Below are 57,671 nucleotides of genomic sequence, written 5' to 3' on the forward strand. Positions count from 1 at the left end.
GACTGGGCGGACCGGGTGGCGATCACCGGGGCCAACGGCGCCGGCAAGTCCACCCTGCTCGCGGTCCTGCTGGGCCGGCTGACCCCGGACTCCGGCTCGGCCGTCCTCGGCTCGGGCGTCCTGGTCGGGGAGGTCGACCAGGCGCGCGGCCTGTTCCTCGGCGAGGAGCCGCTGCTGGAGGCCTTCTGCGCGGCCGTCCCGGACACCGAGCCGGCGGAGGTGCGTACGCTGCTGGCCAAGTTCGGCCTGAAGGCGGCGCACGTGCTGCGCCCGGCGGCGACCCTGTCCCCCGGCGAACGCACCCGGGCGGCCCTGGCCCTGCTCCAGGGGCGCGGGGTGAACCTGCTGGTGCTGGACGAGCCGACGAACCACCTCGACCTGCCGGCGATCGAGCAGCTGGAATCGGCCCTGGAGGCCTACGAGGGCACGCTGCTGCTGGTCACGCACGACCGGCGGATGCTGGACGCGGTGCACGTGACCCGCAGGCTGGAAGTCGCGGCCGGCAAGGTCACCGAGCTCTGACCACCAGCCGGGGGAACCCCGTCCAGGACTCGTCGTCTAGAACTCGTCGGGGCCCTTGCCGTGGCTGCGGTGCTTGCGGGGCTCGCCGGGGTCCTGGTCCTGGCCGTGGGGGCGGTCGAGGCGGCTCGCCTCGTCCGTGTCCTCACGCCGGACGGGGGCGAGCTCCGGCTCGGGGCGCGGTTCCCGGGACGGCGGGTCCCGCCTGACGTGCGGTTTGCGGTGCTGTGCCGCGTCCTCGCCGTGGAGCGGGACGCCTCCGGCTCCGCCTTGCTCGTCCATGGCAGGTCCTCCTCTGCCCTCGGGCCGCTGTCCCCCTCACCCGGCGGCTGCCCGGACGGCGGCCCCGCAAACCGGCCCGCTCAGTCCGCCGTGCCGGCCGGGGGGCGCCGGTCGCGGGCCATCCTGCGGGCCACGAAGGCCCGCGGCAGGTGGCGGGCCGCGAAGGCGTACGCCTGGTAGTGGCGGCCCGTGACGCTGATCGGGCGGCGGCGGGCGAGATCGCGCAGGGCCTTGGCCACCACGGCCTCCGGCTCCAGCCACACCGCGTCGCGCAGGGCGCTGACGTCCATGCCGGCGCGTTCCTGGAACTCGGTGCGGGTGAAGCCCGGGACCACCGCGAGCACGCGGACCCCGTAGGGCTCCATGTCGACCCGGAGGGATTCGCTGAAGGCGGTGATCCAGGCCTTCGCCGCCCCGTACGTGCCGGTCGGGAGCAGGCCCGCGACGGAGGAGACGTTGAGCACGGCGCCGCGGCGGCGTTCGCGCAGGCCCGGCAGGAGCGCGTGGGTGAGCCGGAGCGGGACCTTCACGAGGAGGTCGAGCATCCGCTCCTCGTCCTCCACCGGGTTGTACGGGTAGGGCGCGGGCAGGCCGAATCCGGCGTTGTTGACCAGGACGTCGACGGGCCGCGCGGTGTCGGCGAGCCGTTCGGCGACGGTGGAGAGGGCGGCGGGGTCGAGCAGGTCGGCGGGCAGCACCTCGCAGGTGCTGCCGTCCTCCCGGGCGAGTTCGGCGGCCAGGGCCTCCAGGCGGTCCTTGTCCCGGGCGACGAGGACCAGGTCGCAGCCCTTGGCGGCGAAGGCCCGCGCGAAGGCGGCGCCGAGGCCGGCGCTGGCCCCGGTGATCAGTACGGTGGTGGGCACGTGGGTTCGCTTCCTGGGCGTTCAGGCGGTTCGGGTGACGGGGGCGAAGGCGGCGGCCGCGGGCGAGGCGTAGGCCTGGGCGACGTCCACCAGGAACCTGGCCTCGTCCGCCAGGTCCCCGCCCTCGGCCGAGGTCTGCATCGCGGCGGGGAGGTCCAGCGCGGGGGCCCGCGGCGGCTGCCCGGGCAGTCCGGCGAGCTTCACCCGCCGGGCCTCCTTCAGTACGCAGGCCAGCGCGGCGGCGGTGCGCCGCTGCTCGGGGATGCCCGTACCGGCGACATGGCCGCGTGCGAGCTCCGGCACGCCCGGGGTGACGTACTCCCCCAGGATCAGGATCGCGTCGCGGGTCTCGATGACCTTGCGGTAGACGAGCAGGTTGCGCGGCACGGGCGGCCAGAGCAGTTCCAGCAGCCGCCCGGTCCGGGGCTCGGTGAGGACCACGTACGGGACGGCCTGGACCAGGTCCCGCCACAGCGGCCACAGCCGCCAGGCGGTGGTGGCGTCGGCGAGGGTGCGGTGCAGCGTGAACACGGTGGGCACGAGGATCGCGGCGGCGCGCAGCAGGCCGTGCAGGTTCATCATCAGCGGCAGGGCGGGCAGCGCCCAGGTGCTGCCGAAGAGGGCCTTGAGCAGGTAAGCGAACCAGAACGCCCAGGCCAGCGCGGTGCCCAGGCCGAACAGCCGCAGTCCCAGGGCGAGTGCGCCGCTTTCCGAGCGGCGGCCGTAGCGCCAGCAGACGAAGACGCAGATGGTGTTGGCGATCAGGTGGGCGGAGATCAGCACGAGCCAGTACGCGAGGGAGGGCACCGGCTGTCCGGCGGACGGGATGGTGTGCGTGCCGTGTTCGGGGGCGGTGGCGTCCAGGGTGAGGAGGACGGCGAACCAGAGCACCGTGCCCGCCCAGGAGGCGAGTTGGAGCCTGCGTCCGCGGGTGGCGGCGGCGACGAAGTAGAGGACGGCGCCCGCCGACAGGACGCCGATGAGGTTGCGGACGAGGCCGACCGTGTGGGCGTACGAGGGCTCGCGGCTCATGGCGTACGTGACGACGGCGGGCAGGTTCAGGGTCATCGCGGCCGCCGCGGTGGCGACGGCCAGCCACAGTCCGCGCTGTTCCGGGGAGCGCAGGGCGCCGGGGGCGCGGAGCAGGACGGCGATCCACAGGCAGACCACGCTGGGGACGGCGAGCCAGTCGCCGGCGGCGGCGAGTTCAGCTGCCATCGCGGTGGCCCCGTACGTAGCCCATGGCGGACTCCAGCCGGGCGAGGGCTCCCCGGTGGGCGGCTGCGCGGCGGGGGTGGCCGGCGGTGGAGGTGCGGATGCGGATCATGCTCGCGAGCATCTCCGCCTCCTGCTCCTGGAGGGTGGTGTAGTTCGTGCGGCCACGGACGACGGGGGCCCTGCCGTCGGTCTCCTCGCTCTCCAGGGAGTGGTGGCCGAAGAGGATGTGCCCGAGCTCGTGGAGCACGATGTGCTCCCGGTGCAGGGGGGTGGTGTGGGCCTCGTAGAAGACGTAGTCCACGGTCTCAGTGCCGACCCACAGCCCGCAGACGCCGGATTCTGCGGCCTCCCTGGGCAGCGGGTGGAGACGGATGGGGCGGCCTCGCCGGTCGGCCATGTGCGTGCACAGGCCTTCCAGGGAGAACGGGGTCGTCAGGTCCAAGTGACCGAGAATCGTCTCGCACCGTTTGCGCAGGCTGAGATCCCGATAGGGCATGCGTTCCCTCTTCGGACCCCTTCTCGGGCAGCGTCGGTAGGCGTGGGGGGTGGGCATCGGCATGGCGTCCTGTGCCTTGAGGCGGCCTCGGGAGTGCGGTCCCGGAGGGGAAAACGGGAACGCCCGTCCGCACGGGCGAACGGGCGTTCCACCATCCCTACAGATCGTTCCGGGGAGTTGGCAAGGAGGTTCCCCCGGCGGGGTGGGTATTCGGCCACTCCTGCCGGAGGTCGTCCGGGCCGCGGCCCGGCGTGCCGCTACCGGCGGCCCCGGCCCTCCTCGGGTCCGGTCAGCCCGGCCCGGCGCAGGGCGTCGGCCATGGCGCTGTTGGCGGGCGCCGGGGCGCCGGAGCGCTGCCCTCCACCGCCCTTGCCGCCCTGACCTCCCTGACCGCCCTGACCGCCCTGGCGCCGGCCGTCGCCGCCGCGCTGGCCCTGCCCCTGGCCCTGGCCGCCGCGCTGCTGCGGCGGGCGCCCGCCGCCGCCCCGGCGGTCGCCCTGCCGCTCGTCCCGCTGCCGGGGGGCGCCGGCGCCGCGCTCGGCGCCGGCCTCGTCCTCCAGCCTCAGGGTGAGCGAGATCCGCTTGCGCGGGATGTCCACTTCCATGACCTTGACCCGGACGATGTCGCCCGGCTTCACCACGTCTCGGGGGTCCTTGACGAAGGTCTTCGACAGGGCCGACACGTGCGCGAGCCCGTCCTGGTGGACGCCGATGTCGATGAAGGCGCCGAAGGCGGCCACGTTGGTGACCACCCCTTCCAGGATCATGCCCGGAGCCAGGTCGCCGATCTTCTCGACGCCGTCCTTGAAGGTGGCCGTCTTGAAGGCGGGGCGCGGGTCTCGGCCCGGCTTCTCCAGCTCGCGCAGGATGTCGGTGACGGTGGGCAGGCCGAAGGCCTCGGTGACGAACTGCTCGGGCCGCAGGGAGCCCAGCACCGAGGTGTTGCCGATCAGCACCGCCACCTCGGCGCCCGCCGCCTTGCCCATGGCCCGGACCACGGGGTAGGCCTCGGGGTGCACGCTGGAGAAGTCCAGCGGGTCGTCGCCGCCGCGGATCCGCAGGAAGCCCGCGCACTGCTCGTACGCCTTCGGACCCAGGCGGGCCACGTCCTTGAGGCCCTTGCGGCTGCGGAAGGGGCCGTTGGCGTCGCGGTGGGCGACGATGTTCTCGGCGAGGGTGCCGCTGATGCCCGACACCCGGGAGAGCAGCGGGGCGGAGGCGGTGTTGACGTCCACGCCGACGCCGTTCACGCAGTCCTCGACGACCGCGTCGAGCGAGCGGGACAGCTTCACCTCGGACAGGTCGTGCTGGTACTGGCCGACGCCGATGGACTTCGGGTCGATCTTGACCAGCTCGGCGAGGGGGTCCTGGAGGCGGCGGGCGATGGAGACGGCGCCGCGCAGGGACACGTCCATGTCCGGGAGTTCCTGCGAGGCGAAGGCCGAGGCGGAGTACACGGAGGCGCCGGCCTCCGAGACCATCACCTTGGTGAGCTTCAGCTCGGGGTGGCGGGTGATGAGGTCCCCGGCGAGCTTGTCGGTCTCGCGGGAGGCGGTGCCGTTGCCGATGGCGACCAGCTCGACGGCGTGCTGCCGGGCGAGGCGGGCGAGCTTGGCGATGGACTCGTCCCACTTGTTGGCGGGGACGTGCGGGTGGATCACGTCCGTGGCCACGACCTTGCCGGTCGCGTCGACGACGGCCACCTTGACGCCGGTGCGGAAGCCCGGGTCCAGGCCGAGCGTGGCGCGGGTGCCGGCGGGGGCGGCGAGCAGCAGGTCGCGCAGGTTGGCGGCGAAGACCCGTACGGCCTCGTCCTCGGCGGCGGCGCGCAGCCGGGTCCGCAGGTCGATGCCGAGGTGCACCTGGATCTTGGTGCGCCAGGCCCAGCGGACGGTGTCGGCGAGCCACTTGTCGCCGGGGCGGCCGCGGTCGGCGACGCCGAAGCGGCGGGCGATGAGGCCCTCGTACGTGGAGGGGCCGGGGGTTTCGGAGGGTTCCTCCGGCTCCAGGTCCAGGGAGAGGACGTCCTCCTTCTCGCCGCGCAGCATGGCGAGGACGCGGTGCGAGGGGAGGGCGGTGAAGGGCTCGGCGAAGTCGAAGTAGTCGGAGAACTTGGCGCCCGCCTCCTCCTTGCCCTCGCGGACCTTCGCGGCGAGCCTGCCGCGGCCCCACATGCGCTCGCGGAGGTCGCCGATCAGGTCGGCGTCCTCGGCGAACTTCTCGGTGAGGATGGCGCGGGCGCCCTCCAGGGCGGCGGCCGGATCGGCGACGCCCTTGCCGGCGTCCACGAACGCGGCCGCGGCGGCGGCCGGTTCGGCGGAGGGGTCGGCGAGCAGGCCTTCGGCGAGGGGTTCCAGGCCGGCCTCGCGGGCGATCTGGGCCTTGGTGCGGCGCTTGGGCTTGAAGGGGAGGTAGATGTCCTCCAGCCGGGCCTTGGTGTCGGCCGCGGCGATCCGGGCCTCCAGCTCCGCGTCGAGCTTGCCCTGCTCGCGGACGGAGTCGAGGATCGCGGCGCGGCGGTCCTCCAGCTCGCGCAGGTACCGCAGCCGCTCCTCCAGGGTGCGCAGCTGGGCGTCGTCGAGCATCTCGGTCGCTTCCTTGCGGTAGCGCGCGATGAACGGCACGGTGGAGCCGCCGTCGAGCAGCTCGACGGCGGCCTTGACCTGCCGTTCCCGTACGCCGAGCTCCTCGGCGATCCTGCCTTCGATGGACATGGTCACTGTGCGGTCCCGCCTGCCTTCGTGCGTTTGCGTGGAAGGCTGTCAATTGTGGCAGGTGCCGCCGGTGGTCCGCGGGAGCCCCTCAGCCCTTTCCGAAGAGGTCGCGCGGGAAGGCGCCGGCGGCGACGGCCCGCTTGACGAAGGCGCCGCCGAGCTCGGGCCGGTAGTCGCAGAAGGCGGCGGTGACCGCGCCGACGGGAGCGGTCGTCGTCAGTTGATGGATTCGCCGTCGTAGTGGCCTCCCACGCAGATCCACAGGCCGGATACGGAGTCGTACTCCACCGATCCGTGGTAGGCCACGCACGTCGGACCGTCGACGGCGGGAACGGCGGCCTGCGCGGAGGGGCCCGTGGTGCCGAGAGCCGCCAGGACCAGGGCGGCGATGAAGCCGAGAAGTCGGGTACGCATGGGAACTCCCGTGAGGGTGAGCGACACAGACCCGTCACATCCAGGTTCAACCTGAACCGCCTCGACTGCACTCCGATGGGCGCGCGTCGCTCCGGGGGCGCCTTCGGAGAACAGGCGGCAGGCTGGTGACATGGCGAACACGCCCGAAGTAACCGTAGGGCCGCCTGATGACCTTGGTTGGAGAAAAGTCACGATCAACGGCAAGTGCGCGGCCAAGGTGCGGTCCCGCGGGGAGCTCCACGACTTCCTGCACCATGCCGGGCTGAGATGCAGGCACCCCGTCCAGTGGCTCGGCGGAGGCAGCACCGTCTGGCCGGACCGAACGGTGCAGCGCCGAACGGTCGGCGCCCTCATGTTCCTCGGCCTCCTCTCGACCGCGTGCCTGCTCGGCTGGATCGGCTGGGAGGACTGCCGCAACGCCCTGACCTTCGGTGGGCGACTCGCGGGGTATTCCGTGCTGGCAGCGGCCCTGGTGGCACTGCTTGCCGCAGTGGCCGCCCTCGATTACTGGCACAAGCGAGAAAGACGCTATTCAGGGGCTGTCGTCCTGGCCGGAGTGGCGATCGTCTTCCTCTGCAGTCTCTCGCTCCTCATCCTGATCGGCGGGCATTTCACCGGCTGGTCCGTGGTTGCGATAGCCCTCCTCGCCGGTTCCGTGACAGCCGGGACCGTACTCATCAGATGCCGGGCATGGAAGGGCCTTCGCAATCCCGGGCGAATCGCGATCGGGGCAATCATCCCCACCCTGCTCGCCTGCACCAACCTGGCATACGCACAGATCTACGTTCCCTATTCGACAACCCCGCTGATCACGAGCGGGGCCGAGTTCAGGGAGGCCAGCCTGGTCGGCACAGGAGCACCGATGCACGTGACCGTCCACGTGTACGTACGGAACGACGGCCGTGTCCCGGTTTACGTCCTGGGCAGCATCTACTGGATCCACGGCGGGTCCGCGAACAGCATGTCCGGAGGCAGACCCCCTGCCGACAAATTGATCTACGACGGCGAATTCGTCACGCCCGCAGGGCGCGAGCTGAACCCAGGGGAAGAAGTCGCACAGGATGTGGTCGTCGAGATCAATGATTGCAAGATTCCCAAGGATCCTAAGAAGCCCAAGAGCCCCGAGAATGAGGTCGATTGCGAGGCACTCAGAGCCCAGACCGAGGCATACATCATCAGGCGGGACAGAATGACACTGGCTCCCGAGTACGAACAGTCACGCGCGACCGTCGAAACCCTCAAGAAGGAAGGCAAGTGGCGCTGCAAGGAACCGGCGGAGACGAAATACAGAAACGAATCCGGAATCTCCAACAGCAGTGAGATCCTCAATATCGCCCGGGGTCCGCAGCGCATCTCCGTGTGGCGGGTGGCACCCATCGGCGACCGGTCGCGCATAGACGTGGCCATATCGCCGCCGGGCGACACGATCGTCTTCGAGCCCAATGATCCCCTCTACAACAAGTCGAACATCGAGCGGTACGGCCTCTCGAAGGTGCGCGGCGCCGGGGACCAGACGCCCTACAAGGAGCTCCTGGAGAAGGCCCGCTTGACCGTGACCGGGAAGGGCCCGTAGCCACGCGGCGGGAGCGCCGGGCCGCGCAAGGCGGTCCAGGAGCGGGACAGGCGGGGGGCCGGGAGGCCGAACGGCAAGCGGACGTACGCGTCGCGAGCGCCCGAGGGGTCGGTGGGGGAGCCCGGGACAAGCTCCACGCCGTGTCGCAGCGCCACTCGGACGGAGACCGACGCGTCGGGCCCGTCGGGTAGTTCGACCCACAACGCCCCTCGGTCCGGCCGGCCGCCGGGCACACGACGCGTCCACGTTTGCCGGTAGCCGCACGGCCAGGGCCTGGCCGCGCGCCCGAATCCCCAGGTCCGACAAGGCCTGCGGGGCGCCGATGGCGACCAGGACCTGCTCGGACGCGGTGCGCAGCCCCTGCCCGGTGTATCGGTCCACGACCGCCGCCCGCGGCCCGGGGAGTCCGCCGGGGTGGTAGCCGGGCCCGCCGGCAGCGGGTCCAGCCCGTGCGCCGATCCCGCCCGGTCAGGGCGGGCGAGCTCCGCATTCCGCAAGAATGCCGATCCGGCCACTCTGCACCGCACACGCCCCCGGCGGTCCGGCACCGCTCCAGCGGCCGGAATTCGCCCCTGCCCCGGGCGGACACCGCCTCAACGGCGGGGTCCGCCCCGCACGCGCGTCCGAATACCGCCCCTGGCGCTGACGCCTCGTCAACACGGCACGCCCACCCGGCCGAACGGGAATACCTACACCTTCGATGCCGTATCCGAACAGGAATCCGCAGGTCAGCAGGCCCCTCGGCACCTTCGGCCCGGCGCGGGATCATGACGGCCGAATGGCGATCGTGTGACAGCAGGAGCCATGGACATGACCTGAGGCGTCACGGGTGAATACGGTCGAACGACGAGACCTTGAACCGATCTGTCTCCCCTACCCCTTGGAGCTCTTCGTGCACCGCAAAGTCATCGCCCCGAGCGTCCTGGCCGCCTCGCTCCTGCTGGTGATCCCGGCGTCGGCGGCCAGCGCGGGTCCGGGCGCCCCGGGTATCGGCGACACCTACTACCCGGCCAGCGGGAACGGCGGCTATGACGTCTCCCACTACGACCTGCGCCTGCAGTACCAGCCCAAGACGGACCTGCTGGAGGGCACGGCCACCCTGCTGGCCACCGCCAAGCAGGACCTGTCCCGCTTCAACCTCGACTTCGGCCTCAAGGTCAGCGAGGTCCGGGTGAACGGGGCCAAGGCGAAGTTCGCGACCTCGGGCGCGCACGAGCTCGAAGTGACCCCGGCTCAGCCGCTCCAGAAGGACCGTCAGGCCACGGTCGTCGTCAAGTACGCGGGCAAGCCCTCCGAGTTCAAGGTCGACGGCTGGTCGGCGTGGCAGCGGACCCCGGACGGCGGTGTGGCGGCGCAGGAGCCGGACGCGGCGGCGTGGTGGTTCCCGAGCAACGACCACCCCCTCGACAAGGCCACCTTCGACGTGTCCGTCAACGTCCCGGACGGCACCCAGGCCATCAGCAACGGCGTGCTCCAGTCGCAGAGTTCGAGGCTCGGCTGGACCCGCTACAACTGGCGGTCCAACAAGCCGCAGGCCACCTACCTGGCGACGCTCGCGATCGGCAAGTTCGACATCACCACCGACAAGACGGCGAACGGCCTGCCGATCCTGAACGCGTACAGCAAGGACCTCGGCGACAACTCCGGCGCGGCGCGCGCGAGCGTGGAGCGGACCGGTGAGGTCGCGGAGTGGCTGGAGGGGGTCTTCGGCCCGTACCCCTTCAACGCACTGGGCGGCTACGTCCCGAACGTGCCCAGCGGCTTCGCGCTGGAGACGCAGACCCGGCCGTTCTACAGCCCGCGCCAGTTCTCGAACGGTGCCAACGTCTCGGTCGTCGTCCACGAGCTGGCCCACCAGTGGTACGGGGACAGCGTGTCCGTCGACAACTGGAAGGACATCTGGGTCAACGAGGGCTTCGCCCGCTACGCCCAGTGGCTCTGGTCGGAGAAGGAGGGCGAGGGCACCGCGCAGGAGCTCGCCGGCTGGGCGTACGCCTCACGCCCCGCCGAGGACCCGTTCTGGCAGGTCAAGCCCGGTGACCCGGGCCCGGACAACCAGTTCCACGGGGCCGTGTACGACCGGGGCGCCATCGCGATCCAGGCGCTGCGCAACGAGATCGGCGACGAGAAGTTCTTCAAGATCCTCAAGGGCTGGCCGACCGAGCGGGCCTACGGCAACGCCAAGGTCGGGGACTTCGTCCGGTACGCGGAGAAGATCTCGGACAAGCCGCTGGCGCAGCTCTTCGAGACCTGGCTGTACACCCCGGGGAAGCCCGCCTTCGCCCCGCCGGCCGCCAAGCCCGGCGCCCGCACCCTCCAGTCCCCGGCCAAGCCGGCCGCGGAGCCCAAGTCCTGGAAGAAGATCGCCGCGACGAACACGGTCCACGACCACTGATCCACGCGCCGGCACCCGTCAGCGGGTGCCGGCGCGCCACCGCGCCCGCGCGGCGCGGGCCCGCGGCAGGTAGCGCAGCCGCTCCGGCAGCACCGGTACGAGGAGCCGTACGGCCGTACTGAACCGCCGGAGCCGGCGCTCCTGGGCGGGGGTCCACTCCAGGCCGATGGCGGCCCGGGCGTCGGGCGGCATGTAGCCGACGGTGACGAACGCCCGGAAGCGCAGGTAGCCCGCGCGCAGGGCCGGCCAGGTGATCCGCAGCAGCAGCCGCAGGGCCGGGGAGGCCGCCTCGGGGCGGGGCAGGTCCACATCGGTGGAGAGCAGCTCCCGGGCGACCTTGGTCGGCTCGATCTCCTCGGCCAGCATCCGGCGGTAGTACGGCCAGAACTCCTCGACGGTCTGCGGCATGTCCCGGTCGCGCAGCCCCAGGATCCGGCCCACCCGGAGCCACTCCGCGTACAGCTGCCGCTCATGGGCGGGGGTGATGGGGCGGAACAGGTAGCGCCCGGCGTACAGGGCGACGGGGAAGCCGGTGGCGTGCACCCAGGCGTAGCAGGCGGGGTCGAGCGAGTGGTACCGCCGGCCCCGGGTGTCCGTCCCCTGGATCTCCTTGTGCAGGCGGCGCACCCTGCGCCCCTCGGCGACGGCCTCCGACCCGCCGTAGACCCACAGCATCACGGAGCGCAGGGAGCGCTCGCCGCGGCCCCAGGGATCGGTGCGGAAGACCGAGTACTGGTCGACGCCGGCGCCGACGGCCGGGTGGGCGACCTGCATGGTGAAGGCGGCGGGCAGGGTCAGCAGGGAGCGGACGTCCCCGGCGGTCGACCACAGCACCCCGCCGGGCGGCGGCGGCTCGGGATCGAGGCGCCTGGCGGGTCTTTCGGGGGATATGCGGGCCGTGTGGTTCATGGGGTCAATTATGCGAGCGCGAGAAGTCCTCGGTCCGGACAGAAAGTCTTGTCACGGGTGTTACCCAGAGGTAACCGCGGCTGCTTGGATTACGGCGTCGATCTTCCCCCGCTGGATTCCACCGGACTGACGGAGACCTCCATGCCGCAGATCTCGCACCGCCGCCACCGCGCCGCCGCCACGGCCGTGGCCACGACCGCCGCCGCAGCCCTGGCCCTCACCGCCGCGCCCGCCGCCACCGCCGCCGAGGGCGCCGCGACCCCGCGGCTGAGCGTCCTGACCTACAACGTGTTCCTGATGAGCAAGAGCCTGTACCCGAACTGGGGCCAGGACCACCGGGCCGCGGAGATCCCCCGGGCCTCCTTCTTCCAGGGCCACGACGTGGTGGTGCTCCAGGAGGCCTTCGACAACGGGGCCTCCGACGCGCTGCAGGCCAACTCCTCGGCGCAGTACCCGTACCAGACCCCGGTGGTGGGCCGCAGCAAGAGCGGCTGGGACGCCACGGGCGGCTCCTACTCCACCACCACCCCCGAGGACGGCGGCGTCACGATCCTCAGCAAGTGGCCGATCCTGCGCAAGGAGCAGGTGGTCTACAAGGACGCCTGCGGCGCCGACTGGTGGTCCAACAAGGGCTTCGCCTACGCCGTCCTGAACGTCAACGGCACCAAGGTGCACGTGGTCGGCACCCATGCCCAGTCCACCGACCCGGGCTGCGGCGCGGGCGAGGCGGCGCAGATGCGCAGCCGCCAGTTCAAGAACATAGACGCGTTCCTCGACGCCAAGAACATCCCGTCGAACGAGCAGGTCATCATCGCGGGCGACATGAACGTGGACTCCCGCACCCCGGAGTACGCCTCGATGCTCGCGGACGCGGACCTGGCCGGCGCCGACACGCGCACGGGGCACCCGTACTCCTTCGACACGGCGCAGAACTCGATCGCCAACTACCGCTACCCGACGGACCCCCGCGAGGACCTGGACTACGTCCTGTACCGCAAGGGCAACGCCCGCCCGGCGGGCTGGGAGAACAACGTGGTCAAGGAGGAGTCGGCGCCCTGGACGGTCTCCAGCTGGGGCAAGTCCTACACGTACGCCAACCTCAGCGACCACTACCCGGTCATCGGCCGCTGACCGGCGTACGGGGCCGGGGCGGGCGGAACGGGCAGGCAGCCGGGCCCCCGGCCCGGCCCCACCCCCCGGCCCGCACCCGGAGGCTGGGCGGGCGAAGGCGGAGACGCCCGCCCCGCCTCAGTCCTCCTCGTACAGCGCCTCGATCAGCGGCCCGTACTTCTCACGGACCACCCGGCGGCGCAGTTTCAGCGAGGGCGTGAGCTCTCCCGTGGCGGGGCCCCATTCCTCGGCCAGCAGCCGGTACCGCTTGATCTGCTCCGTGCGGTTGAGCCGGGCGTTCGCGGCGGCGACCGCCCGGGCGGTCTCCTCCAGCACGGCCGGGTGCTCGGCCAGCTCGGTGAGGGAGGCGGCCGTGATGCCCCGGGCGGCCGCCCAGGCCGGCGCCAGCTCGGGGTCCAGGACCAGCAGGGCGACCAGGTAGGAGCGGCCGTCGCCGTGCACCAGGGCCTGGCCGATGAGCGGGTGCTCCTTGACGGTGTTCTCCACCAGGGCCGGGGAGACGTTCTTCCCGTTCGAGGTGATGATCAGCTCCTTCTTGCGGTCCGTCAGCCACAGGAAGCCGTCCTCGTCGAGCCGCCCGATGTCCCCGGTGGGGAACCAGCCCTCGGCGTCGGCGGCGCTCTCCACCGTCCCGTCGGGGCGCAGGTAGCCGTCGAAGACGGTCGCGCCGCGCGTGAGGATCTCCCCGTCCCCGGCGACCTTCAGCTCCAGCCCCTCGATCGGCCGGCCCACCGAGCCCAGCCGGAACCCGTCGGGGGTGTTGCTGTTGACGGTGCACACGCCGGAGGTCTCCGTCAGCCCCCAGGCGTCCATGATGGTGATCCCCCAGCCGGCCCAGAAGCGGACCACGTCGATCGGCATCGGCGCGGTGGCGCTGGCCGTCCAGACGAGCCGGTCCAGCCCCGCCAGCCGCAGCAGCGGGTCCAGGACCCGCTCCTTCGCCCCGGCGTACGAGGCTTCGAGCGCGGCCGGCACCTCCTCGCCGCGCTCCTGGTGGGCGGCCCGGGCCCGGGCCAGGTCCCCGGCGTCCTCGATGGCGCGCCGCTGCTCCTCCGGCAGGCCCGCCAGGACCGCGCGGACGCCCGCGGCGAGCTTCTCCCAGACCCGGGGCACCCCGAAGAACTGCACGGGCCGCAGCTCGCGGACGGCGGCCGCCACGGCGGTGGGGTCGGCGACCAGGCGGACGTGGGCGGCGCGCAGCAGGGGCAGGTAGATGCCGAGGATCCGCTCGGCGATGTGCGCGAAGGGCAGGTAGCAGACGTGCTCGGCGTGTTCGGGCAGCCGGACGCCCCGGTCGAGGCGGACGGACTGGAGCAGGATGTTGCGGTGGGTCAGGCGGACGCCCTTGGGGTCGCCGGTGGTGCCGGAGGTGTAGACGACGGTGAGGGGGTCCTCGGGGCGGGCTTCCTGCCAGGCCTTCTCGAAGTCTCCGGAGCGGTGCAGCCGGGCGCCGGTCGCGTACACGGAGCCGTAGGCGGTGTGCGGGCCGGCTTCGGCTGCCTCGGCGATGACGAGGCGTTCCAGGGGGGTCCCCGGGTCGTCCAGCAGCGGCGCCCACCGGTCGCGTTCGGCGGCGCCTTCGACGACGGCCAACCGGGCCCGGCTGTGGCGGGCGATGTGGGCGATCTGCTCGGGCGCGGAGGTCCCGTAGACGGTGACGGGGACGGCGCCGAGGTGGACCAGGGCCTGGTCACTGAGCCAGTGCTCGGGGCGGTTGCCCATCATCAGCAGGACGTGTTCGCCGCGCTCGACGCCGAGGGCGGCGTAACCGGCGGCGAGTACGGCGACCTCGCGGCGGACCTCGCCCCAGGTGAGGGTCCTCCAGCCGTCCCCCTCGCGCCAGGAGAGGGCGGGCAGGTCCGGGTGTTCGGCGGCGTTGCGGGCCAGCAGGGCGGGGAGGGTGAGTTCTTCGGGTCGTCCGGGCAGTCGCAGGTTCGTGGTCATGGGCAGCTCCTGGCCGTTTCACATCGTTGGTGCGACAGCAATACTGTTGAACCCAAGCCGTGGATCAGAGAGCGAGGAGCGGACGATGGCCGACCGGGCGACCGAGCCGATGCTCACCGTGGACGAACTGGCGTCCAAGGCCGGTGTCACCGTCCGCACCGTACGGTTCTACAGCACGCGCGGGCTTTTGCCCCCTCCCGTGATCGGACCTCGTCGCGTGGGGCACTACGGACCCGAGCACCTGTCGCGGCTCGCGCTGATCGAGGAGCTCCAGCACCAGGGCATGACCCTGTCGGCGATCCAGCGCTATCTGGACGCCCTGCCGGACGACCTGAGCGCGCACGACCTGGCGATCCACCGGGCCCTGGTGGCGACTTGGGCTCCGGACGCGGCGCAGGAGGTGTCGCGGGCGGAGCTGGAGGGGCGGGCGGGGCGGACCCTCTCGGACGGGGACCTGCGCCGGCTGGCCGCGATGAACGTGGTGTCGGCCTCCGGGGAGGGCTTCCGGGTGGACCTGGGCCTGCTGCGGCTGGGGGTCGCGCTGCTCGACGTACCGATCGCCCACGAGACGCTGCTGGTGGCGCGGGGGATCCTGCTGGAGCACGCGCGGACGGCGGCGCACCAGCTGACGGCGCTGTTCCGGGACGAGGTGTGGGGGCCGTTCACCCAGGACGAGGACGACCCGGAGCGGGTGGAGTCGATGAAGGCGCTGTCGGCGCACATGCAGCCGATGGTGGTGCAGGCGCTGGTGACGGCCTTCCAGCGGTCGCTGAAGGAGGAGTTGCGGGCGGCGTTCGCCTCGGAGGGCGGGTAGGTTCGGCCGCATGGCGATCATCCACCACACCACTCTGTCCCCGACCAAACTCGAACTCCTCTCCGGCTGGCTGCCCTTGAGGCCCTGGTACCAGGGCGCGGAGAAGAGCGCTCCGCTCGCCAAGGCGGGCGGCTTCCGGCTCGACGACCCCGAGGGCGAGGTGGGCATCGAGTTCATGGTGGTCACCGACGGCTCCGGGGCCGGGCCCGTCTCCTACCTCGTACCGCTCACCTACCGGGGCGCGCCGCTGGAGGGCGCGGAGGCGGGCCTGGTCGGCACGCTGGAGCACGGGGTGCTGGGCACGCGCTGGGTCTACGACGGCGCCCACGACCCGGTCCTGGTCGAGCAGTTGCTCGCGCTGCTGGCGGGCCGGGCGACGGCCCAGGCCCAGAGCGAGACCGACACCCCGGACCCGACGGTCGAGGTCCGCTCCGAAGGGCGCGGCGTACCGGCGGGCCTGACCGGCCCGGGGACGGTGACGGACACCGCCGGGGCCACCGAGATCGTGGTGGGCCCGGCGGGCCTGGACGCGCCGACGCTGACGCTGGCCCTGACGCGGGTGCTCCGTCCGGGTACCGCCTCCGGGGAGGGCCTGCTCGGGCAGGTCCTGGCCGGCTGGTCCGCCCCGGACGGCGCCGCGGAGCGCGGGGGGTTCGCGTCCCTGCGCGGCTAAGGGCTTGCAGGGAAGCAACACCTTGATTCCCCGCAAGCCCTTAGCCGGCCCAGGCGGCAGGTCCCGGGCCCGCGTTCACGCACGGGCCCGGGACCGCCGGCGGTACTAGTCGGCGTACGTCTCGCCGCGCTCGGCCTTCGCCAACAGGGAGGCCGGCGGGGTGAAGCGCTCGCCGTAGGTGGCGGCCAGCTCGCGGGCGCGGGCCACGAAGCCGGGCAGGCCGCCCTCGTAGCCGTTGATGTACTGGATGACGCCGCCGGTCCAGGCCGGGAAGCCGATGCCCATGATGGAGCCGATGTTGGCGTCGGCGATGGAGGTGAGGACGCCCTCGTCGAGGCAGCGGACGGTGTCCAGGGCCTCGGAGAAGAGCATCCGCTCCTTCATGTCCTCGAACGGGATCCGTGCGTCCGGCTTGGCGAAGTGCTCGCGCAGGCCGGGCCAGATGCGGCTGCGCTTGCCGCTCTCGTCGTACTCGTAGAAGCCGCCGCCCCCGCTGCGGCCCGGGCGGCCGAACTCGTCGACCATCCGGTCGATGACCCGGTCGGCCGGGTGCTCGGTCCACTCGCGGCCCTCGGCCTCGAAGGCCTTGCGCGTCTCGTTGCGGATCTTGCGCGGCAGGGTGAGGGTCAGCTCGTCCATCAGCGAGAGCACCTTGGCCGGGTAGCCGGCCTGGGCGGCGGCCTGCTCGACGGAGGCGGGCTCGATGCCCTCGCCGACCATCGCCACGCCCTCGTTGATGAACTGGCCGATGACGCGCGAGGTGAAGAAGCCGCGCGAGTCGTTGACCACGATCGGGGTCTTGTTGATCTGACGGACCAGGTCGAAGGCGCGGGCGACGGCCTCGTCGCCGGTGCGCCCGCCCTTGATGATCTCCACCAGCGGCATCTTGTCGACGGGCGAGAAGAAGTGCAGGCCGATGAAGTCGGCGGGGCGCGAAACCCCCTCGGCCAGCCCGGTGATGGGGAGGGTGGAGGTGTTGGAGCAGAGCAGCGCGTCGGGGGCCACGACGTCCTGGATCTCCTGGAACACCTTGTGCTTGAGGGCGGTGTCCTCGAAGACCGCCTCGATGACGGCGTCGCAGCCGGCCAGGTCGGCGGCGTCGGCGGTCGGGGTGATCCGGGCGAGCAGCTCGGCCCGCTTGGCCTCGGTGGTGCGGCCCTTGGCGAGCGCCTTGTCGAGCAGCTTCTCGGAGTACGCCTTGCCCTTGGCTGCGGCCTCGGCGGTGACGTCCTTGAGGACGACCTCGATGCCCGCGCGGGCGCAGGAGTAGGCGATGCCGGCGCCCATCATCCCGGCGCCGAGGACGGCGACCTTGCGGACCTTGCGGGGCTCGGTGCCCTGGGGGCGGCTGCGGCCGGCGTTGACGGCCTGGAGGTCGAAGAAGAACGCCTGGATCATGTTCTTCGCGGTCTGGCCGGTGACGAGCTCGGTGAAGTACCGGGCCTCGATGGTCAGGGCGGTCTCGAAGTCCACCTGGGAGCCCTCGACGGCGCAGGCCAGGATGTTGCGCGGGGCCGGGTACGGGGCCCCGTTGAGCTGCTTCTTGAGGTTGGCGGGGAAGGCCGGCAGGTTCGCGGCGAAGCGCGGGTTGGACGGCGTACCGCCGGGGATCTTGTAGCCGGGGACGTCCCAGGGCTGCTTCGACTCGGGGTTGGCGTCGATGAAGGCGCGGGCCTTGGCCAGCATCTCCTCGGGGGTGGCGGCGAGTTCGTGGACCAGGCCGTTGGCGAGGGCGCGCCGGGGGTCGTACTGGGTGCCCTGGAGCAGGACCTTGAGCAGCGCGTCGGCGATGCCCATCAGGCGGACGGTGCGGGTGACGCCGCCGCCGGCGGGGAGCAGGCCGAGGGTGACCTCGGGCAGGCCGATCTTGGAGCCGGGGGCGTCGAGGGCGACGCGGTGGTGGGAGGCGAGGCAGATCTCGTAGCCGCCGCCGAGGGCGGCGCCGTTGATGGCGGCGACGACGGGCTTGCCGAGGGTCTCGATGCGGCGCAGGGACCGCTTGATCTCGGTGCCGGTGTCGAAGGCCAGCCGGGCGTCCTCGGGGCGCAGCCGGATCATGTCCTTGAGGTCGCCGCCGGCGAAGAAGGTCTTCTTGGCGGAGGTGTAGATGATGCCCCGGATGGAGTCCTTCTCGGCCTCGGCGCGGTCGGCGACGGCCGCGATGGAGTCCTTGAAGGCCTGGTTCATGGTGTTGGCGGACTGGCCCGGGTCGTCGAGGACCAGGGTGACGACGCCGGTCTCGTCCTGTTCCCAGCGGATCGTGGTGGACTCGCTCATGTTCGCTACTTCCGTGTCAGAGATGGGATCAGGGATCAGGGATCAGGACGGATCAGACGCGTTCGACGATGGTGGCGACGCCCATGCCGCCGCCGACGCAGAGGGTGACGAGGCCGTAGCGCTTGTCCTGGCGCTCCAGCTCGTCGACGACGGTGCCGAGGAGCATGGCGCCGGTGGCGCCGAGGGGGTGGCCGAGCGCGATGGCGCCGCCGTTGACGTTGACCTTGTCCAGGGAGACGCCCATGTCCTTGACGAAGCGCAGCACGACGCCGGCGAAGGCCTCGTTCATCTCGATCAGGTCGATGTCGTCGATGGTCAGTCCGGCCTTGGCGAGGGCCTTGCGGGTGGCCGGGGCGGGGCCGGTGAGCATGATGGTGGGCTCGGAGCCGGAGACCGCGGCGGAGACGATCCGGGCGCGCGGGCGCAGGCCGCCCCGTTCGCCCGCCTCGCGGGTGCCGATGGCGACGAGCGAGGCTCCGTCGACGATGCCGGAGGAGTTTCCGGCGTGGTGGACGTGGTCGATCTTCTCGACCCAGTGGTACTTCTGCAGTGCGACGGCGTCGAAGCCGCCGAGGTCGCCGATGTCGGCGAAGGAGGGCTTCAGCTTGGCGAGGGTGTCGGCGGTGGTGCCGGGGCGGACGAACTCCTCGTGGTCCAGGACGACCAGGCCGTTGCGGTCGGTGACGGGGACCACGGACTTGGCGAAGCGGCCCTCCTTGATGGCGGTGGCGGCCCGCTCCTGGGACAGGGCCGCGTACTCGTCCACGTCGCGCCGGGAGAATCCCTCGATGGTGGCGATCAGGTCGGCGCCGATGCCCTGCGGGACGAAGCCGGTGTCCCAGTTGGTCATGGGGTCGGCGAACCAGGCGCCGCCGTCGGAGGCCATCGGGACGCGGGACATGGACTCCACGCCGCCCGCGAGGACCAGGTCCTCCCAGCCGGAGCGGACCTTGGCGGCGGCCAGGTTGACGGCCTCCAGGCCCGAGGCACAGAAGCGGTTCTCCTGTACGCCGGCCACCGTGTCCGGCAGGCCGGCGGCGATGGCCGCGATGCGGGCGATGTCGGAGCCCTGGTCTCCGACCGGGCCGACGACGCCGAGCACGATGTCGTCGATGGCCGCGGGGTCCAGGCCCGGGTTGCGCTCGCGCAGGGCGTCGATGAGGCCGACGACCAGGTCGATCGGCTTGGTGCCGTGCAGGGCGCCGTTGGCCTTGCCGCGGCCGCGCGGGGTGCGGATCGCGTCGTATACGTACGCTTCGGTGCTCACTGGTCAAGCCTTTCGAAGATGTCCGAGGGGGGAGGTCAGCCGAGGAGGGAGCGGCCGATGATCTCTTTCATGATCTCGGTCGTGCCGCCGTAGATGGTCTGGATGCGGCCGTCGGTGAAGGCCCGCGCCACCCGGTATTCGGTCATGTAGCCGTAGCCGCCGTGCAGCTGGAGGCAGCGGTCGGCCACCCGCTTCTGGAGTTCGGTGGCCCACCACTTGGCCATCGAGGCGTGGACGTGGTCCAGTTCCCCGTTGGCGTGGTCGGTGATGCAGCGGTCGAGGAAGGTGCGGGTGACCGCGCACTCGGTGGCCATCTCGGCGATCTCGAAGCGGATGTGCTGGAGCTTGGAGAGCGGCCGGCCGAAGGCCTCGCGCTCCTTGACGTACGTGGTGGTGATCTCCAGCAGGTGTTCGGCGGCGGCGATGGCCGCCATCGCGATGCCCATCCGCTCCTGAGCCAGGTTGGTCATCAGGTGGACGAAGGCGCCGTTCAGCTCGCCGAGCAGGTTCTCCTTGGGGACGCGTACGTCGTTGAAGAAGAGCTCGGCGGTGTCCTGGGACTTCTGGCCGATCTTGTCGAGGTTGCGGCCGCGTTCGAAGCCCTCGGCGCCGCGCTCGACGACCAGCAGGGACAGTCCGTGCGCCCCGCCCTCGGGGGTGGTCTTCGCGACGACGATCACCAGGTCGGCGAGGATGCCGTTGGAGATGAAGGTCTTGGAGCCGTTGAGCAGCCAGTGGTCGCCCCGGTCCTCGGCGCTGGTGCGGATCCCCTGGAGGTCGGAGCCGGCGCCCGGCTCGGTCATCGCGATCGCGGTGATGGTCTCGCCTGAGCAGAAGCCGGGCAGCCAGCGGCGCTTCTGCTCCTCGGTGCCCAGCGAGGTCAGGTAGGGGCCGATGATGTCGTTGTGCAGGCCGATCGCGAGCCCGGGCGCTCCGGCGCGGGTGAACTCCTCGGCGAGCACCGCCGCGTAGCGGAAGTCCGGGTTGCCGCCGCCGCCGTACTCCTCGGGGACGGCCAGGCCCAGCAGGCCCTGCCGGCCGGCGGCCCGCCAGGCGTCCCGGCTGACGATGCCGTCCTTCTCCCACTGCTCGTAGTGCGGCAGCACCTCCTTGTGCAGGAAGGTGCGTACGGTCTCGCGGAACGCCTCGTGGTCGGCGTCGTAGATGCGGCGTTGCATCGGGGCCCCCTACAGCCAGCTCTTGACGGTTTCGATCAGCCGGGCCGGCTCCGGGCCGACCGGCGTGACGTTGAGCATGGTGACGCCGGCCTCCCGGAAGGCCTCGACGCGCTCGCGGACGTACCCCTCGGGGCCGCACAGGGTCATCAGCTCGCAGAACTCGTCCGGGACGGCCGCCGCCGCGTCGCGCTTGCGGCCGGCGAGGTAGAGCTCCTGGATGCGGCGGGCCTGCTCCTCGTAGCCGTAGGCGACGGCGAGGTCGTTGTAGAAGTTCTTGCCGACGGCGCCCATCCCGCCGACGTACAGGGCGATCTGGGGCCGGGCGAGGTCGCGGGCGGCGGCCGCGTCCTCGCCGATGGCCAGCAGGCCGCCCGCGACGGTCTGGAGCGGGCCCAGCTCCGGTGCGCGCTTGGCGGCGCCCTCGGCGAGGGCGCTCCCCCACACCGCGTGGGCCTTCTCCGGGATGAAGAGGGTGGGCAGCCAGCCGTCGGCGATCTCGGCGGTCAGCGCCACGTTCGCCGGGCCGAGGGAGGCCACGTACACGGGGATCCGGTCCCGGACCGGGCGGGTGAGGATCTTCAGGGGCTTGCCGTGCCGTCCGCCCTTGGCGGCGGGCAGCGGCATGTCGGTGATGCCGTGGTGGTCGATCGTCTCGCGGCGCCAGATGCGCCGGCACAGGTCGACGGTCTCGCGGGTGCGGCCGAGCGGCTTGTCGTACGGCTTCCCGTGCCAGCCCTCGATCACCTGCGGGCCGGAGGCGCCGAGGCCGAGCAGGGCGCGGCCGCCCGAGACGGCGTCCAGACCGGCGGCGGTCTGGGCGATGAGGGCGGGGGTGCGGGAGTAGACGTTGACGATGGCCGAACCGATCTTCATCCGCTCGGTGCGCGCCGCCAGATAGCCCATGATCGTCGGGGAGTCGAAGCCCCAGGCCTCGGCGACCCACACGGCGTCGAGGCCGGCCGACTCCAGCGCGGCCGCCTCGTCGGCGGCGCGGCGCGGATCGCCCGCGTAGTCGAGCAGCATGGACAGTTCCATCAGGCCTCTTTCGGGAGCAGTGCCGGTACGCCCCAGTCGGCGGCCACGGGGCCGGTGTCCGCGCCGGGCATGGCGGGGCCGGAGGCGACGCGGGTCGGGGTCGCGGAGAAGCGCGGGGCGGGGGCGGGCTGGACGGTCCCGCCGAACTCGGTGAAGGTGGCGCGGGAGGCGAGGTGGGGGTGGTGCGGTGCCTCGCGCAGCGAGAGCACGGGCGCGACACAGGCGTCGGTGCCCTCGAAGACGGCCGTCCACTCCTCGCGCGTCCGGGACTTGAAGCGGGCGGCGACGGCCTCGCGCAGCTCGCCCCAGCGGGCCAGGTCCTTGCGGGCGGGGGCCCGGTCCCCGATGCCGAGGAGTTCCACGAAGGTGTCGTAGAACTGCTGCTCCAGCGCGCCGACGGCCATGTACTGGCCGTCGGCGGTCTCGTAGGTGCCGTAGAAGGGGCAGCCGCCGTCCAGGAGGTTGGCGCCGCGCCGGTCCTGCCAGCCGCCGGCCGCGACCATGCCGTGGATCATGGCGGTGAGGTGGGCGGTGCCGTCGACGATCGCGGCGTCCACGACCTGGCCGGCGCCCTCGGGGCCGCGGGCGTGGTGGAGGGCGGCGAGGATGCCGATGACGAGGTAGAGCGAGCCGCCCGCGTAGTCGCCGACCAGGTTGGCGGGGACGGCCGGGGGCTCGCCGGGGTTGCCGATCATGCCGAGGGCGCCGGTGACGGCGATGTACGCGATGTCGTGCCCGGCGGTGTGGGCGAGCGGGCCCTCCTGGCCCCAGCCGGTCATCCGGCCGTAGACCAGCCTGGGGTTGCGGGCGAGGCAGTCGTCCGGGCCGACACCGAGCCGCTCGGCGACCCCGGGGCGGAAGCCCTCGATCAGCACGTCGGCCCGCTCGACCAGGTCCAGCACCAGGGCGGGGCCCTCCGCGGACTTCAGGTCGACCAGGACGGAGCGCTTGTTGCGGTTGGTGACGTCGTGGGCCGGGTCGATCGCGAGCCCGCCGCCGCCCGGCCGGTCCACGCGCACGACGTCCGCGCCGAGGTCGGCGAGGAGCATGGCGGCGAACGGGCCGGGGCCGATGCCCGCCAGTTCGACGACGCGTACTCCCGCGAGCGGGCCTGCTGTCACTGCCATCGTGCCCCCGGCATCCTGGTGTACGGGTGGGTGGGTGTGCAGGTGTGTGACACAACCGATGTAACACCAGTGATGCTAGGAACGTGCCCCACTCAGCACAAGAGCAAGCGCTTAGCAGGTTTCCGCTTCGGCTCGTTCCGGTCAGGCGCCGTCCGCGCTCCGGGCGTCGAGGAGCGCCACGTGCCGTTTGAGCGCGACGGTCCGGTAGCTCTCCTCCACCCACTCGCACAGCACCTCCACCGGCGGCGCCCCCTTCTCCCCCAGCGGCACGGAGACCCAGCCCGCCTTTCCGAGGCCGTAGCCGGTGGGCGCGGCGCCGGGGGCGGTCATCGCGTGCCCGTGCAGGTCCTCGTCCTTGAGCTTGACGGACAGGCCGGGCGGCTCGGGGCCGTCCGCGTTGCCCAGGAAGACGAAGATCTTCTTGTTGACCTTCACCACCCCGTCCTCCGGCCCCCAGGGATGCTCCTCCACGGCCTCCGGCAGCCCCAGCGCGAACTCCCGCACCGCCTCCCACTTGCGCACCGCAGCCTTCATCGACGCCTCCACTCACCGCAGGGTCACACCTGCTCGCACGGACAGTCGGTGTCAACGCTAACCTCAGCCACCGACACCAGCTGGGAGGAACGGTCCATGACCGAGCAGGTCCACAACGAGCCCGTCCGCGGCGGCCGTCCGGGGCGGGAGCTCGACCTCGTGCTCTTCGGAGCCACCGGGTTCGTCGGGGCGCTGACCGCCGAGTACCTCGCCGGGCACGCGCCCGCCGGCTGCCGGTGGGCGCTGGCCGGGCGCGACCTCGGCAAGCTGGAACGGCTGCGCGAGCGGCTCGCCGCCCTGAACCCGGACTGTGCCCGGCTGCCGTTGCTGCGTGCCGACGCGGAGGATCCGCGGGCGCTGCGCGAACTGGCCGCCCGCACCCGGGTGGTGGCCACCACGGTCGGGCCGTACATCCGGTACGGGGCGGACCTGGTCGCGGCCTGCGCCGAGGAGGGCACCGACTACGCGGACCTCACCGGGGAGCCGGAGTTCGTGGACCGGATGTACGTCGAGCACGACGCGCGGGCCCGGGAGACGGGGGCGCGGCTGGTGCACGCGTGCGGCTTCGACTCGATCCCGGCCGACCTCGGGGCGTACTTCACGGTGGGCCTGCTGCCCTCCGGGGTGCCGCTGCGGGTGGACGGGTTCCTGCGGGCCGGAGCGCTCGCCTCCGGCGGAACCGTCGCCTCCGCCCTGACCGCGCTGGGCCGGGGGCCGCAGACCCTGGCGGCCGCGCGCACCCGCCGGCTGCACGAGCCCCGGCTGCCGGGGCGCCGGGTACGCGGGCCCGTGGGCGTTCCGCGCTTCAGCCGGGAGACCGGGACCTGGGCGCTGCCGCTGCCCGTGCTGGACCCGCGGATCGTGACCCGGTCGGCTGCCGCGCTGGAGCGGTACGGGCCGGACTTCCGCTACCGCCACTACGCCTCGGTGCGACACCTGCCGGTCGCGGTGGGCCTGACGGCGGCGGTGGGCGCGACGGCGGTGCTCGCGCAGGTCCCGTCGGCGCGACGGTGGCTGATGGGCCTGTGGGAGCCGGGCAACGGCCCGGACGCGGAGCGGCGCGCCCGCAGCTGGTTCACGGTCCGCTTCGTCGGCGAGGGCGGCGGCCGCCGCGTGTTCACCGAGGTCTCCGGCGGCGACCCGGGCTACGGGGAGACCGCGAAGATGCTGGCGGAGTCCGCGCTGTGCCTGGCCCACGACACCCTCCCGGACCGCTCCGGCCAGCTGACCACGGCGGTGGCGATGGGTGACGCCCTGGCGGCCCGCCTCCAGAAGGCCGGCATCCGCTTCCGGGTGGCGGCCGAGGAGTAGGGCGTACGGCGGGGGGGGGGGGGGGGGGGGGGGGGGGGGGGGGGGGGGGGGGGGGGGGGGGGGGGGGGGGGGGGGGGGGGGGGGGGGGGGGGGGGTGGGGAGGGACGGGGGGGGGGGGGGGGGGGGGGGGGGTCTGGCGGGGCGGTCCGGCCGCCCCCGCCTGTGGTGTCAGCCGCTGTAGACGCCGACCTCGTGGAGGGAGTACCCCCACTGGGTGGCCCGCTGGACCCCCTGGACGCGCAGGTACCGGGCCGTCACCCCGGCGAACCGGGCCGTGTCGAGGCCGCCGTCGCTGTCGGAGGTGGACCAGACCGTCTGCCAGTTCGTCCCGTCCGTGGAGGCCTCCAGCCGGTACGCCTTCCCGTACGCCCGCTCCCAGTCGAGGGTGACGCGCCCGACCCGGTGCGCGGAGCCGAGGTCGATGCGCAGCCACTGGCCGTCGTTCCACTCGCTGGCCCAGCGGGAGCCGGAGTCGCCGTCCACGGCCCGGCCGGCGGAGTAGTCGACGAAGGGGTTCCACCACTCGGACGACGAGGCCGAGGCGGAGGAGCCGGCGGCGAGGTTCACCCCGGACCGGTGCCGCTCGGAGGCCCCCCAGGTGCCGAGGTAGGACTCGGCGCCCTTGAACAGGTCGTCGACCACGTCCTGGCCGCCGACGAGCCGGACGTCCTCGATCCAGTCGGGGACCAGGCCGTAGTGCGAGGCGCCGTCGGTGTTGAGGTCCCAGGTGCGCTGCCCGGTGGTCTGCCTGTCGATGACGGAGCCGCCGTCGGTGCTGGTGAAGGGGTACTTCACCGGGTTCGGCGTGTTCGCGCCCCGGGGGCCGGGCCAGCCGCCGACGCCGTTCATGTCGGTGCCGTAGCCGTAGCCGACCTTGTACTTGTCACGCAGGGCGTCCGTGCGCCTGGCCTCCGCGCTGAAGGCCTCGGAGCCGCTCATGTACTGGGCCGCGAAACCGCCCAGCTTGTAGAGCCGCTCGGTCCAGCCCAGGTCCATCCAGCTGTGCGAGGAGATGACGCCCGGGTACGACTCTGACTCCAGGATGTCGAAGGCACGGCCCGCGGCCTTGACGCTCATGTGGTCGACTTCGAGCATCATCCCGCGCTTCATCATGCCGCGGACGGCGTACTCGCCGAGTTCGCTGAGGCCGCGCTTGTTGCAGCGGGCGTCGGCGGAGTACGAGGGGACCGCGACCCCGGCCGGGAGTTCCTTCTGCGCCGCCGGAGCCGCCGCGAGGCCGATCGGGTTGTCCTTCTGCGGGCCGGCGCACTGCTCGGTCTGCCAGAAGGTGCCCGTCGAAAGGAACTGGCCGACGTTGATCGCGGTGCCGAGGGCGCCCTCGTCGAAGCGGACCCCGCACAGGGCGTTGTCGAACTTGTGGCAGAGGAACATGCTGCGCACGCCCAGCTTGTGCAGCTCGTCAAGGCCCCGGTCGATGTCGCCCTTGCCGCACTGGGCGACGTCCAGGATCTGCTTGCAGCCGAAGGGCTCGGAGGTCTCGACCCCCATGACGACGGCCAGCTTCCCCTGCTTGATCACCTCGCGGGCCTGGTCGGAGTCGGTGACGATGCGGAACCAGCCCTTGCCCGGGCCGCCGTACATCTTGTCGACGAAGGCCTGCATGTCGTACGTCTTCTGCGCCTCCAGGCGGATGGCGGTCATCTCGTCGCAGCCGCGGTCCTTGAAGAAGTAGACCGAGCAGATCACCCCGTTGGTGACGAGGTCGTTGACGAGGACGCGCTGCCCGCCGCGCCAGGCGCGCTCGACCCAGGCGTAGTAGTTCTGCTGGTGGGTCAGCGAGTCGTGGGCGGGCCAGTCCTTGAAGGTGGGCCAGCCGTTGGGGTCGTGCTTGCCGTCCCCGCCCTTGGTGATGAAATCGAATACGGCGAGGGTCCCGTCGGGGTAGTGCTCGGGACAGTCCTTGAGGGCGTCCGCCACGCCCATCTCGGAGAAGGGCTTGCCGCAGATCAGACGGCCGCCGAAGCCCTCGTTGGACATCAGGTGGTCGTGCGCGTCGACGAACCCGCGCACCTTGCCCTGGGCGTCCGTGCCCTTGAAGGGCTCGCCGGTGACGTTGATCGCGGAGTCGGGCTGGGGCCGCGCGGTCGGGTTCCACCAGCCGGCGTCGGCCGTGGATCCGGGGTCGGCGGAGGACAGGGGCGCGGGGCCGAGCAGCATGGCCAGCGCGGCGACGAGGGGTGTCAGGACCGCGAGGCGGCGGCGCCGTCGGCGCGCGGCGCCGCGGTACGGCCGTGGGGGCGGGTGAGGGGTCAAGGTCATCACTCATGTCTTCGGTCGTCGGATGCGGCGCGGTCGGATCCGGGCATGAATTGTCATGCCCCGCACAAGGATGGGACGAGAATCCCGACTGGCTCGAAAGGAGTCAAGGGTCCGGGACGGATGACCTGATGGAGCGTCGGGTCCGGCGGGAGCCCGCCGAGCGGGCAGCGGTCGGATCGGATGACGATCCGACGATGGCCGGAAAGACCGGGGCCGTCGCGGGGGCCTCCTAGCCTGCCCCGCATGCGCCCGCTGCCCGCGGCGGCCCCCACCCGCCCGACCGCCACGGACCGGCAGCCGTCCCGCCCACGCGACGAAAGGCCCCGCCCCGTGCAACGCCTCCCCCTGCCCGGCCATCCCCTGGAGACCAGCCGGCTCCTGCTGAACCTGGCCACCCTCGTCACCCTCGCCGCCGTCCTGGCGGCCGTGCTCCTCAGCGGCTGGCCGGCCGGCGGCGTCACCCTGCTGCTGGTCCTCGCCGCCCTCCTGGTGTGGGGCGCGCGCCACCGCAAGGAGTCGCTGCGGAGGCTGGAGGTGCAGCGCGCCGAGGACCTCCTGGCCCACGCCGGACTCCTGGAACAGCGCGAGCAGTACGCGCGCGACCGCGGGTTCGCGTACCAGGAGGTCTGCGCCCGGTCCGCCGTCGGCTTCGGCCGGATCGAGCAGCACGTACCGCAGGACCCGGCCGAATGGGAGGGCGGCGCCACCATGGGGGAGCGGGTCAAGGAGGCGCCGCACCTGGAGCGCCTGGTGGGCCTGGCCCGGCACGCCCGCGAACTGGTCGCGGAGGGCGTCGTGCGGATGGACCGGGAGGGCTTCCGCGTCACCGTCTTCGACCTGGAACTCGTCGACCACGAAGACCTCGGCGGCCTCGTCCGGATGCTGAAGCCGGCCGCCGCGCTGGAGGTCTCCAAGGACTACGTCACCGTGTGGTCGGTGGAGCTGCCCTTCCCGCTGCCGTACGTGTCCTCCGCGTACGCCTGGGACGGCCGCCGCGACCCGGTCGAGGCGCTCGTCGAGGGTGAGGAGCGGGTCGAACGGCGCGCGGAGGACCGGGAGTTCGCCGACCTGCTGCTGTCCGTCCCGGCCGTGCGCGAGGACGCCCTCTCCGACACCGCCCACCCGTGGTTCGTCGACGGCGCCCGGCTCGTCGCCTGCGCCCGCTCCAACCGGGGCGTGGACCCGCTGACCGTGGAGGCCACCGCGGCCCGCCTGGCCCGGCTCGCCGCCCGGGTGCCGTGGACGGAGCTGGAGCGCTTCGAGGTGACCGACCCGCACGACGGGCGGGTGCGCGCCGGCCGGATCCGCTGGACGCACCGCTGGCACGGACAGCCCGGCCGGCCCCCGACCGCCCGCGCCCTCTGGGAGGAGCGGCAGATCACCCACGCCGGTCTGCGCGCCTTCATGCCGGCCGACGAGGGCTTCGACAGCGGGAGTTGACCGCGCAGCGGACACTGGCCGGAATCGAGCGGTACCGGTCGGAGTCGATCATAGGGTCGCCCGTATGAGCGAACAGAGTGACATCGTCGAAGGCGGCGGCTGGTCGCGGCGCGGGGTCCTGCGGGTCACCGCGGCCGGCGCGGGCACGGTCGCCGCCGTGGCCGCCGGAGCCTCCGCCGCGCACGCCGACGGACGCCGGCGCGGCGCGCCGACCTTCGTCCTGGTCCACGGCTCCGGGAGCAACTCCTACGGCTGGTCCCCGGTCCTCGCCGAGCTGGGCCTGCGCGGGCACCGCACGATCGCCGTCGACCTCCCGGGCCACGGGCCCGGCGCCTACTTCCCCGTCTCCTACCAGTCCCCGCAGGACCTGGAGCGGCTGGCCACCGAGCCCTCGCCGATCGGCAGGGTCACGCTGGCCGACTTCGCGGAGCACGTCGTGGGAGTCGTACGCGCCGCCCACCGCAACGGCCCGGTGATCCTGGTCGGCCAGAGCCTGGGCGGGGCGACCCTGAACGCGGTCGCCAACCGGGTGCCAGAACTGGTCTCCCACCTGGTGTACGCCTCCGCCTTCTGCCCGACGCGGCACACCTCGGTGGTCGAACTCATGATGTCGCCCGAGGGCGCCACCAGCTCCCTGTTCAAGATCCCGCCCTTCAGGACCCCGCCCGAGCTGGGGGTGAACCGGGTCAACTGGCGCTCGGCCGACCCGGCCTTCTTCGCCGTGATGAAGGAGGCCCTGGCCGCCGACCGGACCGACGCCGAGATCCGGGCGCTCCTGAACACCCTGGAGCCCGACGAATCCGCGGCGATCGGCACCGCCGACTCCCGCGGCCTGGCGGACCGCTGGGGCCGGGTGCCGCGCACCTTCCTGCGGTTCACCGAGGACCGCTCGATCCCGCTCGCGCTCCAGGACCTGATGATCCGGGAGGCGGACGAGACCACACCGCGCAACCGCTTCCGCGTACGGTCGGTCGCCGCCCCGCACGTCGGGCCGCGCGACGTCGCCGTATGGGGGGACGAGCTGGAGCGGGTCGCGGAGCTGTGCCGCTAGCGGGGTGACGCCAGGGCGGGGCGGGCGTCCGCGCCGGCCGGGCCGCGCAGCAGCGCGGCCAGGTCGTGGGCGTGCGCCCGCTCGCCGGTGGGCGCCGCCTCCGCGATCCGTCGACGTGCTCGGGCGTTAGTGTCCGGACCGCCACCCCGCCCGCGAGGACGCGGTCCCGGCCGGCCGCGCCGGTCCGGCGGGTTCGGGCCGAGCCGCCTATCGTCGGGGTATGAGCGCGACGGTCGTGGTGTACGAGTACGGCGACACGGCGGGGGCGGTGTCCGGCCGGGCGCCGGTCCTGCGGGTGCACGCGGCGCCGGCCGCCCCGGGGCAGAGCGGAGTGCGGGGTCCGAGGACGCTGTGCGGCAAGGACACCTTCGCCATGGGGACGGCCGCGTGGCAGCCCTCCGGGGACCCCGGCTCCGGCTGGTACCCCCCGGAGCACGCGGACCGGATCTGCCCCGCCTGCGACGACGCGGCCGGCGGGGGCTGATCAGCGGCCGGGTGCCATGTCGTAGGTGACCCACATGGTCCGGGTGGCCACCTGGTCGTACTTGGACCGCGCCCGGTGGTTGTCGTCGGCGGTGATCCACCGCACCACGCTCCAGCCGCGTTCGGCGGCGAGTTCGCGCAGGGTCCCGAGCAGCAGGTCGGCGGCGCCGGAACCGCGGTGCTCGGGGGCCACGAACAGGTCGTCCAGGAAGCAGCCGACGGTCGCGGACAGCGGCCGGGCGAAGGGCCGGTAGTGCGCCAGCCCCAGCAGCCGGCCTTCGGCGTCCTCGGCAACCAGGGCGCTGACCTCGTGTCCGGGGTCGTTCACCCACGCCCACACGGTGGCGGCCGCCTCCTCGGTCTGCTCCACCCGGTAGAAGTCGGCGTAGCCCCGGTACAGGGCACGCCACTGGGCGAAGTCCCCGGGCTCGACGGAACGGACCTTGACGTCGGACATGTGCGGCAACTCCTGTGATCGGCGGACGGACGCAACGTAGCAAGCGGCCGGCACCCCCACACCTGTCCACGGAGGTGCCGCGGCGGCCGCCGATTTCGACACGGCGGCGGGTTCCGCCCGGTACGCGGCGGAGCCCGGCCGGGGTGCCGGCCGGGCTCCTGGGATGGCCCTCGGGGTGGTGCCGTCGGGTCAGCTCGTCTGGAGGGTCACGTCGTCCACCACGAAGGAGGTCTGGAGGGACTGGTCCTCCACTCCCTTGAACTGCAGGACGACGGTCTGCCCGGCGAACTGGGAGACGTCGTAGCTCTTCAGGGTGTAGCCGGAGCCCGCGTCCAGGTTGGAGAGGGTTGCCAGGGTCTGGCCGCCCACCGAGACCGTGAAGGTGTCATAGGCGACGTTCTCGTTCTCGTCGGTGTCGATGTGCAGGTAGAAGGAGAGCCGGCCGGAGGCGCAGCCGGCGGGGAGGGTCAGGGACTGCGAGGCGCTGTCCGTGCGGGAGCTGCCCCAGCCGTTCAGCCAGGCCATGTACGAGCCGCCGTGCGGGAGCTGGCCGGCCTGGTTGGTGATCACCCCGGAGGTCGCGGACCACGGGGAGGAGCCGCTCTCGAAGCCGCCGTTGGCGACGACCTGGGCCGGGGTGCAGGTGCCGCCGCCCCCGCCGATGGTCAGCGTGTACGTGGTGCTGTGGGTGGCGGACCCGGTGCCGGTGACGGTCAGGGTGTGCGTGCCGGCCGGGGTGCCCGCGGCGACCTGGACGGAGAGGGTCGCGGACTGGCCGGACTGGACCGAGGCCGGGCTGACGGTCGCGGTCACGCCGGAGGGGGCGCCCGAGACGGACAGGGCGACGGTCTGCGGGCTGCCGCTGACGGTGGTGGTGTTCACCGTGGAGGTGACGCCGCCGCCCGGGTTGGCGGAGCCGGCGGCCGGGCTGGTGCCGATCGAGAAGTCGGAGGCGGGGGTGCCGCCGCCGACGGCCGTCTTCCAGATGGCGTACGCGACGCCGTCGGCGCTGCGGTCGAGGACGGTGGCGCTGATGTTGGAGGGGGTGTCGCAGGAGCTGTGGTAGCAGGAGTCGTACGCCGCGTTGGCGGTGCCGCCCCACTTCGCGGCCTGCGCCGAGGTCTTGCGGGCGCTGGCGCCGGCGGCGTAGCCGGAGGTGGGGATGCCCGCCTGCTGGAAGGAGTAGTCGTCACTGCGGCCCTGGCCCTCGGTGTTCTCCTCCGGGGCGAGGTTCAGCGAGGTCCAGTACGCCTTCAGGGGGGCGGCCGTGGCGGAGTTGAGGTTGTTGATGAAGTAGCCGCCGTTGGTCGAGCCGACCATGTCGAAGTTGTAGTAGCCCTTGATGGCCGCCCGCTGGGCGCTGGTGAGCTGGTTGACGTAGAACTTCGAGCCGTTGAGGCCCTGCTCCTCGTCGGTCCACCAGGCGAACCGCACGTGCTGGGTCATCGTCGGGTTCTTCTGCGCCAGGACGAGGGCGTTCTCCAGCAGGGTGGCGGAGCCCGAGCCGTTGTCGTTGATGCCCGGTCCGGCCGAGACGCCGTCGAGGTGGGCGCCGAACATCACGGTCTTGTCGGCGGGGCCGCCCGGCCAGTCGGCGATCAGGTTGTTCGACGGGTAGGTGCAGGAGGTGCAGGCCTGTTCGGTGACGGTGTAGCCGGCGGCCTGGAGCTTGCCCTTCACGTACGCGAGGGACTGGGTGTAGCCCGCGCTGCCGGCCCGGCGGTTGCCGCCGTTCTGCGAGGCGATCGTGCCGAGCTGGGCCAGGTGCGCCTGGACGTTGGCGACGCTGATGTCGGGCGCGGTCGGATCGGGCTGGGTGCCGCCCACGTTGAGGGTGTAGTCGACGGTGTGCGCGAGGGACGCGCCCTGGCCCTTGACGGTGACGGTGGAGGCCCCGGGCGCCGCGTTGGACGTGGCGGAGAGGGTCAGCGTCGAGGACTGCCCGGACTGCACGGTGGCCGGGTTGAAGGAGGCGGTGACCCCGGCCGGCAGGCCCGTCGCGGTGAGCGCCACCTGCTGGGCGGAGCCGCTGGTGGTGCTGGTGGCCACGGTGGTGGTGACGGAGCCGCCCTGCTGGACGGTGCCGGAGGCCGGGTTCAGGGAGAGCGAGAAGTCGTTCTGGCCGCTCGGGGTGCAGGTCGGGTCACCGCTCTGGGCGGGCACGCTGATGGCGTCCCAGGCGGCCTTGGTCCTGGTGAACAGGTTGCAGGTGGCGTCGAGGGACTTGGCCGAGCTGAGGGTGGCCGTCCGGTACTTCTTGTAGGACATGCTGCTGGTCTTGAGCAGCATGCCGCCGTAGAAGATCTTGCCGGCGTTCTGTACGCCGACACCGGTCAGCGTGGTCTGGTTGCAGGTGCTGCTGTTGGGCTTGCCGCCGCCCGGGCTGGTGCCCTCGGCCAGCAGGTAGAACCAGTGGTTGAGCGGCCCGGCGGCCTTGTGCACCTCGGTGCCGGGGATCGCGGAGCTGTAGCAGGCCGGGTCGTTGTTGACGGCCGGCGGGTCGTACATGTTGCGGATCGGGCCGCGGCCCTGGAGGTTGATGACCTCGCCGACCGTGTAGTCGGGGGTGTCGTACGGGGCCGGCTCGTTGATGTACGCCTCGGTCAGCGCGCCGAAGATGTCGCCGGTGGCCTCGCCCAGCCCGGCCTCCTGGCCGCTGGTGCCGCCGGGGGTGTTGGAGTCGATGGCGTGCCCGTACTCGTGGGCCACCACGTCCACGCCGGCGATCCACTCGTTGGCGCTGTTGCGGCCGATGGTGACCGAGCTGCCGTCCCAGTAGGCGTTGAGGTCGCTCAGCCCGACCTTGCCCGGGAAGCTGCGCCCGTTCCCGCTGACGCCGTTGCGGCCGAGCCACTGGCCCAGCATGTCCCACTGCTTCTGCGCGGCGAACATCAGGTCCGTGCACCCGGTCTCCTTGGAGGTCGGGTTGCCGGTGCCCCAGGAGTCCGAGGACTTGCTGAAGACGGTTCCGGTGCTGTAGTCCGCGCAGCTCAGACCCGGGCGGTTCGGGTCGCGCAGGGAGTACGAGCCGCCGGAGGCGGTGGTGTCGATCGTCAGCGGGTTCGGCCCGTTCCACTTGCTGTTGCCGGTGCCGGCCACGACGTCGTCGTAGCGGTCGACGACCTTCCCGGTGCGGGCGTCCACGAAGACGTGCAGCCGGCTGGGCGCCGTACGGGTGCGGCCGGTGAGCACGGTCTCCCAGGCCAGTACGGGCTTGTCGTCCTTGAGCCGGACGACGAGCCGGCTGCTGTCGACCTTGTCCACCTTCTCCAGCTCGCGCCGCGAGGAGGCCTCGGCCGCCTTCGCGTCGACGTCCGGGGTGGTCGCCACGTCGATCACGGTCGCGGAGGCCGACTGGAGCGCGCGGACCCGGCCCTCGCCGTCCGCGAGGACGACCGCGTCGCCGCCGACGACCGGCAGGCCCCGGTAGCTGCGCTCGTACGCCACCGAGTACAGGTCCTTCACCCACGGGGTGACCAGGCGCCGTTCGTACTGCTGGCGGGGGGAGTTGACCAGGGTGTCGAGGCCGCTGCGGACGGCCGCGTCCGCGGCGGCCACCGCCCGCTCGGCCTTGGACTGGCGGGGTGGTACGGGATCCGGCTGCTGCGCGGCCGACGCGGTGCCGGCCAGGGCGCCGGCGAGGCTCGCGGTCAGCGCGAGGGCTGCCACGGACGCCGTCCATCTGGTGGGCTGCACGAGTCCACTCCGATCGTGTGTGGGGGGTGGCTGGCTGTACGCCGTCGCCGAGTATGGGCGTGGACATGGCGAGATTGGGACATCCCTGCGGGCATAAGGCGCGGGTTATGGTGCGCTGCCGTGGAGCTTCGTAAGCTGCCCGGATGCAGCTGGAGTTGAGACATCTGCAAGCCGTCTGCCGGATCGCGGAAGCGGGCAGCCTGGGGGAGGCGGCCAGGCGGCTGGGGATCTCGCAGCCGGCGCTCTCCGCCCAGCTGCGCCGGATCGAGGCGGTCACCGGCGGCGAGCTCTTCGCCCGGGGCCGGCACGGGGTGGAGCCCACCGCCCTGGGGCACTTCGTGCTGGCCAAGGCGCGCCGCGTGCTGGGCGAGATGGACGCCCTCGGCGCCGAGGCCCGCGCCCTGGCGGCCGACGCCCCGCTCAGGCTCGGCTGCATCCTGCTCGTGCTCCTGGACGGCCTGCTCGCCCGGACCGACCAGGCGCTGTCCGGGCGGGAGGTCACCGTGGACCTGGAGGACTCCGTCACGGCACTGGTGCGGATGCTCGGCGCCGGCCAGTACGACGTGATCGTGTACGGCGAGGTGAACGACTACGAGGTCCCGCTGCCGAGGGGGGTCACGGCCCGGACGGTGGTGCCCCAGGAGCCGTTCTGCATCCGGATGTCCTCGGGGCACCGCCTCGCGGGACGCGCGACGCTGGACCTGGCCGAGCTGGCGGGCGAGCAGTGGATGAGCCTCGTGGAGGACGACGACGGCGGTCCCGAGGCCCTGGTCGAGGCCTGCGCGAAGGCGGGCTTCACCCCCTCGCTGCGCCACCGGATCACCGACCGCCAGATGCGCCACGACCTGATCGCCGCGGGCCGCGCGATCGCCCTCTGCCAGCCCACGGCCCCGCCCGTGGCGGGGACCGTGATGCGCCCCCTGGCCGGCACGCCGATCACCGGCCGCATCCGCCTCGCCTGGAACCGCTCGGCGGTCCCGGCGCAGCAGGCCGAGCGGCTCTACCGCGCGGCGGTCTCCGCGTACCTGGCGAACGTGGACAACAACGACTTCCACCGAGCGTGGTGGGACGCTCACCCGGAGGCCCGGCCTGATCCGAAGGACACGGCCTGAGTCCCGAAGACCGCAGCTCACGCCCAGGGTGACCGGCGTCGACGGCGCTCAGGCGGTCCCCCTTGAAGGAACGATCCGGCGGCGGGTTAGCATATGAGCGCCGCCTAGCTCGAAAGATAACGTCTGTGACTGTCAACGAGGACTCGTTCGCCAACTGGAAGACCCGCGAGGAGATCGCGGAGTCGATGATCCCCCTCATCGGGAAGCTGCACCGGGAACGGGACGTCACGATCCTGCTCCACAGCCGCTCCCTGGTGAACAAGTCGGTCGTGAGCATTCTCAAGGCCCACCGCTTCGCCCGGCAGATCGACGGCGAGGAGCTGTCGGTCACCGAGACGATGCCGTTCCTCCAGGCCCTCACCGCCCTCGACCTGGGCCCGTCCCAGATCGACATCGGCATGCTCGCCGCCACGTACAAGACCGACGACCGCGGTCTGTCGGTCGAGGACTTCACCGCCGAGGCCGTCGTCGGCGCCACCGGCGAGAACAAGATCGAGCGCCGCGAGGGACGCGACGTCGTCCTCTACGGCTTCGGCCGCATCGGCCGCCTCGTCGCCCGCCTGCTCATCGAGAAGGCCGGCTCCGGCAACGGTCTGCGGCTGCGCGCCATCGTCGTGCGCGGCGGCGGTGACCAGGACCTCGTCAAGCGCGCCTCGCTGCTGCGCCGCGACTCCATCCACGGCCAGTTCCAGGGCACCATCACGGTGGACGAGGCCGCGGGCACGATCGTCGCGAACGGCAACACCATCAAGGTGATCTACGCGAACGACCCGTCCGAGATCGACTACACCGAGTACGGCATCAACGACGCCATCCTCATCGACAACACGGGCAAGTGGCGCGACCGCGAGGGCCTCTCCCAGCACCTGCGCCCCGGCATCGACAAGGTCGTCCTGACGGCCCCCGGCAAGGGCGACGTCCCGAACATCGTCCACGGCGTCAACCACGACACCATCAAGCCGGACGAGCGCGTCCTGTCCTGCGCCTCCTGCACCACCAACGCGATCGTCCCGCCGCTGAAGGCGATGGACGACGAGTACGGTGTGCTCCGCGGCCACGTGGAGACCGTCCACTCGTTCACGAACGACCAGAACCTGCTGGACAACTACCACAAGGCCGACCGCCGGGGCCGCTCCGCGCCGCTCAACATGGTCATCACCGAGACCGGCGCCGCCTCCGCCGTCGCCAAGGCGCTGCCCGACCTCAAGGCCCCGATCACCGGCAGCTCGATCCGCGTCCCCGTCCCGGACGTCTCGATCGCCATCCTGAGCCTGCGCCTGGGCCGCGAGACCACCCGCGAAGAGGTCCTGGAGTACCTGCGCGGCGTCTCGCTGCACTCGCCGCTCAAGCGCCAGATCGACTTCACCACCGCTCCCGACGCCGTCTCCATGGACTTCGTCGGCTCGCGCCACTCCTCGATCGTCGACGCGGGCGCCACCAAGGTGGACGGCGACAACGCGATCCTCTACCTCTGGTACGACAACGAGTTCGGCTACTCGTGCCAGGTGATCCGCGTCGTCCAGCACGTCTCCGGGGTGGAGTACCCGACCTACCCGGTCCCGCAGGTCTGATCCCGCGCATCGCCTGATCCGGTGCCCCGCCGACTGCCGTCGGCGGGGCACCGCGCGTTCCATAGACTTGTCCGGTGACCGAGAACGCGCTTCCCCCCTGTCCCGAATGCTCCGGCCCGTACGCCTACGAGATGGGCGCCCTCCTCGTCTGCCCGGAATGCGGGCACGAATGGCCCCTCGCGGCCGGCGAGGACGGTGACGCACCCCAGGGGCGGGTGGTCAAGGACTCGGTCGGCAACGTGCTCGCCGACGGGGACACCGTGACCGTGGTGAAGGGCCTGAAGGTCAAGGGCCACCCGACCGGCATCAAGGCGGGCACCAAGGTCCGCAACATCCGCCTCGTCGACGGGGTCGACGGCCACGACATCGACTGCAAGATCGACGGCTTCGGCGCCATGCAGCTGAAGTCCGCCGTGGTGAGGAAAGGCTGATTTCCCACTGACGCCCCTCCCCTTTTCCGCCCCCGTCCACCCCTGGTGGCCGGGGGCGTCGTCATGTCCGGACCGGCCATTGCCGCCCCATTTCGGCCACGATGGCTTGAGCGGGTGGATCGAGTACCCGGCCGGGAGGCTTTTTCCGTGACATCGCGCCACCTGCCGTACGGGTTCGGAAATGCGGCCGGATCTCCGCTCTAGCGGCCCGTCGGGCGCCCGGGCGATCCTGAAGTCCGGGCCGGCCGCACCAGTGGCCGGATGTCATCGATATCCGGCCGGACCGAAACCCGGGATATTCGGCATTCCCTTCGGCATTCCCGTCGGCGGCCCGCGAGCCGTTTCACCGGCCTGCGGAATTCCGTCCAGTGCACCTTTCGGCTTTCGCTTCCACACGCAGGGAGACACTCATGTCCGACACCGCACGCACCCCCGAATTCGCCGTCGAGGACCTCGACCTGGACCTCGGGGACCTCACCGTCACCGCCATGCGGGACACCGTCGCGCTTCCCGAGGGCGGCGCGTCCTGGGGCTCCTGCTCCTGCCAGGCCTCCTCCTCCTGCAACAAGCCGCACATGGACACGCCCCTCGGCTGACCGCGCCGCGTACGACCCCCGCACCCCCACGACACGGACCCGCTTCCCGCCGCCACGCGTGCGGCGGGAAGCCCGCGCGCCACACCCACAGGAGGGGACCGGCATGCCGCAGCCGCAGCCGCACCGCACGCCGGCCGAGGCCGGAGCCGACGGCTACCGGGTGTGGTCCGCGCCGTACGCGCTGGTCCGCGCCACCGTACTGACCCACCCCGCCCAGACACCGGACGCCGCCGCGTTCCGCACCCTGCTCGCCCGCCTCCGGGAGACGGAGCGCCGGCTGCTGGAGACCGCCGCACCGCTCTGCGACGACCTCCACGACAGCCGGGCCGGGCACCCCGCCGGCCTCCACCGCGACGTGGTCCTCCCGCTGCGCCGCGCCCTGCACAACGGACGCGAACCCCGGCCCGCCCTCCTGGAGCGCCTCGGCGACCTCCCGGAACGGCTGCCCCGGCTCGCCGGCTGGCTCGCCCTGCGCGAACGCCGCACCGCGCTCCTCGCCGGACTCGCGGCCGCCGCCGCACCGGCCCTGGCCGCCGAACGCGATGCCCTGGCCGCCCTCTGCCGCGAGCCGGCCCTCGCCAAGGCCGTCGCCCTCACCAGCACCGACCTGCTGCGGGCCGTGGAGCGGGCCGGCACCGGGACACAGGACCGCAGGGCCCGCAAGGAGGAAGCGGCCGTCCTGCGCTACGCCCTGCGGGCCAGCACCAAGACCAGCCCGCTGTCCTGGTTCACCGCCGTCGGCTGGGGAGCCCTGCCGACGGAACCGGCCCGCGCCGTCCCCTCCTGGGGGCGGGCGCCCCTGTTCGACGGCCCGCTCCGGTCCGTCGTACAGCCCAGCCGGGCCCTGGCCACCGCCCTCACCCTCGCCCTCCTGGACGCCCCGCACCGCCGGGCCGCCCTGCCCCACCGCATCACCAGCACCGCCCGCACCACCGGGGGGCGGGCCGCGTACTCCCGGGACCGGACCGCCTTCGCCGGGGGCCGCTACCTCGTGGCCGGCGAGGACGAGGCCGAGCTGCCCGCCACCGGCCCGCTGGGCCTGGTCACCGAGCGGGCCGGCAACCCCGTACCGCTGGACGAGCTGACCGGACTGCTGGCCGCCGCACTGACGGGGGCGGGGGCGGGGGCGGGGGCCGGCGGCGACGGCCGGGCCGCCGCGGCCGGCTTCCTCGCCCGGCTCGCGGACGCGGGGCTGCTGGTGCCGGGCGAACCGGTCCCGCCGCAGGACCCCGACCCGCTGGGCCGCCTCGCGCACTGGGTGAGGTCCCTGGACGGCGCCACCGCCGAGGACACCGCCGCCGACGCCGCCCAGGCCGGGCTCCTCGGCGAGCTCGCACGGCTGACCTCCGAGTTCGCCGACACCCCCGCCGCCGGCCGCCCCGCCCTGCTGGCCGCCCTGTCGGACGGCTGGACACGGGCGCTGGCCGCCGCCGGCCGCCCCGTCCCGGCCGTGTCCGCCCCGCTCAGCACGGTCTCCGAGGACGTCGTCGCCCCGCACCCGCTCGACCTCGACGGGTTCCTCGGCGCGGCCGACCACGAGGGGCTCGGCGAGGTCACCCCGCTGGCGGAACTCTTCGACCTCGGCCACCTCCTGCGCCGCGTCGTCCGCGACCGCTTCGTCGCCCGCTACGGACCCGGCGGGACCTGCCCCCGCCCGTGGGAGTTCGGAGCCGAGGTCGCCGAAGCCTGGGAAACCGCCGGGCGGCTCTCCGCCCTCGACCCCGCCGACGCCCTCCCCACCGGCAGCGGCCCGCTGGCGGCCCTGCGCGCCGAGGCCGTCGCCGCCGCCCGGGAAGCCCCGCACGGCGACCCGGCCGCGGCCGCCGAGCTCGTCCTGCCCCCGGACCTCCTCAAGGGCCTCGGCGACCGGCTCCCCGACTGGGCCCTGGCCCGCCCGCTCGGCTACGCGTACTTCCTCCAGCGCGACCCCCGCCACGGCCTGCTCTGCGTCAACCAGGTCTACGGCGGCTGGGGCCGCTTCACCAGCCGGTTCCTCGACGCCCTCGACCCCCGCGCCACCACCGAGGTCTCCCGGCAGGTCCGGCGCGCCCTCGGCCCCGACGCCCGGGCCGCCCAGGTCCGGCCCGTCGGCGGGTTCAACGCCAACCTCCACCCCCTCCTCGTCCCCGACGAGATAGGCCCCGACCACCGCTGGACCCCCCTCGGCGAAGCAGACCTGGACCTCGTCCACGACGAGGCCGACGACCAGGTGCGCATCCGGCTCCGCGGCACCGGCGAACTCCTCGACGTGCTCTACCCCGGCTTCCTCTCCCCGGTGCTCCTGCCGCGCCGCCTCGGCGCCCACCTCGGCGACCAGCCCCACGGCATCGTCGACTTCCGCCCGCTCGTCCCCCGCACCGCCCTCCCCGCGCCCGGCGGCGGCAGGGCCACCCACACACCCAGGCTGCGCCACCGCGACGTGGTGCTGCGCCGCCGCCGCTGGCTGCTCCCGGCAGACGCCGTCCAGCGGCTGCGCGCCGACCTCGCGGCCGGCGGAGAGGTCCCGGCGGAAGCCGCCGCCCGCTGGCGCGCCGCCCTCGGCCTCCCCGAACAGCTCTTCCTGCACCCCGCCTCCACCGCCCCCACCGGGCGCCCCGCCGAGGACTTCCTGAGCGGGCTCACCCGCCCCAAACCCCAGCTCGTCGACCTCGGCAACGCCCTGCACCTGCGCTGCCTGGCCAAGTGGCTCTCCCGCCACCGCGGCGGCGCCGTCCTCGAAGAGGCACTGCCCGCCCCCGGCGCCCAGGACGCGCCCGCCCGCGCCGTCGAACTCGTACTGGAGGTCTACCGGGCCGGGCGGACCCGATGACCCGCCCCCGGACAGCAGAGGAACCCACCATGCCGGCAGCCACCAGCCGCGCCCTCGACGTGATCGCCTACCACCACCACCCGGTCAAGGCCCCGCTGCTGCGCGAGGTGCTGCTCCCCCTCGCCGCCTCCTGCGCGCGTCAGGGGCTCGCCGCCCACGTCGAGCGGCACTGGCTGCACGGCCCCCACCTGCGGCTGCGCCTCCAGGGACCGGCCGCCCGCGTGGAGGCCGCCGCCGTGTCCGCCGCCTCCGGGATCCGCGACTGGCTGCGCCTGCACCCCTCGCGCAGCGACCGCACCGAGGCCGAGCTGCTGGAGGCGGCCGCCGAGGCCGGGCGCGCCGAACTAGTCCCCCCGCCCTACGGGCCCGTCAATCCCGACAACACGGTCCGCGTCGAGCCCGCCGACCGGTCCTCCGTCCGCGCGCTGCTCGGCGACGACGGCGCCGCCCTGCGCGACGACCTGCTCCGCGACGGGCTCGGCGCGCTGCGGGCCGGCGCCGGCTTCCTCGGCGACCGCGACGACACCGCGCGGGCCCGGCTCCGGCTCGCGGTGACCGCGCTCGCCGCGCACGCGGCCGCCCACCCCGGCGGCCTGGCCGGCGGCCACTACTCGTACGTCTCCCACCTGGAGGACTTCCTCCTCCACGACGACCCCGACGGACGGCTGAGGGCCTCCTTCGACCGGCAGTGGGAGCGCGCCGGGGACACCGCCACCGCGCTCGTCGGACGGATCGCCGACGGCGGCGCCCACGGCTGGGAACGGTCCTGGGCCGACTTCTGCGCCGGCGCCCGGAACCTGACCCGCTCCCGGTACGAGGCAGGCGCGGACCTGCACGGCAGCCCGCCCGCCTACCGGGACCGGGCGGCCGCCACCGGGGACCGGGCGGCGGCCGAACGCTGGAACCCGGGCACCCGCACCCGCTACAGCGAGTTCCACAGGCTGCTGAGCCGCGCCGACCCGGGCGGGGCGATGTTCACCGACCCCGACTACCTGGTGCACCGGGCCTGCACCAACGCCCTCTACCGGCTCCTCGCCATCTGCGACGTCCGCCCGCTGGAGCGGTACCTGGCGGCGCACCTGGTGGTCCGTACGGTCCCCGCGCTGACCGGCTCCGACTGGCGCGCGGAACTCGGCGCGGTCGTCGCCGCCGTGGAGCGCGGCGCATGACGGCCACCGAGCAGGTGACGGCGGTCACCGCCCGGGACGCGCGCAGGCTCCGGCCGGGCGTCGCCGTGACCCCGCTGCGGGCCGGGCTCCACCTGCGGGGCCGGGCCGGCAGCGTCACCCTGGAGGGCAGCTCCGCACTGCCCGCCCTGTGGCGGTGGCTGGAGGGGCCGCTGCGCGCCGGCGCACTCGACGACCACCTCGACGCGGCCGGAGCCGGCCCGGCGCTGCGCACCGCCGTGGAGACCCTGCTCGGGCAGCTGGAGGCACACGGCCTGCTGGTGTCCGACCCCGACGGGTACGCGGAGACCGGGTACGGGGACCAGCGCCACGACCCCGTCGCGCTGTGGCTCGGGGCGGCCGCCGAGCGGCCCGCCGCCGCCCGCGCCGCACTCGCCGGCGCCCGGGCCGAGGTGCTGGCCGCCGCCCCCGACGGGCCCCTGGCGCGTGCCGCCGGGCGGGCGCTGGCCCGGGGCGGACTGCCGGTCACCCGCACCGCAGACCCGGCCCTGCCCGAAGGCCGGGTGCTGCTCCGGCTCCACGGCACCGGACCGGTCCGCGCCCTCGCGGCCGGGCTGCGCTCCGACGGCGGCTACGCCACCGCCCCCGGCAGCCCGGCCCAGGCCGGCTCCGACGCGACCGCCCTGGAGGCCCGGCCGGGTCCCGCCGCCCCCGGCGCCGACGCGGCCCCGGCACTCGCCCCGCTGCTCGGCGGCGCGGCCGCGCACCGGCTGCTGTGCGCGGCCGCCGGGCTTCCCGACCCGGCGGACGAAGGCGGCGACGACCGGCTGCTGCCCGGCCTGCCGGCGGTGCTCCTCGCCGGCACCCGGCCGCTGCGGGCCGAGTACCGCACCTGGCTCGGGCCCCGCCGGCTGGACCCCGACCGGCGGACGGACCTCGCCCCCGCGGCCACCCTCGGCGAAGCGCTCCGGCGGCTGTCGGCCCTGACCGACGAGCGGTGCGGTGCCCTGCCCGCCCCGCTCCCGGCGGACCTCCGCCAGCTCCCGGTGCCCCTCGCCACCTGCGAACTCCCCGGCGACGGCCCGGCCCGCCGACGCCTGACCGCCGGGGCGCCGAGGCTGGACCTGGCCCGCCTGGAGCTGCTGTGCCGGGCGGCGGAACTGCTGCTGGCCGGGCCGGGGTCCACCGTCGGCGCGAACCCCGGTCACGCCCGCGGCCGGGCCCTGCGAGCCGCCTTCGCCCGCCGCGCGGCCCGGACGCCCGGCGGCGCACCCCCCGGGGCCGTCGCCGTCGCCGAGCCCCAGTGGTCCGGGCACCCCCAGTTCCGGCACTGGTGGCACACCCTGACGGCCCGTCTGGAGGTGCCCGCCCGGCTCCGGGTGCTGCGGGCCGGTACCGACGGGGTGTACCACGCCGTCGTCCGCCGGGCCGGGGACCCCGAGGTGCTGGGGGAGGCCGTGGAGGCCACCCCGGGTGACGCCGCCGCCTTCGCCGCGCTCGCCGCCGTGGCCGCCGTCCGCGCCGGCGGGCCCTGCGGCGGCCCGCCCTCCGGCGGCGCCGTCGCCCCGCTGGCCGTGGCGGGTGCCCGTACCGCCGGCTGGGAGGACGCCGGCTGGACCGGCCGCTGGCTGGCCGACACCGCCGGACGCGAGGAGGCCTTCCAGGACGCGCTGCGCCGGCGGGGCGGACCGTTCCGGGACACCGCCGCGAGCCCTCCGGCCGGCGGCCACGAACTCCGGGCGCGGCTCCGGGCCTTCGGATTCACCGTCCTGCACACCCCCGAGGAGCCGTGATGACCACAGCCGCCCGCAGCGCCCCGGCCGGGGCCGCGGTCATCTGCGCCCCGCCCGTCCCAGTCCTCGACGCCGCAGCCGCGCTGGCGGCCACCGCCGGCCCGGCCGCCGTCCTGCTCACCGACTGGACGCAGGGGCTCGCCGAGGAGCTGAGCCGGCACGCGCTGGCCCACCCCGTGGCCCTGGTCCCCGTACGCTTCGACGGGCCGCTCGCGGTGGTCGGGCCGCTGCTCGTGCCCGGCGCGCCGGCCTGCCTGTGCTGCGCCGAGTACCAGCGGCTGGCCACGGCCGGCGGACGCGTGCCCCGGCAGAGCCCGAAGCTGGCACTGGCCGGCGTACCGTCCCCGGCGCTGGCCGAGGCCCTCGGCGCCCTCGTACGGGACCTCCTGGACGGCCACGCCCGGCCGGGGCCCGCCCAGGACCCGCCGACGGCCACCGTCCACCTGCTCCACCAGGGACGCGGCACCTGGTCCGGCCACCAGGTCCGCCCGGTCGGCGGCTGTGCCGTCTGCCACCCGCTGCCCGCCGACTCCGCCGCCCCGGCGGCCCCGTTGCCCTCGGCGCCCCGCCCGCTGCCCGACCCCGGTCTGCTGCGCGCCGCCAACCCCCGCACCACGGCGGACGGGTTGCGCGCGGCCCTGTTCGACGACCGGTTCGGGCCGGTCCGCGGCCTGTTCCGCACGGAGGACTCGGCCTTCTGCCTGACCAGCGCCCTCGTCACCGACGGCCGGGGCGTCGACGACGGCGGCTACGGCCGGGCCGGGGACTTCGCCGCCAGCGAGCGGATCGCCCTCTTCGAGGCCGTCGAACGGTACGCCGGGATGCGCCCCACCGGCCGCCGCTCCGACCTGCGGGCCTCCTTCGCCGAACTCGGCCCCGAACGCGCCCTGGACCCGGAACGCCTCGGCCTGCCCGACCCCGCCCACCACGGGCACCCGGCCTCGCCGACCGTCCCCTACACGCCCGGCCTGGAACTGGACTGGGTGCGGGGCTGGTCGCTCACCCGGCGCCGGGAGATCGCCGTCCCCGAGCACGTGGCGTACTGGGACCCGCCCGGCGAGGGCCGCCCGCGCGTGGTGTACGAGTCCTCCAACGGCTGCGGCCTCGGCAACAGCCCCGAGGAGGCGGCGCTCTACGGGCTGTTCGAGGTCGCCGAGCGCGACGCCTTCCTGATGGCCTGGTACACCGCCACCCCGCTGCGCCGCGTCCAGCCGCCGCCCGAGGACACCGACACGGCCCTGCTCGCCGACCGGGCCGCCCTGGCCGGCTACCGGCTCCTGCTGCTCGACGCGACGAACGACTTCGGGATCCCGGCGGTCGTCGCGGTCTGCCGCTACGAGGGCTCCCACCCCGACGCCCCGCGGATGTTCCTCGCCGCAGGCGCCCACCACGACCCGCGCGCGGCGATCCGCTCCGCGGTGGCCGAGGCCGTCACCAACGTGCTGGAGTCCGCGCAGCGCGCGCTCGCCGAGGACCGTCCGCGCGATCCCGAGCGGCTGCGGCCGATGCTGGACCGCCCCGAGCTGGTGGTCACCCTCGACGACCACGTCGGGCTCAACGCCCTGCCGGAGGCGGCCCCGAGGGCGGAGTTCCTCTTCGCCGACACCCCGTGCCTGACCGTCGCCGAGGCCTGGCCGGGAGCGCCCGGGCCGGTCGCCGACCTCTCCGTCCTGCTCACCGCGACGGTGGACCGGCTGGCGGCGGCCGGACTGGAGGTGGTCACCGTCGACCAGACCGAGCCGGGACTGCGCCGACGCCTCGGTCTGCACTGCGTGAAGGCCGTCGTGCCCGGGTCGCTGCCGATGACCTTCGGGCACGTCAACCACCGCACCCGGGGCCTGCCCCGGCTGCTGGAGGTGCCCCACCGGCTGGGCCGCACGGACCGGCCGCTGCGCTACGAGGACCTCGCCCTCCACCCGCACCCCTTCCCCTGAACCCCCTGCCGAACCGAACGAGGACCGGACGTGACGACGTGACGACCCCCGACACCTGGCACAGCCACCACCTCTTCCTGCACTCCGCCACCGAGGACACGGACGCGTTCCTGGTCCGCGAGGCGGCCCCGCTCCTCGACGGCCTCGTCGCGGCGGGGGAGGCCGCCGGATGGTTCTTCATCCGTTACGGGGAGGGCGGACCCCACGTACGCGTCCGGGTCCGCGGCCTGAGCGCCGCTGCCGCCGCCGGACTCCCCGCAGAACTGGCCCGCGCGGCCAAGGCGGTGCCCGAGGTGCCCGGCCCCTGGCCTTCCCGCCACGGCGAGGTGCGCGCCGTGCCCTACGAACCGGAGACCGAGCGCTACGGCGGCCCGCGGGCGCTGCCCGTCGCCGAGGAGGTCTTCGAAGCCTCGACCCGGGCGGTCCTCGACACCCTGCGCACCCTGCCCGAGGGCGGCGGAGCGGGAGCCCGGCTGACCGCCGCAGCCGACCTGGCCCATACGACGGTGCACGCGCTCGGCCTGGACCCGCTCACCGCGGCGCGCCGGCTGCGCGGTCACGCCGCCGGCTGGCGGTGGGTCACCGAAGTGCCGCTGCTGCCCGGCGCGTCCGTGCACACCCGGGTCAACACGGTGTACGCGGCGCAGCGTACGGCCCTGCGGCGGCGTGCCGGGGAACTGCGCGAGCGGCTCGGCGCGGGTACCGCGCCGCCCCGGCTCCTGCGGTGGGCGGCCGAGGTCCGCGGGGCCGACGAACGGCTGCGGGAGCTGGGGGAGGAGCTGCGGGCCCGGGTGTGGGGCTCACAGCTGCACATGCTGTTCAACCGGCTCGGGATCACCCCCGACGAGGAGCGGGCGGTGTGCCGGCTGGCCGCCCGCACCCTGCTGGAGACCGAGGAGCCGCCCGGCTACTTCCCGGAAGGGCACACCGCCGCCGACTTCCGGTACCTGGAGCGGAGCAAGTTCCAGATCGGCCGCGGCGAGGACAGCGAGCTGCGACCCCTCCCGGAGGGGGCGGACAGGGCGTGGGCGGCGGGGCCCGAACTGGCCCTGCCCGCCGGCCCGCTGCCCGAGGTGCCGCTGTCCGCCGTGCTGGCCGCCCGCACCTCGATGCGCGGCCGGCTCCGGGGACCGCTGGACGCCGCCACCCTGGGCTCGCTGCTGTGGAACTCCCTGTCCGAGAGCGCCCGCACCGGGCAGCCGGTGCCGGACGGCCCGCCCCTGTCCCACCGCCCCTACCCGAGCGCGGGCGCCCTGTACACGGTCCGGGTACGGCTGCTGGTGTTCGACGTGGCGGGCGTCCCTGCGGGCACGTACGACTGCCTGCCGGAGCGGCGCACCCTGCGCCCGGCCGGCCCGGCGCCGGCCGTGGCGGAGCTCAAGGCGCTCTCCACGTACCTGTCCCGGCCCGACACGGCCCCCCACTGGATCGGCGTCGACGGGGCACCCGCGGTCCTGGCCGTGTACGCGGACCTCGGCCTGCTGCGCCGCCGCTACGGACTGCGCGCCCTGCGCCTGGCCCTGCTGGAGGCCGGCCACCTCACCCAGACCCTGCTCCTCACCGGTGCGGCGCTGGGCCTGGCCGGTACTCCGCTGGGGGGATTCCACGACGACCTCGCGCACGAACTCCTCGGCCTGGACGACCTGGAGCAGCCGCTCCAGTACCTGCTGCCGCTGGGGCGCCGCACGCCCTGACGGCCCCGACGCCTTTGTGCGAAGCCACGGGCCGGGCCCCGCGCGCGGGCGGGATCCCATGGTTTTCCCCAGTAGGTCTGGAGGATCCCGCCCGATACGTTCGCCACGATCCGGATGTGGCGAAAGGGGAAGTCGTGGGAGCAGTGGCGTCCGTACTGGCGGCGGCGGTGCTGTGGGGGACGGTGGGGCCCGCCCAGCTGTGGGCGGACACCGGCGTGCACCCGGTGTCGCTCGGGGCCTGCCGGATGCTGCTGGGCGGTCTCGTGCTCAGCCTCCTGACGGTGCGCCCGGCGGGGCTGCGCACCCTGGGGAAGCCCGGAGCGGGCCGGTGGCTCGTGCTGAGCGTGCTGGTGACGGCCGCCTTCCAGGTCTGCTTCCTCCAGGCGGTGCAGCGCGGCGGAGCGGCCCTGGCGACGGCGGTCGCCTTCGGGACCGTGCCCGTGGTCGGCGGGCTGAGCGCCCGGTGGCTCACCGGCGAGCGGCTGACCCGCCGCTGGGTGTGGGGGACGGGCTGCGCCGTGGCCGGCATCGCACTGTTGCTGCTGCCCGGCAGCGGGGCCCGCGCCGACCTGCTCGGGCTGGTCTTCGCGGTGGTGTCCGGGGCGAGCTTCGGCGTGTACATCGCCGCGTCGAAGCAGCTGGCCGCCCGGGGCGCGGACCTCGTCACGGCGGCCCCGGTGAGCGTGCTGTGCGCGGGGCTGCTGGTCTCCCCGTACCTGCTGGTGGCCCCCGAGGGGCTGGCCACGGGGCGCGCGCTCGCGCTGATCGGCTGGCTGGGCCTCGGCACGACCGCGCTCGGCTACCTGCTGTTCACGCGCGGCGTCGGCAGGCTCAGCGCCGCGACGACGGGCACGCTGAGCCTGACCGAGCCGCTGGTGGCGGCGGTGCTGGGGGTCGCGGTACTGGGCGAGCGGCCCGGGCCGACCGCGGCGGCCGGAGCGGCGCTGATGCTGCTCGGGCTGGTTCTCGTATCCCTGCCGGAGCGGCGCCGGGTCCGGCCGTAGGGGCCGTCTACCGGTCCTGGTAGGCGGTCATGTCCGTGCGGACGCGGTCCGAGAAGAACATCGGGCCTATCGCGTCGGCCCAGGCCATGCCGTCCGGGGTCAGCCCCAGAGTGCCGCCCTTCTCCCGCAGCCAGTTCCGCTTCAGCAGGAAGCCGAGCTGCGGCCCGAAGTCGTCCTCGAAGCGCGTCGCGAACCGCCGCTCGTAGGCGTCGGTGCGCATGCCCGTGGACTCCAGCAGGTGCTGGAGCACGTACATCCGGCGGCGCTCGCCGTCGTCCATCCGAAACGCCCACTGCGCGCGCCGGAACCGCTCGGTCGGGGTGGCGATGTAGTCGTCGATGATCCGCCGCACCTCGGGCACCGCGACCGCGTAGTCGGTGGTGTAGTGCAGGCCGGTGGTGAACGAGCGGGCGCCGACGCCGAGTCCGACCATGCCGGCCTGCTGGTTGTACTCGCTGATGCTGCTGCCGTCGGCGTCCTCCACCGCGGCGGTGCCGGACCGCCGGAACACCCGCATGGAGGTCTGCTCGTAGCCGGCGGAGAGCAGGTGGTCGCGGCCGTAGCGGTAGAGCCGCAGCCGCTGGTCGTTCCAGTCCTGGAGCGTCTTGGCGTGGCGGGTGCTCAGCCCGGTCAGCGGGCGCACGTACAGCGGGTAGAGGTAGATCTCCTCGGGCTCCCAGGCGAGGGCGGCGTCCAGGGAGAACCTGAAGGTGCGCTCGGTCTGCCCGTCGATGCCGTAGATGAGGTCGATGTTGAGGATCGGGAACTCCGCCTCCTTGAGGCGGGCGAGCGAGGCCTCGACCTCCGCGCGCTTCTGGGGCCGTACCGCGGCGCGCGCCTCCTCGTCGACGAAGCTCTGCACGCCGATGCTCAGCCGGGTCGCGCCGCGTTCGGCGAGTACGGCGATCCGGTCGGCGGTCGCGGTCGCGGGGGAGGTCTCCACCGACCAGGAGGCGGCCTTGAGGTCGGCTCCCATGACGTTCTCGCTGATGTCGCAGAGGCGGGTGAGCTCGTCCGCGGTCAGGTAGGTGGGGGTGCCGCCGCCGAACGCGGCGAGGGTGAAGCGGACCGGCTCGCCCTTGGCCTCCAGCGCCTCGCGGGTGACGCGCGCCTGCCGCTCCAGGGTGGTGAGGAACTCGCGGGTGACCTCTTCGGGGGCGCCGGTGCGGGTGAAGAGGTTGCAGAAGCCGCAGCGCATCTCGCAGAAGGGGATGTGCGCGTAGAGGGAGAGCGCGTCCAGGCGCTCGCCGGACCACAGGTCGCTGAGCAGCGGGCCGTTCTCCAGGAGGCGGTACGCCTTCTGGTGCGGGTAGGCGTACACGTACTGCTCGTACGGGGTTTCCGGGTCCGTCCCGGCGGAGGAGCCCGGGAAGGACGGAGTCGGGAGCAGAACAGGCGTCGTCATAAGGGGAATCGACTCTCTCTCGGGAAGAGGACGTCACTCTTCGTGACCAGGCGTCACCTTAGGTCCGGGCCCGTGCCGCTTTCCGCAGTGCGATTCCCATGAACCGCCTTCCGGGATGTAGAGCTTCATATGTACTTTTTGTGGAAGGTGGGATTCCGTCCCGGGGCGGGATATCCCTGTCCGCCATGGACTCCACGAAGACCGAGAACACCAGGGGCGCGCGCAGACTGCTCATCGCCGCCGGGGGCGGCGGTGACGCCATCACGGCCGCGATGGTCCACGCCGCCCTCTACGGCGCGGACACCCCGGCACTCGTCCTGACCTACGCCTGGGAGCGGCTGGTCGTCGACCCCGTCCCGGGTCCCCGGCGCACCACCGACTTCCACGGCACCGAGCCCGCCGCACCGGACCTCGCCCTGGTCACCCCCGCGACCCGGCCCGTCGCCCCGGCCGGCTCCCTGCTCCCGCGGCTGTCCGGCGAGCTGCGGCCGCGGCTCGGACTGCTGGACCCCTACGGCGGCGCGCTGGGCCTCGCCCGCCAGATCGCGGCGGCCGCCCGCTGGTGCCGGGCCGACCGGATCGACCTCGTCGACGTGGGCGGCGACATCGTGGCCCGGGGCGACGAGCCCACCCTGCGCAGCCCGCTCGGCGACGCCCTCGCGGTCGCCGCCTGCGCGGCCGCGGGACTGCCGACCGGCGTGTACGTGGCCGGGCCCGGGCTCGACAACGAGGTGCCCCCGCCCGACCTGCTGCCCCGGCTCGGCGAGCCCGCCTTCGCCCTCCGCGCCGGGCACACCGGGGTCGTGGCCGGGGTCTTCGACTGGCACCCCTCCGAGGCCGGCGCCCTGCTGGTGGCGGCCGCCCGCGGGGTGCGCGGGGTCTGCGGCACCCGGGACGCGCCGCGGCCCGTGCACCTGGACGCCCCGTCGGCCGGGGTCCACCGGCTCACCCTGGACCGCGTCCTCGCCCTCAGCCCCCTCGCCCGGGCGCTGGCCGGCACCGGCGGCCTGGAGGAGGCCGAGGAGGCCTCTCGCGCCGTGTGCGGCTTCTCGGAGATCGAACGCGAACGCCGCCGCGCGGCGGCCCTGCCCGCCGCCCCGCCCGCACCGCGCCCGGACCGGGACCCGGCCGCCGTCCGGGCCCGCTTCGAGGCCTGGGAGCGGGAGACGCTGGCGGACGGGGTCGCGTACGCCACCACCCGCCGGATCACCGAGGATCTGTACCTGAGCGCGGGGGAGGCACGGGACCTGTTCGCCGCCCTGGGCGACCGCCGGGCCGCGCCGCTGTGGCGGCTGGGTCCGGCCACCGGGCGGCCGGCGGCGGGACGGGGTGTCGGCGGGGGCCGCTAGGCTTCTCGGATGGCTCTTTCGGACGCTTCCCCCGAGATCTCGGACTCCCTGCAGGTACTCCACCGCGTATTCGGCTACAGCTCCTTCCGCGGCGAGCAGGAGCAGATCATCGAGCAGGTCGCCGGGGGCGGCGACGCCCTCGTGCTGATGCCGACCGGCGGCGGCAAGTCGCTCTGCTACCAGATCCCGGCGCTCGTCAGAGAGGGCACCGGCATCGTCATCTCGCCGCTGATCGCGCTGATGCAGGACCAGGTGGACGCGCTCACCGCCCTCGGGGTGCGGGCCGGGTTCCTGAACTCCACCCAGGACCCGTACCAGCGGCAGGCCGTAGAGCAGGCCTTCCTCGCCGACGAGCTGGACCTGCTCTACCTGGCCCCCGAGCGGCTGCGCACCGAGGGCACCCAGCGGCTGCTCGACCGGGGCAAGGTGTCCCTGTTCGCGATCGACGAGGCGCACTGCGTCGCCCAGTGGGGCCACGACTTCCGGCCGGACTACCTGGCCCTGTCGATGCTGCACGAGCGCTGGCCGAAGGTGCCGCGGATCGCCCTGACCGCGACCGCCACCGAGGCCACCCACGCCGAGATCGCGGCGCGGCTGGGCCTGGACGACGCCCGGCACTTCGTCGCCAGCTTCGACCGGCCGAACATCCAGTACCGCATCGTCGCCAAGGACAAGCCGCTGGCGCAGCTGCTGGAGCTGATCAGGTCCGAGCACGACGGCGACGCCGGAGTCGTCTACTGCCTGTCGCGGTCCTCGGTGGAGAAGACCGCCGCCTTCCTGGTGGAACAGGGCATCGACGCCGTGGCCTACCACGCCGGGATGGACGCCCGCACGCGCGCCGCGAACCAGGCGCGCTTCCTGCGGGAGGACGGGGTCGTGGTGGTGGCCACCATCGCCTTCGGCATGGGCATCGACAAGCCCGACGTGCGCTTCGTGGCCCACCTGGACCTGCCCAAGTCCGTCGAGGGCTACTACCAGGAGACCGGCCGCGCCGGCCGCGACGGCGAGCCGGCCACCGCCTGGCTCGCGTACGGCCTCCAGGACGTGGTCCAGCAGCGCAAGCTCATCGAGGGCTCCGAGGGCGACGAGAACCACCGCCGCTCCCTGGCCGCACACCTGGACGCCATGCTGGCGCTGTGCGAGACCGTCGACTGCCGCCGGGTCCGGCTGCTCGCGTACTTCGGGCAGGCGGGCGAGCCCTGCGGCAACTGCGACACCTGCCTGACGCCCGCCGAGTCCTGGGACGGGACCGTCGCCGCGCAGAAGCTGCTGTCCACGGTGTGGCGGCTGGCACGGGAGCGGCGCCAGAAGTTCGGCGCCGGGCAGATCATCGACATCCTCCAGGGCAAGAAGACCGCCAAGGTCATCCAGTTCGACCACGACGCCCTGTCGGTGTTCGGCGTCGGCTCGGACCTGAGCACCGGAGAATGGCGCGGGGTCGTGCGCCAGCTGCTGGCGCTGGGACTGCTGGCGGTGGAGGGCGACTACGGCACCCTCGTGCTGACGGACGCGAGCGGCGAGGTGCTGGGCGGGCGCCGCACCGTCCAGATGCGCAAGGAGAAGGCGCCGGCCGCCGCCTCCCGGAAGAAGGAGCCCGGCTCGCGCTCCGGCAAGAGCGCCCGGGTGCCGGTCGACCTGCCCGCCGCCGCGGTGCCGGTCTTCGAGGCCCTGCGCGCCTGGCGGGCCGCGACGGCGCGCGAGCAGGGCGTCCCGGCGTACGTCGTCTTCCACGACGCCACGCTGCGGGAGATCGCGACGAGCCTGCCCGGCACGGTCGGGGAACTGTCCGGGGTGGGCGGCGTCGGCGAGGCCAAGCTCGCCAAGTACGGCGAGGGCGTCATCGGGGCCCTGGCCGGGTTCACGGCCACCGCGGCCCCGGCCGGCGCCGGAGCGGAACCCCCGCCGGCCCACGAGCCGCCGCACGAGGACGAACCGCCCTTCGACCTGGACGAGGACCCGCCCTGGGACGACTGGCAGTAGGTTCCGCCGATCCGGAACGGGATCGTCAGGCCCGCGTCAAAGATCGGTCTCCTTGTGCAAAGGGCGCGTCAGGAAGTACGCCCAGGGGAGTCGGCCGGGCACAGACTGGTGGTGCGACGGAGCCGGACGACGGCCGGCGGCACACCGACCGGAGCACGGTCCCACCGTGGGGGTAAGGACCGGGCGACGCGGGCGCGTGCCGCCTCCGTTCGCACAGCACGGGCCGTCCCGGCCTCCGGTGTGGGGATACCGGTGCCCGGACGGCCCGCGTGCTGCCGGGGGGCCCGCTCAGGCGCCGACGTAGGCCGCGAGGTGCTCGGCGGTGAGGGTGGAGCCGTCGGCGACGAGGTCGGCGGGCGTGCCCTCGAACACGATCCGGCCTCCGTCGTGCCCGGCACCCGGCCCGAGGTCGATGATCCAGTCCGCGTGCGCCATGACCGCCGGGTGGTGCTCGACGACCACGACCGACTTCCCCGAGTCGACCAGCCGGTCCAGCAGCCCGAGCAGCTGCTCCACGTCCGCGAGGTGCAGGCCGGTGGTCGGCTCGTCCAGGACGTACACCCCGCCCTTGTCCGCCATGTGGGTGGCCAGCTTCAGCCGCTGCCGCTCGCCGCCGGACAGCGTGGTGAGCGGCTGGCCGAGGGTGAGGTAGCCCAGCCCGACGTCCGCGAGCCGGCCCAGGACGCGGTGCGCGGCCGGGATGCGGGCCTCGCCGGAACCGAAGAACTCCTCCGCCTCGCGCACCGGCATCGCCAGCACCTCGCTGATGTCACGGCCCCCGAGGCGGTAGTCCAGCACCGACGCCTGGTAGCGCTTCCCCTCGCAGTCCTCACAGGTGGAGGAGACGCCCGCCATCATCCCCAGGTCCGTGAAGACCACTCCGGCGCCGTTGCAGGCCGGGCAGGCGCCCTCGGAATTGGCACTGAACAGGGCCGGCTTCACGCCGTTGGCCTTGGCGAACGCCGAACGGATCGGGTCGAGCAGCCCCGTGTACGTCGCCGGGTTGCTCCGGCGCGAGCCGCGGATCGGGCCCTGGCCGACGGAGACCACGCCCTCCTCCGCGGGGATCGAGCCGTGCACGAGCGAGCTCTTGCCGGAGCCGGCGACCCCGGTGACCACCACCAGCACCCCGAGCGGGACGTCCACGTCGACCGCGCGCAGGTTGTGCGCGTCCGCCCCGCGGATCTCCAGGGCGCCCGAGGGCGTCCGTACGGTCTTCTTCAGGCCGGTCCGGTCGCCCAGGTGGCGGCCGGTGACCGTGCCGGAGGCCCGCAGCCCCTCCACGGTGCCCTCGAAGCAGACCGTGCCGCCCGCGGTGCCCGCCCCGGGGCCGAGGTCGACGACGTGGTCGGCGATCGCGATCGTCTGCGGCTTGTGCTCCACGACCAGCACCGTGTTGCCCTTGTCGCGCAGCCGCAGCAGCAGGTCGTTCATCCGCTGGATGTCGTGGGGGTGCAGGCCCGTGGTGGGCTCGTCGAAGACGTAGGTCACGTCGGTGAGCGCCGAGCCGAGGTGGCGGACCATCTTGACGCGCTGCGCCTCGCCGCCCGAGAGCGTGCCCGCCGGGCGGTCGAGCGCGAGGTAGCCCAGGCCGATCTCCACGAAGGAGTCCAGGGTGTGCCGGAGCTTGTCCAGCAGCGGCGCCACCGAGGGCTCGTCCAGGCCGCGGACCCATGCGGCCAGGTCGCTGATCTGCATGGCGCAGGCGTCGGCGATGCTGATCCGCCCGATCTTCGACGCCCGGGCCTCCGCGGTGAGCCGGGTCCCTTCGCACTCGGGGCAGGTGGTGAAGGTCGTCGCCCGCTCCACGAACGCCCGGATGTGCGGCTGGAGCGCGTCGATGTCCTTGGACAGCATCGACTTCTGGATCTTCGGGATCAGGCCCTCGTAGGTGAGGTTGATGCCGTCGACCTTGATCTTGGTCGGCTCCTTGTGGAGGAGGTCGGCCAGCTCCCGCTCGCTGAACTCGCGGATCGGCTTGTCCGGGTCGAAGAAGCCGCAGCCGCCGAAGATCCGCCCGTACCAGCCGTCCATGCTGTAGCCGGGGATGGTGAGCGCGCCCTCGTTGAGGGACTTGGAGTCGTCGTAGAGCTGGGTCAGGTCGATGTCGGAGACGCTGCCGCGGCCCTCACAGCGCGGACACATGCCGCCGGTGCGGTTGAAGGTCGCCTTCACCGTCTTCCTGGAGCCCTTCTCGACGGTGATCGCCCCGCTCGCCCGGACCGAGGGCACGTTGAAGGCGTACGCGCCGGGCGGGCCGATGTGCGGATCGCCGAGGCGGCTGAAGAGGATGCGCAGCATCGCGTTGGCGTCGGTGGCGGTGCCGACCGTGGAGCGGGGGTCGGCGCCCATCCGCTGCTGGTCGACGATGATCGCCGTCGTCAGCCCTTCCAGCACGTCGGCCTCGGGCCGTGCCTGCGTGGGCATGAAGCCCTGGACGAAGGCGCTGTAGGTCTCGTTGATCATCCGCTGGGACTCCGCGGCGATCGTGTCGAACACCAGCGAGCTCTTCCCCGAGCCGGAGACGCCCGTGAACACCGTCAGCCGGCGCTTGGGGATCTCGATGCCGACGTCCTTGAGGTTGTTCACGCGCGCGCCGTGCACGCGGATCAGACCGTGGCTGTCGGCGATGTGGGGCGCGGGCGACCCCGTGTCCGTCCTCTTGGCCATGCTCTCCGTGTCTCCATCGCTCGGTCCGGCCCGTGCGGCGTGACCGCCGCACCGTACGGCAGCCACGCTATGCGGCGTCCGGGGTCCGGCGCTTCTCGAATCCTGATCCGTCCGCCGCTGCCCGCCCGGCACCCGGCGCTCGTTCCACTGCGCAAAGCCCGCCTGACCGGCGCAAACCGCAGGGCTTCTTCAAGCCAAACGGGCCGGTGCGACCCAAGGGTGCCTTGCGGGGGACCGGTACCCCGCGCGCTAGTGTGCGTACGTGAACTCTCATGTCGTCATAGGTTTCGGGCCCGCCGGGGCCGCCACCGCTCGGCTGCTCGCCGAACGGGGCCACTCAGTCAAGGTCGTCACCACCTCGGGCCGGGCCCCGGAGCCCGGCATCGAGCACGTCGCACTGGACGCCAGGGACAGCGGGCGGCTGACCGAGGTGGCGCGGGGCGCCGCCGCCCTCTACAACTGCGCCTCGCCGCCCTACCACCGCTGGGCCGCCGAATGGCCCGCGCTGGCCGCGTCGTTGTGCGCGGCCGCCGAGGCCACCGGTGCGGTCCTGGTCATGCTGGGCAACCTCTACGGGTACGGCCCGGTGGACGTCCCCATGACGGAGGAGCTGCCGCTCGCGGCGACCGGCCCCAAGGGGCGGGTCCGCGCGGCCGTCTGGGAGCGGGCGCGCGCACTCCACGAACAGGGCCGCCTCAAGGCCGTCGAGGTGCGGGCCTCGGACTTCTTCGGACCCGGCGTCACCGACGGCGGGCACCTGGCCGCCCGCGTGGTGCCCCCGCTGCTGCGCGGCAAGCCGGTCTCCACCCTCGGCGACCCGGACGCCCCGCACAGCTGGACCTACCTCCCCGACGTGGCCCGGGCCCTGGTTGAGGCCGCGGGCGAGGAGCGGGCCTGGGGCCGGGCCTGGCACGTGCCGACCGAACCCGCGCTGTCCGTGCGCGAGATGACCGGCCGGCTGGCCGCCGAGGCGGGAACCGGACCGGTCGCGGTGCGCGGACTGCCCCCGGCCGTCCTGGCCGTCGGCGGGCTCTTCTCGCCGCTGCTGCGCGAACTCAAGGAGATCCGCTACCAGTTCGACCGGCCGTTCGTCGTCGACGCGAGCGCCTGGGAAGCCGGGTTCGGTGTCCGGGCCACCCCCGTCGACGAGCAGGTGAAGGCGACCGTGGCATGGTGGCGCGAGCGCCTGGCGGCGGGCCGATGACCCCGCCGAACCCGCCTTCCCCGGTGACGCGCGACGACATCGCCGTCGTCGGCATGGCGTGCAGGTTCCCCGGCGCCCGCGACGTGAACCAGTACTGGCGGCTCCTGACGGACCCGGAGCCGCAGTTCGCCGGCATACCCGACTCGCGCTGGCGCGCCGCCGCCTTCCTCAGCGACGACTTCCGCGACACCTCGGCCGCCTACACGGACACCATGGCCCTGCTGCCGGACGTGGACCGGTTCGACGCCGCGCACTACGGCATCCCGCCGCGCCGGGCCAGGGCCATGGACCCCCAGCACCGGCTGCTGATCGACCTGGCCCGCGAGGCGGTCCAGGACGCGGGGTGGGAGGTGGACGGCTTCGACCGCGAGGAGACCTCGGTCATCACCGCGCTCACCGAGAGCGGCTACCGCCAGCTCAGCACCATGCGGCTGCGCATGCGCCAGCTGGCCGGCGGCGAGTTCGGCGCCCGGGCGGCCGACCCGCGCTGGCAGGACACGGTCCGCGCGGTCGACGGGCTGCACGGCACCTCCGCCGCCGGGCTCCTGCTCAACATGGGGCCGAACACCATCAGCTCGGTCTTCGACCTGCACGGCGAGAGCTACGCCCTGGACTCCGCCTGCTCCGGCGGCCTCATGGCCGTGGCCAACGCCGTGTACGCGCTGCGCGCGGGCCGCACCCGCATCGCGCTGGCCGGCGGCGCCCAGCTGGTGCTCACCCCCGACCTGCTGGTGGGCCTGTGCCGGATCGGCGCCATCTCGCGCAGCGGCCGGTGCCTGCCCTTCGGGGCGAAGGCCGACGGGTTCGTCCTCGGAGAGGGCGCCGGGATCCTGGTCCTGCGGCCCCTGTCCGACGCCCTGGCCGCCGGCGACCGCGTCTACGCGGTGATCCGGGGCATCGGCACGGCCAAC

Annotated in this window: 43 protein-coding genes (2 of these 43 only partly in view); 24 read left to right on the plus strand and 19 right to left on the minus strand. The window is 73.5% G+C overall.

The features are described from left to right. Positions 1-522: the end of an ABC-F family ATP-binding cassette domain-containing protein gene (locus ACZ7IF_RS03730; protein ID WP_470962464.1), read on the plus strand. 1,116 nt of this gene lie to the left of the window's left edge; the window shows 522 of its 1,638 coding nt (coding positions 1,117-1,638); the start codon falls outside the window, past its left edge; the stop codon is at positions 520-522. 36 nt (positions 523-558) lie between these two features. Here ACZ7IF_RS03730 and ACZ7IF_RS03735 read toward each other — a convergent pair whose 3' ends face one another. The 6 genes from ACZ7IF_RS03735 to ACZ7IF_RS03760 all read right to left on the minus strand — a co-directional run bounded on the left by ACZ7IF_RS03735 (position 559) and on the right by ACZ7IF_RS03760 (position 6,506). Continuing rightward, positions 559-801: a hypothetical protein gene (locus ACZ7IF_RS03735; RefSeq protein WP_470962467.1), complete on the minus strand. Its 243-nt coding sequence runs from the start codon at positions 799-801 to the stop codon at positions 559-561. A gap of 80 nt (positions 802-881) precedes the next feature. Then, complete coding sequence (locus ACZ7IF_RS03740; RefSeq protein WP_470962470.1) at positions 882-1,664, minus strand: SDR family NAD(P)-dependent oxidoreductase; 783 nt, start codon at positions 1,662-1,664, stop codon at positions 882-884. 21 nt (positions 1,665-1,685) lie between these two features. Continuing rightward, positions 1,686-2,882, minus strand: a complete 1,197-nt coding sequence (locus ACZ7IF_RS03745; RefSeq protein ID WP_470962473.1) for an MAB_1171c family putative transporter — start codon at positions 2,880-2,882, stop codon at positions 1,686-1,688. Further along, a complete protein-coding gene (locus ACZ7IF_RS03750) occupies positions 2,872-3,324 on the minus strand; it encodes an ImmA/IrrE family metallo-endopeptidase (protein ID WP_470962476.1) in 453 nt (150 codons plus the stop codon). Before ACZ7IF_RS03750 ends, ACZ7IF_RS03745 begins: the two co-directional genes overlap by 11 nt. Positions 3,325-3,635: 311 nt before the next feature. Continuing rightward, positions 3,636-6,098: a Tex family protein gene (locus tag ACZ7IF_RS03755; RefSeq protein ID WP_470962479.1), complete on the minus strand. Its 2,463-nt coding sequence runs from the start codon at positions 6,096-6,098 to the stop codon at positions 3,636-3,638. A 210-nt stretch (positions 6,099-6,308) separates the two neighbouring features. Next, on the minus strand, positions 6,309-6,506 hold the full coding sequence (locus ACZ7IF_RS03760) for a hypothetical protein (RefSeq protein ID WP_470962482.1): 198 nt from the start codon (positions 6,504-6,506) through the stop codon (positions 6,309-6,311). Between the two features lie 130 nt (positions 6,507-6,636). Here ACZ7IF_RS03760 and ACZ7IF_RS03765 point away from each other — a divergent pair, with 130 nt between their 5' ends. Together ACZ7IF_RS03765 and ACZ7IF_RS03770 are read left to right on the plus strand one after the other, a co-directional pair. Beyond that, on the plus strand, positions 6,637-8,079 hold the full coding sequence (locus tag ACZ7IF_RS03765) for a hypothetical protein (RefSeq protein WP_470962485.1): 1,443 nt from the start codon (positions 6,637-6,639) through the stop codon (positions 8,077-8,079). Positions 8,080-8,971: 892 nt separating this feature from the next. Beyond that, positions 8,972-10,474 carry a M1 family metallopeptidase gene (locus ACZ7IF_RS03770; protein ID WP_470962488.1) on the plus strand — a complete coding sequence of 501 codons (1,503 nt, stop codon included), beginning with the start codon at positions 8,972-8,974 and terminating at the stop codon, positions 10,472-10,474. Positions 10,475-10,492: 18 nt separating this feature from the next. Here ACZ7IF_RS03770 and ACZ7IF_RS03775 read toward each other — a convergent pair whose 3' ends face one another. Continuing rightward, positions 10,493-11,383, minus strand: coding sequence for an oxygenase MpaB family protein (locus ACZ7IF_RS03775; protein ID WP_470962491.1), 891 nt, complete (start codon positions 11,381-11,383; stop codon positions 10,493-10,495). Positions 11,384-11,524: 141 nt separating this feature from the next. Here ACZ7IF_RS03775 and sph point away from each other — a divergent pair, with 141 nt between their 5' ends. After that, positions 11,525-12,514, plus strand: a complete 990-nt coding sequence (sph, locus tag ACZ7IF_RS03780; protein ID WP_470962494.1) for a sphingomyelin phosphodiesterase — start codon at positions 11,525-11,527, stop codon at positions 12,512-12,514. A 117-nt stretch (positions 12,515-12,631) separates the two neighbouring features. On the opposite strand, the gene ACZ7IF_RS03785 is transcribed toward sph, so the two are convergent. Continuing rightward, a complete protein-coding gene (locus ACZ7IF_RS03785) occupies positions 12,632-14,458 on the minus strand; it encodes an AMP-dependent synthetase/ligase (RefSeq protein WP_470962497.1) in 1,827 nt (608 codons plus the stop codon). Between the two features lie 85 nt (positions 14,459-14,543). Here ACZ7IF_RS03785 and ACZ7IF_RS03790 point away from each other — a divergent pair, with 85 nt between their 5' ends. Continuing rightward, positions 14,544-15,272 carry a MerR family transcriptional regulator gene (locus ACZ7IF_RS03790; protein WP_470962500.1) on the plus strand — a complete coding sequence of 243 codons (729 nt, stop codon included), beginning with the start codon at positions 14,544-14,546 and terminating at the stop codon, positions 15,270-15,272. 10 nt (positions 15,273-15,282) lie between these two features. Beyond that, positions 15,283-15,945 carry a maltokinase N-terminal cap-like domain-containing protein gene (locus ACZ7IF_RS03795; protein WP_470962504.1) on the plus strand — a complete coding sequence of 221 codons (663 nt, stop codon included), beginning with the start codon at positions 15,283-15,285 and terminating at the stop codon, positions 15,943-15,945. Positions 15,946-16,050: 105 nt separating this feature from the next. Here the strand turns inward: ACZ7IF_RS03795 and ACZ7IF_RS03800 are convergent, their stop codons facing one another. The 6 genes from ACZ7IF_RS03800 to ACZ7IF_RS03825 form a co-directional block, all read right to left on the minus strand. Then, positions 16,051-18,222: a 3-hydroxyacyl-CoA dehydrogenase NAD-binding domain-containing protein gene (locus ACZ7IF_RS03800; protein WP_470962507.1), complete on the minus strand. Its 2,172-nt coding sequence runs from the start codon at positions 18,220-18,222 to the stop codon at positions 16,051-16,053. Between the two features lie 52 nt (positions 18,223-18,274). Further along, entirely contained in the window at positions 18,275-19,489 is a 1,215-nt protein-coding gene (locus tag ACZ7IF_RS03805; protein ID WP_470962510.1) for an acetyl-CoA C-acetyltransferase, read from the minus strand. A gap of 35 nt (positions 19,490-19,524) precedes the next feature. Then, a complete protein-coding gene (locus ACZ7IF_RS03810; RefSeq protein ID WP_470962513.1) occupies positions 19,525-20,667 on the minus strand; it encodes an acyl-CoA dehydrogenase family protein in 1,143 nt (380 codons plus the stop codon). A 9-nt stretch (positions 20,668-20,676) separates the two neighbouring features. Next, the gene (locus tag ACZ7IF_RS03815; RefSeq protein ID WP_405977699.1) at positions 20,677-21,702 is read right to left on the minus strand and encodes an LLM class F420-dependent oxidoreductase; all 1,026 of its coding nucleotides are present in this window, start codon (positions 21,700-21,702) and stop codon (positions 20,677-20,679) included. Next, the gene (locus ACZ7IF_RS03820) at positions 21,702-22,829 is read right to left on the minus strand and encodes a CaiB/BaiF CoA transferase family protein (protein ID WP_470962516.1); all 1,128 of its coding nucleotides are present in this window, start codon (positions 22,827-22,829) and stop codon (positions 21,702-21,704) included. The genes ACZ7IF_RS03815 and ACZ7IF_RS03820 overlap by 1 nt, the downstream gene beginning before the upstream one ends. A 141-nt stretch (positions 22,830-22,970) precedes the next feature. Continuing rightward, on the minus strand, positions 22,971-23,363 hold the full coding sequence (locus ACZ7IF_RS03825; protein ID WP_470962519.1) for an MmcQ/YjbR family DNA-binding protein: 393 nt from the start codon (positions 23,361-23,363) through the stop codon (positions 22,971-22,973). A gap of 96 nt (positions 23,364-23,459) precedes the next feature. On the opposite strand from ACZ7IF_RS03825, the gene ACZ7IF_RS03830 reads away from it, so the two are divergent. Further along, positions 23,460-24,674: a saccharopine dehydrogenase family protein gene (locus tag ACZ7IF_RS03830; protein ID WP_470962522.1), complete on the plus strand. Its 1,215-nt coding sequence runs from the start codon at positions 23,460-23,462 to the stop codon at positions 24,672-24,674. Between the two features lie 168 nt (positions 24,675-24,842). Here ACZ7IF_RS03830 and ACZ7IF_RS03835 read toward each other — a convergent pair whose 3' ends face one another. After that, positions 24,843-26,852 carry a galactose-binding domain-containing protein gene (locus ACZ7IF_RS03835; protein ID WP_470963471.1) on the minus strand — a complete coding sequence of 670 codons (2,010 nt, stop codon included), beginning with the start codon at positions 26,850-26,852 and terminating at the stop codon, positions 24,843-24,845. A 345-nt stretch (positions 26,853-27,197) separates the two neighbouring features. On the opposite strand from ACZ7IF_RS03835, the gene ACZ7IF_RS03840 reads away from it, so the two are divergent. The 3 genes from ACZ7IF_RS03840 to ACZ7IF_RS03850 all read left to right on the plus strand — a co-directional run bounded on the left by ACZ7IF_RS03840 (position 27,198) and on the right by ACZ7IF_RS03850 (position 29,929). Next, on the plus strand, positions 27,198-28,394 hold the full coding sequence (locus ACZ7IF_RS03840) for a hypothetical protein (protein WP_470962525.1): 1,197 nt from the start codon (positions 27,198-27,200) through the stop codon (positions 28,392-28,394). A 64-nt stretch (positions 28,395-28,458) separates the two neighbouring features. Continuing rightward, entirely contained in the window at positions 28,459-29,445 is a 987-nt protein-coding gene (locus ACZ7IF_RS03845) for an alpha/beta fold hydrolase (RefSeq protein ID WP_470962528.1), read from the plus strand. A gap of 220 nt (positions 29,446-29,665) precedes the next feature. Then, positions 29,666-29,929: a hypothetical protein gene (locus tag ACZ7IF_RS03850; protein WP_470962531.1), complete on the plus strand. Its 264-nt coding sequence runs from the start codon at positions 29,666-29,668 to the stop codon at positions 29,927-29,929. On the opposite strand, the gene ACZ7IF_RS03855 is transcribed toward ACZ7IF_RS03850, so the two are convergent. Both ACZ7IF_RS03855 and ACZ7IF_RS03860 read right to left on the minus strand, forming a co-directional pair. Continuing rightward, entirely contained in the window at positions 29,930-30,385 is a 456-nt protein-coding gene (locus ACZ7IF_RS03855) for a GNAT family N-acetyltransferase (RefSeq protein ID WP_470962533.1), read from the minus strand. 189 nt (positions 30,386-30,574) lie between these two features. Then, positions 30,575-34,081, minus strand: coding sequence for a M28 family peptidase (locus ACZ7IF_RS03860; RefSeq protein ID WP_470962536.1), 3,507 nt, complete (start codon positions 34,079-34,081; stop codon positions 30,575-30,577). A 143-nt stretch (positions 34,082-34,224) separates the two neighbouring features. On the opposite strand from ACZ7IF_RS03860, the gene ACZ7IF_RS03865 reads away from it, so the two are divergent. The 10 genes from ACZ7IF_RS03865 to ACZ7IF_RS03910 all read left to right on the plus strand — a co-directional run bounded on the left by ACZ7IF_RS03865 (position 34,225) and on the right by ACZ7IF_RS03910 (position 48,152). Next, on the plus strand, positions 34,225-35,193 hold the full coding sequence (locus ACZ7IF_RS03865) for a LysR family transcriptional regulator (RefSeq protein ID WP_470962539.1): 969 nt from the start codon (positions 34,225-34,227) through the stop codon (positions 35,191-35,193). A 125-nt stretch (positions 35,194-35,318) separates the two neighbouring features. Further along, on the plus strand, positions 35,319-36,764 hold the full coding sequence (locus ACZ7IF_RS03870; RefSeq protein WP_470962542.1) for a glyceraldehyde-3-phosphate dehydrogenase: 1,446 nt from the start codon (positions 35,319-35,321) through the stop codon (positions 36,762-36,764). A gap of 74 nt (positions 36,765-36,838) precedes the next feature. Beyond that, the gene (locus ACZ7IF_RS03875) at positions 36,839-37,195 is read left to right on the plus strand and encodes a zinc ribbon domain-containing protein YjdM (RefSeq protein WP_470962545.1); all 357 of its coding nucleotides are present in this window, start codon (positions 36,839-36,841) and stop codon (positions 37,193-37,195) included. 410 nt (positions 37,196-37,605) lie between these two features. Beyond that, positions 37,606-37,791 carry a thiazolylpeptide-type bacteriocin gene (locus tag ACZ7IF_RS03880; RefSeq protein ID WP_285343608.1) on the plus strand — a complete coding sequence of 62 codons (186 nt, stop codon included), beginning with the start codon at positions 37,606-37,608 and terminating at the stop codon, positions 37,789-37,791. A 103-nt stretch (positions 37,792-37,894) separates the two neighbouring features. Beyond that, positions 37,895-40,600, plus strand: a complete 2,706-nt coding sequence (locus ACZ7IF_RS03885; protein ID WP_470962548.1) for a lantibiotic dehydratase — start codon at positions 37,895-37,897, stop codon at positions 40,598-40,600. Between the two features lie 29 nt (positions 40,601-40,629). Further along, entirely contained in the window at positions 40,630-41,769 is a 1,140-nt protein-coding gene (locus ACZ7IF_RS03890) for a lantibiotic dehydratase C-terminal domain-containing protein (RefSeq protein ID WP_470962552.1), read from the plus strand. Further along, positions 41,766-43,520: a hypothetical protein gene (locus tag ACZ7IF_RS03895; RefSeq protein ID WP_470962555.1), complete on the plus strand. Its 1,755-nt coding sequence runs from the start codon at positions 41,766-41,768 to the stop codon at positions 43,518-43,520. Before ACZ7IF_RS03890 ends, ACZ7IF_RS03895 begins: the two co-directional genes overlap by 4 nt. Then, positions 43,520-45,454, plus strand: coding sequence for a TOMM precursor leader peptide-binding protein (locus ACZ7IF_RS03900; protein ID WP_470962558.1), 1,935 nt, complete (start codon positions 43,520-43,522; stop codon positions 45,452-45,454). The genes ACZ7IF_RS03895 and ACZ7IF_RS03900 overlap by 1 nt, the downstream gene beginning before the upstream one ends. 38 nt (positions 45,455-45,492) lie before the next feature. Then, positions 45,493-47,148: a thiopeptide-type bacteriocin biosynthesis protein gene (locus ACZ7IF_RS03905; protein ID WP_470962561.1), complete on the plus strand. Its 1,656-nt coding sequence runs from the start codon at positions 45,493-45,495 to the stop codon at positions 47,146-47,148. Between the two features lie 134 nt (positions 47,149-47,282). Continuing rightward, positions 47,283-48,152 (plus strand): DMT family transporter, encoded by an 870-nt coding sequence (locus tag ACZ7IF_RS03910; RefSeq protein ID WP_470962564.1) that lies wholly within the window; start codon positions 47,283-47,285, stop codon positions 48,150-48,152. A gap of 7 nt (positions 48,153-48,159) precedes the next feature. On the opposite strand, the gene ACZ7IF_RS03915 is transcribed toward ACZ7IF_RS03910, so the two are convergent. Beyond that, entirely contained in the window at positions 48,160-49,557 is a 1,398-nt protein-coding gene (locus ACZ7IF_RS03915) for an STM4012 family radical SAM protein (RefSeq protein ID WP_470962567.1), read from the minus strand. A 185-nt stretch (positions 49,558-49,742) separates the two neighbouring features. On the opposite strand from ACZ7IF_RS03915, the gene ACZ7IF_RS03920 reads away from it, so the two are divergent. Both ACZ7IF_RS03920 and recQ read left to right on the plus strand, forming a co-directional pair. Next, a complete protein-coding gene (locus ACZ7IF_RS03920; RefSeq protein WP_470962570.1) occupies positions 49,743-50,906 on the plus strand; it encodes a DUF1152 domain-containing protein in 1,164 nt (387 codons plus the stop codon). 9 nt (positions 50,907-50,915) lie between these two features. Next, positions 50,916-52,886 (plus strand): DNA helicase RecQ, encoded by a 1,971-nt coding sequence (recQ, locus tag ACZ7IF_RS03925; protein WP_470962573.1) that lies wholly within the window; start codon positions 50,916-50,918, stop codon positions 52,884-52,886. Between the two features lie 288 nt (positions 52,887-53,174). Here recQ and ACZ7IF_RS03930 read toward each other — a convergent pair whose 3' ends face one another. Further along, positions 53,175-55,556 (minus strand): ATP-binding cassette domain-containing protein, encoded by a 2,382-nt coding sequence (locus ACZ7IF_RS03930; RefSeq protein WP_470962576.1) that lies wholly within the window; start codon positions 55,554-55,556, stop codon positions 53,175-53,177. A 262-nt stretch (positions 55,557-55,818) separates the two neighbouring features. On the opposite strand from ACZ7IF_RS03930, the gene ACZ7IF_RS03935 reads away from it, so the two are divergent. Both ACZ7IF_RS03935 and ACZ7IF_RS03940 read left to right on the plus strand, forming a co-directional pair. Beyond that, positions 55,819-56,760, plus strand: coding sequence for an NAD-dependent epimerase/dehydratase family protein (locus ACZ7IF_RS03935; RefSeq protein ID WP_470962579.1), 942 nt, complete (start codon positions 55,819-55,821; stop codon positions 56,758-56,760). 53 nt (positions 56,761-56,813) lie between these two features. After that, positions 56,814-57,671, plus strand: partial view of an aminotransferase class I/II-fold pyridoxal phosphate-dependent enzyme gene (locus ACZ7IF_RS03940; protein ID WP_470963474.1) — the 5' end (the start) only. It continues 2,427 nt past the right edge of the window; the window shows 858 of its 3,285 coding nt (coding positions 1-858); the start codon lies at positions 56,814-56,816; its stop codon lies off the right edge, out of view.

This window comes from Streptomyces sp. NPDC037421, assembly GCF_055602105.1.

What these genes read in the sequence shown, in the direction of transcription:
- ACZ7IF_RS03735 (WP_470962467.1), bottom strand. Translation starts at nt 801, where the DNA reads ATGGACGAGCAAGGCGGAGCCGGAGGCGTCCCGCTCCACGGCGAGGAC.
- ACZ7IF_RS03745 (WP_470962473.1), bottom strand. Translation starts at nt 2,882, where the DNA reads ATGGCAGCTGAACTCGCCGCCGCCGGCGACTGGCTCGCCGTCCCCAGC.
- ACZ7IF_RS03760 (WP_470962482.1), bottom strand. Translation starts at nt 6,506, where the DNA reads ATGCGTACCCGACTTCTCGGCTTCATCGCCGCCCTGGTCCTGGCGGCT.
- ACZ7IF_RS03765 (WP_470962485.1), top strand. Translation starts at nt 6,637, where the DNA reads ATGGCGAACACGCCCGAAGTAACCGTAGGGCCGCCTGATGACCTTGGT.
- ACZ7IF_RS03775 (WP_470962491.1), bottom strand. Translation starts at nt 11,383, where the DNA reads ATGAACCACACGGCCCGCATATCCCCCGAAAGACCCGCCAGGCGCCTC.
- sph (WP_470962494.1), top strand. Translation starts at nt 11,525, where the DNA reads ATGCCGCAGATCTCGCACCGCCGCCACCGCGCCGCCGCCACGGCCGTG.
- ACZ7IF_RS03785 (WP_470962497.1), bottom strand. Translation starts at nt 14,458, where the DNA reads ATGACCACGAACCTGCGACTGCCCGGACGACCCGAAGAACTCACCCTC.
- ACZ7IF_RS03790 (WP_470962500.1), top strand. Translation starts at nt 14,544, where the DNA reads ATGGCCGACCGGGCGACCGAGCCGATGCTCACCGTGGACGAACTGGCG.
- ACZ7IF_RS03795 (WP_470962504.1), top strand. Translation starts at nt 15,283, where the DNA reads ATGGCGATCATCCACCACACCACTCTGTCCCCGACCAAACTCGAACTC.
- ACZ7IF_RS03800 (WP_470962507.1), bottom strand. Translation starts at nt 18,222, where the DNA reads ATGAGCGAGTCCACCACGATCCGCTGGGAACAGGACGAGACCGGCGTC.
- ACZ7IF_RS03810 (WP_470962513.1), bottom strand. Translation starts at nt 20,667, where the DNA reads ATGCAACGCCGCATCTACGACGCCGACCACGAGGCGTTCCGCGAGACC.
- ACZ7IF_RS03815 (WP_405977699.1), bottom strand. Translation starts at nt 21,702, where the DNA reads ATGGAACTGTCCATGCTGCTCGACTACGCGGGCGATCCGCGCCGCGCC.
- ACZ7IF_RS03820 (WP_470962516.1), bottom strand. Translation starts at nt 22,829, where the DNA reads ATGGCAGTGACAGCAGGCCCGCTCGCGGGAGTACGCGTCGTCGAACTG.
- ACZ7IF_RS03825 (WP_470962519.1), bottom strand. Translation starts at nt 23,363, where the DNA reads ATGAAGGCTGCGGTGCGCAAGTGGGAGGCGGTGCGGGAGTTCGCGCTG.
- ACZ7IF_RS03830 (WP_470962522.1), top strand. Translation starts at nt 23,460, where the DNA reads ATGACCGAGCAGGTCCACAACGAGCCCGTCCGCGGCGGCCGTCCGGGG.
- ACZ7IF_RS03835 (WP_470963471.1), bottom strand. Translation starts at nt 26,852, where the DNA reads ATGCTGCTCGGCCCCGCGCCCCTGTCCTCCGCCGACCCCGGATCCACG.
- ACZ7IF_RS03840 (WP_470962525.1), top strand. Translation starts at nt 27,198, where the DNA reads ATGCGCCCGCTGCCCGCGGCGGCCCCCACCCGCCCGACCGCCACGGAC.
- ACZ7IF_RS03845 (WP_470962528.1), top strand. Translation starts at nt 28,459, where the DNA reads ATGAGCGAACAGAGTGACATCGTCGAAGGCGGCGGCTGGTCGCGGCGC.
- ACZ7IF_RS03850 (WP_470962531.1), top strand. Translation starts at nt 29,666, where the DNA reads ATGAGCGCGACGGTCGTGGTGTACGAGTACGGCGACACGGCGGGGGCG.
- ACZ7IF_RS03855 (WP_470962533.1), bottom strand. Translation starts at nt 30,385, where the DNA reads ATGTCCGACGTCAAGGTCCGTTCCGTCGAGCCCGGGGACTTCGCCCAG.
- ACZ7IF_RS03865 (WP_470962539.1), top strand. Translation starts at nt 34,225, where the DNA reads ATGCAGCTGGAGTTGAGACATCTGCAAGCCGTCTGCCGGATCGCGGAA.
- ACZ7IF_RS03880 (WP_285343608.1), top strand. Translation starts at nt 37,606, where the DNA reads ATGTCCGACACCGCACGCACCCCCGAATTCGCCGTCGAGGACCTCGAC.
- ACZ7IF_RS03885 (WP_470962548.1), top strand. Translation starts at nt 37,895, where the DNA reads ATGCCGCAGCCGCAGCCGCACCGCACGCCGGCCGAGGCCGGAGCCGAC.
- ACZ7IF_RS03890 (WP_470962552.1), top strand. Translation starts at nt 40,630, where the DNA reads ATGCCGGCAGCCACCAGCCGCGCCCTCGACGTGATCGCCTACCACCAC.
- ACZ7IF_RS03895 (WP_470962555.1), top strand. Translation starts at nt 41,766, where the DNA reads ATGACGGCCACCGAGCAGGTGACGGCGGTCACCGCCCGGGACGCGCGC.
- ACZ7IF_RS03900 (WP_470962558.1), top strand. Translation starts at nt 43,520, where the DNA reads ATGACCACAGCCGCCCGCAGCGCCCCGGCCGGGGCCGCGGTCATCTGC.
- ACZ7IF_RS03915 (WP_470962567.1), bottom strand. Translation starts at nt 49,557, where the DNA reads ATGACGACGCCTGTTCTGCTCCCGACTCCGTCCTTCCCGGGCTCCTCC.
- ACZ7IF_RS03920 (WP_470962570.1), top strand. Translation starts at nt 49,743, where the DNA reads ATGGACTCCACGAAGACCGAGAACACCAGGGGCGCGCGCAGACTGCTC.
- recQ (WP_470962573.1), top strand. Translation starts at nt 50,916, where the DNA reads ATGGCTCTTTCGGACGCTTCCCCCGAGATCTCGGACTCCCTGCAGGTA.
- ACZ7IF_RS03930 (WP_470962576.1), bottom strand. Translation starts at nt 55,556, where the DNA reads ATGGCCAAGAGGACGGACACGGGGTCGCCCGCGCCCCACATCGCCGAC.